We start from the raw sequence: 57,671 nt of genomic DNA on the forward strand, positions 1-57,671 counted from the left end.
CTACTGCCAATGAAAAATCGTCGATGGAAGGAGGGTCAAGGTCAAATACGATTTCTGTCGGGTTGTTTGCAGTTAATGTTTGAAATGGAATATGAAATTCCAGTGACAGCTGATTGCCGAGCCACAGCAAAGTTCTTATGTCATTGCAGACGACATAATCGATGTCCTCATAACGTGAAGTCATGACAAAATCCGGTGTGTAGTCAGGTGAATTTTTTTGATAAAACTTTTCTCCATTCGCTCCGTGAGGATACCGAATAACGGTCAGTAGCCTATCATGCAGAAACGGTAGCATATAAGGAGCTACTGTCTGTAAGTAGAGCAAGTAATCATCTTTTTCGATGCCGAAACGAGCCCAGATCGGCTTGTCAGGATGAGTAATAGTAATGACATCTGGTATCGGGTTTAATTGGCGTAGCATTGTTCGCCAATTGACTGCTTTCAATTCAACCTCAAAATTGAATGAATGGAAACGAGGTTCCCTTAACTGGTTTCCGTCAAAATCGATACAATTCACCTTTACACATATAGATGGTTTCAATTCCCATATTCCATTGTGAGATTCTTTCCCATTTGCAAGGAAAAACGTGCTAAGCGTCTGGGCTTCTTCATCGGTCAATCCGTGACGAAAAGTGACAACTTCATATAATTCTGTCCCTTTATAGACGCATCCAGTGAAAAATCCATTTGCCTTCACATATCTAGTTACAATAATGTTGACTGTCCGCCAATTTTTCACTTTTATCCACTGATCTGTCCGTTTTCCACTAATCCATGGACTGGATTTCTTTTTAGCGATAATGCCTTCCCCGTTATTATTTACTATATGTTCCCACAACTTCTTGCTACTCTTATAGGTCTTAATCAATTGAAGAGGTATGGGATTTTGATAATCGACTTCCATTGGCTGTCCAAGTGTCTTGAATAACTCTCCCAACTTAGTTTTCCTTTTCTCAAATGGCTCCCCCGCTATTTCTTTTCCTTTAATTAAAAGAATATCAAACGCAACATATTGGCAGGGAAATGCTTTTACATGTGAGTGGATAACCTCTTCTTTTTTCATCCTGCCTCTAGTTTGAACTTTGGAAAATTCACTTTTAACATCACTTTGCAATTGGACAATTTCCCCGTCGAAGCATACTGGTAAGAAATCCTCCATATCCCCATGGATGCTTTCACAATGTATGACGATTTCAGGGAACAATCGGTTTAGTAACTTTCCATTTCGGCTTAATAATCTGATGCCACTTTCATTCCATTCCAAAATGCATCGGAAACCATCATATTTTGTTTCGTAAACCCATTCGTCTCCTAGCGGTATTTCTTCTGCATCATGTAGCAACATAGGTTTCATTCTTCTTCGCTCCACCGTTTTTCTATAGTGTTTGACATTAACAATTTCGTATACATAAGAATGAGTGATCTTTACATACTAAGAAAAAAAGTGGGTGTTAACTATGCATACAATCTGGAAAGGAAGCATCAGTTTCGGCCTTGTCAATATACCAATCAAACTTCATGCTGCCACTGAAAATAACGATGTAAAACTCCGGCAACTTCATAAGGAATGCAACTCACCGATCAGCTATCAGAAAGTGTGCCCGATTTGTGACAAAGAAGTTCAGAACGAAGACATTGTCAAAGCCTACGAATACACGAAAAACAAGTTTGTCGTTCTGGATGAGGAAGAACTGGAAAAATTGAAGAAGGAAAATGAAGAAAAAGCTGTTGAAATTATCGACTTTGTGAAATTAGAGGAAATCGATCCGATCTTTTTTGAACGAAGTTATTTCATGGCGCCTGATTCGAATGGCGGAAAAGCGTATGCACTACTGAGGAAAGCACTACAAGAATCCGGTAAAATAGGCGTCGCAAAAATCATTATCCGATCAAAGGAACAGTTAGCGGTTGTAAGGGTTTATAAAGAGGCATTATTAATGGAAATTATTCATTTCCCCGATGAGGTTCGTAATGTTCAGGATGTGCCTAATATTCCCGGTGAAGAATCCGTAGTGAAAAAAGAGCTAGATACCGCCTTATTGTTAGTGGAGCAATTGACAACAGGCTTTGAACCAGGAAAGTACACAGATGAGTATCGGACAGCATTGATGGAACTAATAGAAGAAAAAAAATCCGGCAATGCGGCTGTGACAGGAGCATTAGGAAAACAACAGATTTCCCCTTCGAACACAACAGATTTAATGGCTGCATTGCAAGCCTCATTGGATAAAACAGGAAAAAAGAAACCGATAACAAGGAAAAAAGCATTGAAGAAAGCTTAACTGGTCAGGTTGAGCGGTTCTCCATCTACATTGAGCGGTTGTCGTGGCATATTGAGCGGTTCTCGTGCCATATCGAGCGGTTACCCACCTGCATTGAGCGGTTCTCCACCTGCATTGAGCGGTTGTCGTGGCACATTGAGTGGTTCTCATAGTTTATTTTATTTTTCCCTTCTTAAACTTCTTATTTGTTGTATAATTCAATATGAATCCACTGACAGGATAATATTGGATTAGAATTTTAAGAGGAGGACTTGTGAATGAGTATTACAAATATATCCGTATACCCAGCACACATTTTTGAGGGCTTGAAAAGAGTCATGCAGCAAGAGCTAAATGAGCAAGTAACTGAAATTTCATCGAAGATAGAGTCTTTGACTAAAGTTGAAGTTATGGACATGTATATCAAATCCCTTGACTATAATTTGAATGGCGAAATTATCCGCGATTGTATTAATCACATTTACGGAATAGATGTAAATTCAAAATTTGTATTCGCCAAGAAAAAGGTACCTCATAAAACAAATATTGGACTGATTGATGACTATATTTGTTCAATCGGTGCTCATTTAACAGGTCCAACATTACGATTGAAAATCAACGAACTGTTCGGGATAAATTTAGACGCAATTGATGCACTCGGTAGAACGAAAGTGTCATTATTCTCAAAAGGACAATGGATTGTTCGCAATGAAAAAGATTTATTTGAAGTTCATACAGGTATTGGTGACTTAGATGTCTATATTATCCCTTCTCATTACTATAAAGAGCAAACGAACGAACGGGAATTACCAGCTGAAATTCAAACGCAGCTTCTTGCTTTAGGCTATTCATATAGCCCAGATGTAGATGGATTTTATTTTTCTAACCCGCTTGGGAAACACGTGGAGGATGACTTTAAAAAGAGGACAATGGGAACACTGTTTCGTTGGATTGATAACCAAGTAAAGTAAAATTTCAACTTCACGTCTCTACTTTACTAAAAATAGTAATTGAAAAAGCTGTTCATGAAAAATGAACAGCTTTTTTTGCAATGAAGAATTTTTATTTTCCAAAAGAAGATAGGAATTTTACTCGATCGCCCATTGGTGGAACGTTCGGGTCCACTAACGCAATTTCGATTACCGCAGGACCACTTACATCCATTAACTGCCGGACAGCCTCTTTCGTTAAATCATCGAAACTTTCCACTCGTATGCTCGGTATATTCATAGCAGAAACCATTGCTGCTATATTGATGGGCTCTTGTTCAAACGAAGCGTGTGAACGTTTGAATTGCAAGGAATGCCCATGATAAACCATTCCAAGTCTCGCATTGTTCATGACGACAAAAAGAATAGGCAGATTATATTCTTTCGCTGTTAGTATTTCCATTCCATGCATGAAGAAACAGCCATCTCCTGTTATACAGACTACAGGTCTGTCTGGTTCAGCTAATTTCGAGCCTATCGCTGAACCGATTCCGCTCCCCATTGCCCCAAAATGAACATTGATGGCAAACGTATCAGGGTCGAGGACTTCCATGTTATGAATAACATAAGCCATAAACTCACCAATATCGATTGTATAGCGAGTTGTTTGAGGGACATACTCTTGTAGTTTCGCTAACACGTTTCTTGTATTGAATTCATCTTCATTCTCATATTTCTCTTTACTTTTCTCTACTATCTCGAATTGGCCTCTCTTCAACCCAAGAGATTTCAACTCATCAATCAATCGCATAAGGAATGATTCTACAGTACTGTGGACAGGGATATCAATTTCATATTTACGGTTGAATACGGATTCATCATAATCGACTTGGATCGAAAAGCGATTTTTTGTCAAATTATCATTGTAATTATTTGTTGCTGTTTCACCTAAACTAGAGCCTAGTATGAGCAACACCTCTCCGTTGCCATCAGCGATTTTCTCGGAGGCTGCGGCATGCCCCGCAAAACCGAAAACGCCCGTGAGAAGGGGATGGTTATTGTTAATAAAGCCTTTCGCTTGAGGTGTTGTAATTATAGGCCAATGAAGGATTTCAGCTAATTCAATGACTTGCGCAACTGAATTTCGTATCCCTTGTCCAACGAAGACATAACCTTTGTCACGTTCTACAAGTTCTTTGGCTATTTTTTTAATACGTATATCATCTACCGAACTGTCGTGTTGAGGTAAGACTTTACTAAATTCACTGTGTTCCACTTGTTCATGTTGCACGTCAATCGGAATGGCGATATGAACTGGGCCAGGCACGCCTGATACAGCTATTTCCATCGCTTTTACTAACTCATTTTGTAGATCACTCGAATTATTCACTAGTACACTATACTTCGTAACAGATTTAAAGATTGGAGCTACGTCCAATTCCTGTGAAGCATTTAATCCTTGTGTTCCCACTGGAACAGCACCCGTTATAAACAGTATCGGTAGATGTTCACGCATTGCATTGGCCGCCCCAGTAACTAAGTTTGTAGCTCCTGGACCACTGCACCCTATTGCAACACTCATACTATTTGAATACTTCGCGTACGCCGCAGCCATGTAAGATGCAGCCCCTTCATGCTTAGCGACAATTGGTGTTATTTCAGGCATATCGTAAAGTTCATCAAATATCGCATTGACAGAACCTGCTGGAATTCCAAAAATATATTGAACTCCATTAGTACGTAAACACTCAAGTAACATGCGTGCGGCTTTCATAGTCGATCTCCTTTAAGTAAATTATTTTTAAAATATTGACGTTCCATATCGTCCGCTTGCAACGGGCGGCTAAAGAAGTATCCTTGCATTAAATTACATTTTTGAGCAATTAGGAATTCTGCTTGCTCTTTTGTTTCCACCCCTTCTGCAATTACATCCAAATTGAGATTATGGGCCAATGTAATAATTGTTTTAGTAATTGCTGTCTCATCATTCGTCATTTCGCTAATGAAGGACTTATCTATTTTCAACGTATTTATTGGCAAATCTTTTAAATATCCTAACGAAGAATAACCTGTCCCAAAATCATCAATCGCAATTCGAATACCATAGTCTTGTAGTTGCTTCATCGTTTTCAATGTCAATTCAGTATTTTTAATAATGTGATTTTCCGTTAGTTCCAGATGCAAAAATTCAGGTGACAAGCCAACTTCATCAAGGATGTTCTTAATCATTGAAAATAGATTATCTTGCTCATATTGTCTAACAGATAAGTTAATCGCAATATGTAAATCTGTGAAACCTAAACGATGCCATTCCTTCAACTTTTTACAGCCCTCTTGTAACACCCACTCGCCAATCGGTACGATTAATCCTGTTTCTTCTGCAAGCGGAATAAAAAGATCTGGCGAAATCAATCCGTCTTCAGGATGATTCCACCTAATTAACGCCTCCATACCAATCATCTCATTCGTTAAATAATTCATTTGTGGCTGATAATAGAGCACTAATTCATTTTGGTCGATCGCTTTATACAAATCGTTTTCATACTTGATGCTCTCAAAAGTTCTTGTATCCATTCCTGGTGAAAACAGATGATAACTGTTCCCCGTAATTTCTTTAGACTTATACATTGCAGTATCAGCGTTTTTAATAAGGGCGTCAGGTGTTGTCCCGTGGTCAGGATATACACTAATTCCTATACTCGTCTTAATATATACTTCATAGTCTCGTAAAGTAAATGGTTCTGCAAAACTCTCAATGACATCATTAACAACTAACATAATATCCTCTTCATTTTTAATAGACGGTAAAAAGATTGTGAATTCGTCTCCACCCTGTCTTGAAAGCGTAGCACTATCAGGCAGGCAATCCTTTATTCGATTCGCCACTGCCCGCAACAACAAATCGCCATAACTATGTCCAAAAGTGTCGTTGATGAGCTTGAATCTGTCTAAATCCAAATAGAGTATAGCCACTTTTTCATTGTTTTTCTCAGCGTACGTCAGTCCTTGAAGTAATCGATCTTGTAATAAAATTCGATTTGGTAAGTCTGTCAAACTATCATAATATGCATGGTACTTTATTTCTTCTTCCAATCGCTTTCTTTCAGTAATATCTCTAAATGTGACAACATGTCCAATAGCACTATCTCCATCTTGTATTAATGATATTACATATTCCACAGGTATTTTTGTATGATCTTTTCTATAGAAATGTTGATCGGTGTAATAGTGATTTAATCGCTTGTTAGTAATAGCAAGCTCATTTCCAACCTCGTTATCTTCAAACAGTCTCCTAGAGGACCTTCCAATAAGTTCCCCTTTCATGTACCCTAGCATTTTCTCTCCTGAAGGATTTATGAAACTAATATCGCCATTAAGATCTATACCGAATATACCTTCGCCTGCAGAGTTCAGGATTAAATCTTTCTCTCTGCTCAATAATCGAATTTCTGTAACAACTTTTTCAAGTTCTTTATTCTTCACTTGTATTTCAGTAGTCCGATCATGGATGATCGATTCCTGCTTTTCCATAAACAATAAGTTCGATATAGTCGATGCAGTCGCATCGGCAATAGATTGAGCTAATTGAATGTCCGCTTCAGCATATTCAAAACCAGCTGTTTCCAGGTTAACAGCAGCCACTACTCCAACAACTTCACCCATTGAAACGAGTGGAATCATCATAATTCCTTTAATGCCAAATTTCTCACATAACTGCCGATTAGGTCGATCGTCAAGAGTGACGTCAGGTATGATCAACCTTCTTTTGACTTTGACAACTTCTTCAAATACTTGATCATGTGATAAGTCGACTGCCATATCATCATGCGCTTTTAGCCAATCTTCCTCGGACCAATCGCTATCTGCACTTAATCTAGCAGGTTTGAATTTCTTCCCATCTAATACGTCAACAATATGAATGCCAATGTTGAAATTTTTAATCGCTTTACTTATATATGTGAAGCAGCTATTTACCGCCTCTTGAAGCGAGGAACACATTGATAATTCCCCGATCGCATCTAGAAGCAATTGCTTTTCTGCAATTAAATTCTCTTTATATGTTAAATTATTGGCATTTTGTATGGCTACTGCAGCCATATTCACATACGCTTGCACACTTTGAATTTCTGATTCCGTCAAATTCATCGGAATTCCATAATCGAACAAAAAGACGAGACCGTATAATTCTTCTTCGTAGGATATCGGCAATACGAGCAGTGATTTAATTTTAAATCCTTGGACAGCTCTCGGATCAGGTCTGTCATCAACGGCTGTATTTGGTATGTAAATGGTTTTTTGTGTTTCAATCACTTCTTTTGCAAGAAGATCCATGTCTAAATCTATAACATGCATATCCAACGTCATTCCATTGATCACTTCCGGTTTACCAACAAACCCTCTAAAAGTGCCATCCTTTTGAGGTAAGTAAATACCAACTGAATCACATTGAACAATTTCTTCTGATATAGCCGTAACAACATGATGTAATACCTCGCTTAATTCAAGCTTCGTATTAATCAATTGTGTTAAATTCGCTAGGCGTGAATACCTTGTTTGCTCCTGCATCAATATATACCTCCATTCAAATATAATTATTCGGTATCCAATTATATTGTAGCTGATTTATGATAAAAAAACCTAACCTAATTATGTGAGATTATTATAACAGAACTTTCATTAATATATTTAAAAGAGGCTATCTACATTTACATGTAGATAGCCTTAATTGTTAGTTGAATTTCACCATTTTATAGTTTTTCTTCCCTCTGCGGACGATTGTAAATGCGTCTTCGAGTCGATCGGCTGTCGTCACTTCATACGCTGTGTCCGTCACCTTTTCACCATTCAATGAAATCGCTCCGTTCGTAACATCTTCGCGCGCTTGACGCTTAGATGAGGACACCCCTGCTTCTACTATGAAGTCGACGATGTTTTTGTCGGCTTTTTCCATTTCGAATGTCGGGACATCTTTAAATGCGTCTTTCATTTCATTTGCCGTAAGAGCTTTTAAGTCACCACTAAATAATGCCTTAGAAATGCGGATTGCCTGATCTAGTGCTTCTTGTCCATGGATAAGACGTGTCATTTCTTCTCCCAATGCTAGCTGCGCTTTACGAAGATGTGGTTCTTTTTGTACGGATAATTCCAACGCTTCGATTTCTTCTCTCTCCATGAAAGTGAAGATTTTCAGATATCTAATCACTTCTGTATCCGCAGTGTTAATCCAGAACTGGTAAAACTCATAAGGGGAAGTTTTCGTTCGATCAAGCCAAACAGAACCTCCAGCAGTCTTGCCGAACTTTGTACCATCCGCTTTCGTTATAAGCGGCATCGTAATCCCAAAAGCTTTCGCCTCATCATTATGTGTTTTTCGGATTACTTCAAGTCCCGTAGTAATGTTGCCCCACTGATCTGATCCACCAATTTGCAAACGACAGTTATACTTATCGTATAAGTGACTGAAGTCTGCTCCTTGAATAAGCATATACGAAAACTCTGTGAAGGAAATTCCTGTTTCTAGACGTGAAGCGACGTTTTCTTTGGCTAGCATATAGTTGACGCTCAACAGTTTTCCGTAATCACGAAGAAAGCTAATAGCAGACATTTCTCCGAACCAGTCCTTATTATTCACTAGCACAGCGCCGTTTTCATTACCAAATTCGAATATGCTTTCCAATTGCTTGCGGATGCCCGCAACGTTTTTATCAATCTGTTCGTCTGAAATCAATTCCCGTTCATCAGCCTTGAAAGATGGGTCACCAATCATTCCCGTCGCTCCGCCAACAAGGACGATCGGACGATGACCGTATTTCTGGAAACGTCGAAGTGTCAGAAACGGTACAATATGGCCAATATGTAGGCTGTCTGCAGTCGGATCTGTTCCACAATACAAAGAAATTTTCTCTTCATTTAATACTTTTTCAAGTCCTTCTTCATCCGTCTGCTGGTACAACAGACCACGCCATTTTAAGTCATCCAATAATTCGTTCTTCATAAGTGAATCCCTCCAATGAAATTAAAAAAGTCCCTACACGATTCAAAGGAATCATGCAGGGACGTTATATACTCAGTATAGTAACGCGGTACCACCCGGCTTGAGAAACTAGTTTCTCCGCTTTAGACGCAGTATCGCCGCGCAAGCGTTGCATTCAAAAGCTGTAATTCGTGAACAATGTACCGAACAGCTTCCACCAACCGCTGCCTCTCTATACGGATTGACCGTTCCTACTCCGACTTTTTCAACATGCAAATTTATATAACCTTTATTTTAGTGCAAAAACTTATTTTGTCAAACATTTTCTATTGATTGGGAAGAAATGTGCTATAATTAGGAAGGATTTTAGGGGGGATTAACGGTGTCTGAAAAACGAAAAAATAGGTTTAATTCAATAGAGGACAAATTTGAAGAACTACAAAAAAAAGGCTGGGCAAAAGGTGTCCGCATTACTACTGGGGTCGTATGGAACTTGTTCCTCCTTTTCATTGTCGTCGGGCTGACAATAGGCGTTTTTGCCACCTCTGTCGGAGCCGGCTATTTCGCTTCTCTTGTAGCTAAGGAACCTCTACGTTCTGGTGAAGAAATGCGTTCAACAATCTTCAATTACGAAGAGACTTCAGAAATCTACTTTGCCAACGATGTATATCTTGGCCGTGTAAATTCGGATATTGAGCGGAAAGAGACAACGCTAGACGCCATTTCGCAATTTGCAATTGATGCTGTTTTTGCCACTGAGGATGAATATTTTCAATCACACTCAGGGATTGTACCGAAGGCAATTTTCCGCGGGCTCTTGCAGGACGTCTCAAACTCATCAAGCCAAACTGGTGGGTCTACACTTACACAACAACTTATTAAAAATCAGATTTTAACGAACGAAGTATCTTACGAACGAAAAGCAAAAGAAATTCTTTTAGCAATGAGACTTGAGCACTTCATGAATAAGGATGAAATTCTTGAAGCATACCTTAATATCATTCCCTATGGTAGAAATGCACTTGGACAAAACATTGCAGGGATTGAAACTGCTGCAGACGGTATTTTCGGGGTGAAGGCAAAAGACCTGACACTTCCCCAAGCAGCTTATATTGCAGGAATACCACAAGCTCCTTTTGCATACACTCCGTTTTTAGGTAGCTATTATGGTGGCGGTTTAAAGAAAGAAGAGAACCTTAAACCCGGCATCGATAGAATGAAAACAGTTCTTTTTCGCATGAAAGAAACAGGGTATATTACAAAAGAGCAATACGAAGAAGCTGTGGCGTATGATATTACACAAGATTTCCGTGAGAAAACGAAGCGGGCAACTGAACGTTATCCTTACGTGACTCAAGAGATTCAGAACAGAACAAAAAAAATCTTGGCAAAAATTCTCGCTGAAAAAGATGGAATCGATCCTGAGCGCGTAGTGGAAGATAAAAAAGTAGAAGAAAAATATGAAATTCTTGCTGAACGTGAAATGCGAACAGGCGGATATAGAATTTATTCGACTATTGAACAAGACCTTTACGACAAAATGAACAAAGTGGCAGATGGCTTCGAACATTATGGATTCACGTATACGCGTGAAGAAAAGGATTATGCGACTGGAGAAGTTGTTCTTAAAGATGATCCTGTACAAGTTGGGGCAGTTATGATGGACAACACTACTGGAAGAATCCTTTCTTTCGTCGGTGGGCGGGATCATAATTTAGAGCAAACGAACCATGCAACTCAAGCTTTCAGGCAAAATGGTTCTTCCATGAAGCCGTTGCTTGTATACGCACCTGCAGTTGAATTAGGTTATATTGGCGCGGGCAGTCCCGTTGTCGATGTGAAGTTTGAAGTGCCGGACGGTGCTAATATGTGGGCGCCTTCAAACTATAATCCGGAAGTCGAAAACGGAATTATTCCTGCACGGAAAGCTCTTGCAGAATCACTTAACCTTCCGACAGCAAGACTTTATAAAGAAATTCTTGATCAGCGTCCAGCTGAATTCCTTGAGAAGATGAATTTCTCCAAATTGACACCTGGTGATTACGTAAATCCTTCTGCTTCATACGGAGGAATGTCAATTGGTGTCAGTGTAGAAGAGAATACAAACGGCTATGCCACTTTAGCAAATGGCGGTCAATTTGTTCAAACGTATATGATTGATAGAATTGAAGATATGGCAGGAAATATTATCTATCAGCATAAGGTGGAGCCGGTGGAAGTATATAGTCCTGAAACTGCTTATATTGTTACTGATATGTTAAAAGATGTTCTTAAACCTAGAGGTACAGGCCAACAAGTGCCGAAATATATGAACTTTAATACCGATCTTGCTGTGAAGACTGGAACGACACAAGGATATGGCGATGCATGGCTTGTCGGCTACAATCCGAATATTACATTAGGCTTATGGTTCGGCTATTATGATAATTCTAGAAAACTCTATAAACGTGATTCGGGACAAATGCATCCGACTACACGAACGAGCATGCTTTTCGGCCAATTGATGAATGCAGCAAACGAAGTAAGACCCGATTTAGTCGGAGCAGGATCTAAATTTAAAAAGCCTGAAGGAGTTGTTACGAAAGAGTTCTGTGGTATTTCTGGATTAGCGCCTTCAGCCGAATGTAGAGCGGCAGGACTTGTCGTATCCGACCTTTTCAATTCGAAAGCGATGCTTCCGACTGAAGAGGACGATAGCTTCGTTAGTGGGTCGTACGTATCTGTTAATGGTAGCCGTTATTTAGCACATCCTGCTACACCTTCTGAATTTATCGTTTCAGGCGGCAGAGGAGTTAGTCAAAGCTTTATTGACAGAATGCTTGGCGCATGGGGTGGAGATGCTTCCAAACTCTTCCCGCCAGGCTCTAATTACTCATCTAATGTAATTTCAGGCGCAGTGTTCCCAGCAGATGGAGTTGCTCCAGGTGCTCCAAGTTTGTCATTGAGCGATTCTACATTAGAATGGGACAATTCACCATCGAACGATGTTATCGGATATTATGTATACCGCGATAATGAACGCATTGCGACAATTAGAGATGGAAGTGCACATTCTTTGTCTGTCGGTCCGGGAACTTATTACGTACGAGCTGTAGACATCACGGGTATGCTATCTGGCGGTTCTAACAGAGTAACTGTTAGTAGGCCTGATCCACTTCCTGTGGAAACACCGGACGATGATGACGACGATAATAGTATTCCACCTACTACTCCACCAAATAATAGTGGTGGAAACAATGGTTCTGGTGGATCTGGTGGATCCGGTGGTTCTGGTGGTTCTGGCGGTTCCGGCGGTTCCGGCGGTTCCGGCGGTTCCGGCGGTTCTGGCGGTTCCGGCGGTTCCGGCGGTTCCGGCGGTTCCGGCGGTTCTGGAGATAACAGTGGAGGCGGCAGTCCCCCACCTTCAGACGACGATGATGACGATTAATAATATTAGAAAAAATAAAGGCAGTCGGAGTGGTTTCATTCCGGCTGCCTTTATCATTTCTATTTAGTTTTCCATCGTGGATAGGTCTCCTGCTGGAAGATTAAGCTCCCATGCTTTTAGCACACGCCTCATAATTTTACCGCTTCTCGTTTTCGGGAGTTTGTTTTTAAACTCGATTTCTCGAGGTGCAGAATGTGCTGCCAATTCCTTTTTAACGTATTGTTTGATTTCATCTGCTAGTTCCTCAGACGGTTCGTATCCATCGTGAAGCGCTATAAATGCTTTTATAATTTCTCCGCGTACCGGATCTGGCTTACCGATTACACCTGCTTCCATAATCGCAGGATGTTCGAGTAGTTTGCTTTCCACCTCAAATGGCCCAACACGCTCCCCACTAGTCATTATGACATCATCCACTCTACCTTGGAAGAAGAAGTAGCCATCTTCATCCATATAGGCTGAATCGCCCGATACATACCATTGGTCGTTCAAAAAGCATGATTCATACTTCTCTTTATTGTTCCAGATGGCGCGCATCATGGCTGGCCATCCTTTCTTAATAGCAAGGTTCCCCATTCGATTCGGTGGAAGGACATTTCCCTGATTATCCACAATTGCCGCTTCAATACCGGGTACTGGTTTCCCCATGGATCCGAGCTTGATTGGCAATGAAGCGAAATTACAAATTGTTTGGGCACCAGTTTCTGTCATCCACCATGTATCATGAATGCGTAGTTTGAACACATCCATCCCCCATCGTATGACTTCTGGATTCAATGGTTCACCGACCGAAAGAATATGTCTTAAGGAAGAAAGATCGTATTTTCCAATCGGGCCGACGCCTGCACCCATAAGCATTCTAAACGCCGTTGGAGCACTATACCAGACTGTAACGCCATATTCCTGAATTGCTTCATACCAGTTATCTGTTGAGAACCTTCCCCCAACAATCAAGGACGTTGCGCCAACTAACATTGGAGCGAATACGCCGTATGCAGTTCCTGTCACCCAGCCAGGATCAGCCGTGCACCAAAAAACATCTTCATCTTTTAGATCTAATACCCATTTCGCTGTTTGCAATTGTTGAATCATTGCGTCTTGTACATGTAAGATGCCTTTCGGTTTTCCTGTAGATCCTGATGTGTAATGAAGTACAGTAGGAGAAACACGTTCAAGCCATTGGACTTGGAAAGAGGTAGATGCTTTTTTCATATGTTTATTGAAATCTATATGTTTATTATCCTCTTCAATATCTGCTCCGACTAGATAGATTGTCTCTAAAAACGGTAATTTGTCGACTGGAACTCTTTCAAGAAGTTCTGGTGTTGTTACAAGCACTTTTGCTTCACTGTCAGCAAGTCTGTCGTACACAGCACCTTCCATAAATGCTTCAAAGAGCGGGCCTACGATAGCTCCGATCTTCAATGCTCCAAGCATAGCGAAATATAGTTCGGGTGAGCGCGGCATGAAGATGAAGATACGGTCCCCTTCCCCCAAAGTGGATAGGTTAGTCAAAACATTCGCGGCTTTATTGGACATTCTTTTCATATCATTATACGTATAAGCTTCCTTACGCAATTCGTCTTTATAAAAGAGAGCCACTTTGTTTTTTCGATAAGAATCCGCATGTCGGTCAACAGCTTCGTATGCTATATTGATCAGACCCGTTTCAGCCCAACTAAAATCTTTTTCGGCATCGGACCATTTAAATTTCTTTACAGTTTCATCGTAGTCTTTTAACTGGTAGTCACCTTGTAAGACCGGTAATATCCTATTATTCAAATCTATCATCCTTTCATCCAACGTTTAACCATTTTAATTCTACAGCAACTTTTCTTTATTGGCTAATAAATTACTATTTTTAGTATTATCGTTTAATTACTATTAATAATTTCACAGCACGAAGCAATCTTGTTGTATACTAAGTTCAGGATGACTTATTAGTAGGACGGTGAAAGTTGTGGATCATATTAAAATATATAATGCAATAGAAGTTAAACATAGGAATGGCAACGTCATTATTGAAGGACCTATTCCACGCTCTGAATTGGAGAGTTATGAATTCCATAAGGATCTGACTGCCTTCAGGCAACCTGAACAACAGCACAAAGCTTTAATTGACATTGCAGATTTACCTGAGGGTAGAATTATTATCGTCCGCGATATGAATGAAATAGTTGGCTATGCAACTTTCCTGTATCCTGACCCATTGGAAAGATGGTCACAAGGCAATATGAAAAATCTTATTGAACTAGGTGCAATCGAAGTCATTCCGAAATATAGGAGTGGCGGCGTTGGTAAAGCTTTACTGGAGGTTTCCATGATGGATGATGCGATGGAAGACTATATCGTCATCACGACAGAATATTACTGGCATTGGGACTTAAAAGGTACGAAATTGAATGTGTGGGAATATAGAAAAGTGATGGAAAAGATGATGAATGCAGGCGGGTTGGAATATTACGCAACGGATGACCCGGAAATCAGTTCTCATCCGGCGAATTGCTTAATGGCAAAGATCGGTAGTAGAGTGGATCAAGCTTCCGTCCAGCAATTTGACAGTTTGCGATTTATGAACCGTTTTATGTACTAATAGGAGGCGTAACAATATGTTAATCGAAGAAATTATGAAACGGAAAGTTATTGCATTATCAGCAGAGCATACAGTGTCTGATGCTCTCTCTATCATGCTCGAACATAATATTAGACACCTACCAATAGTGGATGATGCAGAAGAGCTTATCGGTGTGATTACCGATCGGGACTTAAAGAAAGCGGTCCCTTCCATCTATTCTGACAAGAAAGATGTAAACGTTTTCACGATTCCACTTAGTGATGTAATGACCATAAATCCAATTTGTGGACACCCAATGGATTTTGTAGAAGAAGCAGCGGTCATATTTTATGATCATCAAATTGGCTGTCTTCCTATTGTGTCCCATAATAAGCTTGTCGGAATCATTACTGAAACCGATCTACTTTATAAATATATCGAACTGACTGGCGCCCATCAACCAGGCTCACAAATCGAAGTACGCGTACCGAATATTCCCGGGATCCTGTTTGAAGTATCCAAAGTTTTTCACGAACACAAAATGAACATACTAAGTGTCCTAGTGTATCCAGATAAGATTAATGAAGATAATAAAATATTAGTCATTCGTGTCAAAACAATGAATCCTCTGAACGTTATTACTGGTTTGCGGAATAGCGGATTTGAAGTGCTCTGGCCGAATGTACCAGGCATCAGCCAATGAAAAAAGAGGCTGTATTCATTTATTCGAAGGAGCAACTTGGATACTCTTTTTCGGATACACACCCTTTCAATCAAAAACGGATTGTGCTGACATTGGATTTACTAAAAAAAATGGGAGCCATAACAGATGCGGATATTATCGCACCAAGGATTGCTACTGACGAGGAACTATTATTGGCGCATGAATCTAAGTATATTGAAATCGTCAAAAAAGCTGGCCGAGGTGAAATTAGCAATGAAGTTGGATCCGTTTACGGAATCGGAACGGAAGATACACCTATCTTTAAAAATATGCATGAAGCGAGTGCAATGCTCGTCGGTAGTACGTTGACAGCTGTGGATGAAGTGATGGAAGGACGATCGAGATACGCATTAAATCTCGGTGGTGGATTACATCATGGATTTCAAGGAAAAGCTTCTGGATTTTGTGTCTACAATGACAGCTCTGTCGCTATAAAGTATATGCAAAAGAAGTATAATGCTCGCGTTTTGTATATAGATACTGATGCTCACCACGGTGATGGCGTGCAGTGGACCTTTTACGATGACCCTAACGTATGCACATTGTCCATTCATGAAACAGGTCGCTATCTCTTCCCAGGTACAGGCAACATTACAGAACGGGGCAATGGGGAAGGATATGGGACGTCCTTTAATTTCCCGATTGACGCTTTCACAGAAGACGATTCTTTCCTCGAGGTTTATAAAACAGCGATTGAAGAAGTAACTGCTTACTTCAAACCTGACGTTATCCTCACGCAGAACGGTGCGGATGCCCATTACTTCGATCCATTGACACACCTTTATGGAACGATGACTATATTCGAACAAATTCCACGTATTGCACGAGATATCGCAAATCGCTATTGTGACGGAAAGTGGATTGCGGTCGGCGGCGGAGGCTATGACATTTGGAGAGTTGTACCAAGAGCTTGGGCACAGATCTGGTTAGCTATGATAGGAAAACCAGCTCCGACAGGCACATTGCCCGCCGAATGGTTGCAAGCATGGCAGAATGAGTCACCTGTTCCTTTTATCGCATCGTGGCAAGATCCAAATCCTTTGTATGAAGCGATACCACGAAAACAGGAAATTACAGAGAAGAATACTCAGATGTTGAAACGGGCATTACAAATCGTCCGGAATAATTCATTTTAACGAACTAACCAAGCGGATAATAAAAAAAAGAAGCGGGATCGTCAATCACATTGACAGTTCCCCCTTCTTAAAATGCTTTCAACAGCAGTGTATATATTACTTTGTTGATTGACGTTCCTCCATGCGATATGGCAAGAGGACATTCGATTCGGTAACTTCTTCACCATTCATCATTTTAGTCAACAGTCGCATCGACACCGCCCCTAAATCATAAAGCGGTACAACGATCGATGTTAACTGCGGTCTAACAGCTCGCGACAATAACGTATGTTGGAAACATATAATTTCAATATCATCTGGTATGGAATAACCATCATCGCGAATTCCATTCATCATTCCAACAGCAATATCGTCGTTACCTGCGAATATAGCGGTAGGCTTTTCATCCAACTGACGCAGAATTCTCCATTTTTCGTACGCATCATCGTACGTATTATCTGTTTCGATGAAGTACTCTTCGTAAACTGGTAACCCGGCTTCTTTAATTGCACGTTCGTAACCGACCTTTTTACAATAGCGGTTAATATCTCTAGTAAGTGGTCCTGATACATGTGAAATACGCGTATGACCATTATCAATCAATTTTTTCACTGCATCATATGCTGCTTGTTCATGATCAATATTGACCGTCGCCAAGTCGGTGGAAGAATCCAATGTACCTGCTAAAACAATCGGTACGTTAGCTGTCGACATCTCTTTTTTAATTTCTTCGGAAAGTGAATCACTCATGAAGATGAGACCATCCACTTGCTTACCAAGCAAATCGTCGAAGAGTTCCATTTCTCTCGTCATCCGCTTATCCGAGTTGGAGAGTATAATATTGTATTCATACATCGTAGCGATATCGGCAATACCACGCGATAATTCTGCGTAGTAACTTTTTGAAATATCGGGAACGATAACTCCGATAGTTGTTGTTTTTTTACTTGCAAGCCCTCTTGCCACTGCATTCGGTCGGTAGCCAAGCCTTTCAATGCAATCGAGAACTTTTTTACGTGTCGCAGGCTTTACATTCTGATTCCCGTTGACGACACGTGAAACGGTAGCCATTGAAACGTTAGCTTCTCTGGCAACGTCATAAATCGTTATGGACATTGTCTTATCTCCTTCCATTCAATGTAATATGTATACGCTTCCCCCTAGTATAAACAAAACACCGGATCCTTAAAAGGTCCGGCGCCATTTGCAGAACAATGAAAATGATAAATCTTCATTTAAACTGTTTGGTGCGTGTTCATGAAACGTTGAATCTCTTTGTAGAATTCATCGAACTGTGGAATATCCATCTGCTGTGCTGAGTCTGACAAAGCAACTGCTGGATCTGGATGTACTTCAGCCATAACACCATCTGCGCCGACTGCAATTGCAGCTTTAGCTGTTGGCAACAACAAGTCTTTTCGACCTGTTGAGTGTGTAACGTCCACGAATACAGGCAAATGTGTTTCCTGTTTAAGAATTGGAACAGCTGAAATGTCAAGCGTATTTCGCGTCGCACGTTCATATGTACGAATACCGCGTTCACATAGCATAATCTGGCTATTTCCTTTTGAAATAATATATTCAGCAGCGTTAATGAATTCGTCAATCGTAGCAGCTAAACCGCGTTTGAGAAGGACAGGCTTATTCACCATTCCTGCTTCTTTTAACAGTTCAAAGTTCTGCATATTACGTGCACCGATTTGGATAACATCGATATATTCTAATGCTTCTTCCAAATGCGATGGTGTAATGATTTCTGTAACGATTGAAAGACCTGTTTCATCTGCTACTCGCTTTAAAATTTTTAATCCTTCAAGGCCTAAGCCCTGGAAGTCATAAGGTGATGTGCGGGGTTTGTAAGCTCCACCTCTCATCATCGTCAGCCCTTTTGCTTTAATGGACTTGGCAACTGCAAGAACCTGTTCATAAGATTCAACTGCACAAGGACCAAATATGAACGTCTGCTCCCCATTCCCAATTTTGTGACCATTAACATCAACAATCGTATCTTCAGGCTTACGTTGACGTGATACTAGTAAAGCATTACGCTGCTCGTCTTCTTGGATTTCAAGTGCCGACATGAAGATCCCTTTAAAGATCTGTTCCAATATACCATTCGGAATTGGTCCTTTGTTCGATTCCACTAAGGCATTAAGCATTTCCCTCTCGCGGATAGGATCGTATCTGTTAACACCTTGCTTCTCTTTTACTTTACCAATACTTTGTACAACTTTCGTACGTTCATTGATTAAATCTAAAATCTTCGTATTCAACTCAGTTACCGAACTTCTCAATTGCTCTAAATCATTCTGTTTCATCAATAACTCTCCTCCCCGCACACATCATTCCCTTTTCGAAGTGGGAAATCTATGTTACATTTTTATATAATAGTCCAAGTATAAAGAATAGCTTTTGAAAAGTCACGTCATTTCTGCAATTTGTCAAAAGTTCGCATTATTTGACGATGAAAGGGTGCATTAATATGTCTAACCATCTCTTTGCACTAGATATCGGAACACGTTCTGTCGTAGGCATAATTTTAAAAGAAGATAATGGGGTTTATCATGTTGAGGACCTCGTTACGATTGAGCATAAAGAACGGTCCATGATCGATGGGCAAATACATAATATTTTAAGTGTAGCAAATGTCATTACAGAAATTAAGACTATTTTGGAAGAACGACATGGAACGTTAAAACGCGTTAGTGTTGCTGCTGCGGGAAGGGCTTTAAAGACAACAGAAGGGGCTGTAACGATTGATATCTCTGAAAGATCTCTAATTACAACAGAGGACATAAATCGGCTTGAACTAGCTGCTGTTCAGCAGGCACAGCAAACGTTACTTTCTTCATCTGTAACGACAGATGATTATTATTACTGTGTCGGGTACTCTGTTCTTCATTACAACTTGGATGGGGACGAAATTGGCAGTCTCATCGATCAGACTGGACAGACAGCTACAGCGAGCGTCATAGCGACATTCCTTCCTAGAGTAGTCGTTGAGTCACTTCTCTCAGCTCTTAAACGTGCTGATTTGGAGATGGAAGCATTGACTTTAGAACCTATAGCGGCCATCAATGTATTAATCCCCCCTTCCATGCGTCGGTTAAATGTTGCGCTCGTTGACATTGGAGCAGGTACTTCTGATATTGCAATTACAGACAATAACACTGTCATTGCATATGGTATGGTACCCATTGCTGGTGACGAAGTAACTGAAGCGCTAAGTAATCAATACTTGCTTGACTTTCCAATTGCAGAACTGGCAAAACGATCTTTATCAACTGAGGAGTCCATTGTTATTTCGGACATACTCGGTTTTGAACAAACTATTCCATCTGATGAAGTCGTTTCGCTTATTCAACCGTCTATCGACAAACTTGCTTCAGGCATTTCAGAAGAGATAAGAAGGTTAAATAATGGCAAATCGCCTCAAGCTGTCATGGTCGTAGGAGGCGGAAGTCTTACTCCAGGACTTCCTAAAGAAATAAGTTTGCGACTTGAATTGCCTGAAAATAGAGTTGGAGTCCGTGGGCTCGAAGCATTATCCAATGTTACGCTAGCAGAAGATATCATTTCTTCTCCTGCACTCGTCACGCCAATTGGGATAGCCATCGCGGCAAGACGTGCTCCAATCCATTACATGACGGTATCCGTTAACGACAAGACGATACGACTATTCGAACTGAAGGAAATGACTGTCGGTGATGCACTACTTGCTACGAATATTAAAGCAAAGCAACTATATGGTAAGCCTGGACTAGGCATGACAATTACACTTAACGGCAAGCGTCTAATTATTCCTGGAGAACACGGAAAATCATCAGTCATTTTGCTAAATGGCAAGCCAGCAAGCACAAAAGATTACATAACAAATGGTGATAATATATCAATAGAACCGAGTGTGGATGGTAATGATGCTACAGCAATAGTTAGCGATTTAATCGGAGACATACTACCTGTTAGCGTATGTATCGATGACAAGCCTATCGTATTACTACCTAAAATCACTATTAACGGTCTGCTCGCAACGAGCGATGCATCCGTATCCGATCGTGATGACATTGTATTTTCATTTTCTACACAACTACAGGAAGTGCTAACGAGACAAGGCATTCACACAGCACAGCCATTTGAACTGATTGTGAATAAAAAGCCTATACGATTGGAACAGTTTGCACCGAAATTCATGCTTGGCGGTAAACAGGTTTTGCCGAATTACCTATTAAAAGATGGCGATTCGATACGTACAGTGCAACCGGACTCACCATCCGTAGCTGATATCGCTAATTCTATTGGAAAGTATTTCAAAACGATCGTAACTGTCCTCTTTAATGGGGAAAAGGTAGAACTGCATAATATCTCTTTTGATATCGCGTTAAATGGAAAAGTTGCAGATCCTAAGAAAATCGTCAGATTAGGAGATGTACTCACATTCTCTGAAACACCTTACAAACAGACAGTTTTCAGTGATCTATTTAAATATGTGGAGTACACACTTCCTCAAACTGGATCAGCTACATACCAATTATTGAGGAATGGAGAAACGATTGGCTTTAATGATCCGATTTTCGAAGGTGATTCACTTGAAATTAGCTTCTCATCACAAAAAATTTGATTCGTGAAAAGATAAATTTAAAAGCCGGATAACCTATTAACAGGTCATCCGGCTTTTATATATTATTTCTTTTCTTCAACTGAGATCTGATTTTGGTTCATAACTTTGTTCTTTCCAACATTCTCGCTGTTGTTGTATGATACATCACTATTGCCAGTCGTTTTGTCCTTTGCGGCTTCTTTGTTTTTGTTTGTGGAATTTTCGACATAATCGACTGCTTCTTCTCCTTCAGAAGAAACTGTTCCATCGTCCATAGGAATACTCGTTTTGTTAGTCATCGACTTCACTTTGTCGACAATTTGTCCAGATTGTTCTTGGATGGATTTTGAAAGGTCTTCCGTTTTTTCTTTCGCCGCTGAAGAGAATTCAGTCGCTTTATCTTTTGCGACAGATGAAAACTCAGAAGCTTTGTCTTTTGCTACAGAAGAGAACTCCATCGTTTTGTCTTTAGCAACGGAACTCAATTCAATACTTTTGTTCTTAATTTGAGTAGCCTGTTCTGTAAAGTCTTCACGCATTTCCCTGCCTGTTTTAGGCGCAAGGAATAAGGCAGCTGCAGCTCCAATGACTCCTCCAACAAGAGCCCCAAGTAGGAAACTACCTGCGTTTGAGCTGTCATCCTCGTAAAAGTCGTCAGTATTGTATTGGTAAGGATAAGTTACTGGCAAATGTGCCGCCTCTCCAAAAGAGTTCTTATAGTCCTGTTCACCGTGATAGTGATGATCGTATTGAGAATCGTTATAGTTTGGTTTCTGTCTGTCTGTCATGAAAATTCCTCCTAAAGAATATTTTTATTTTCAGACCCGTCGATTTGGGCTTGGTAATTTTTTCTGGTTAGTAACCGGTTTGTACACCGTCCAACCTGTAGATTGTGCTGTTTTCATATCTTTCACTTTACCTATGATTCCAAACGCAACGTTGCTCCATTGAACAATTTGCGCTATTTTATCACTGTTTCGCTCAGCTTCTACTGCAATGGAATTGGATACTCCACGAATCGAACTGTTTAGTCCACTCACTGAACCCCCAATTTCTTTGACAGCGTCGACAACCGTATTCAATTTCTCGGATTTCTGTTGGATGTCTTCAGCAAGAGCATTTGTCTTGTTAAGCAACAATGTTGTTTCTTTTGTTACGCCATCTAACTGTGTAGTAAGCCCATCTAATGTAACTGATACGCTCGCTAACGTCTTTTTTAACGAACCTAATGTCATCGCCAAACTGATGCATAAAATCAAAAATGCAATCGCTGCAACTATTGCTGCGATATACAATAAAACCTCCATGGCCTTTCCTCCTTCCAATACCTATCCATATGTAATTTGTACCCTTTAAAAGAAGCAGATAAACGTTTGCCTCCTTTACCAAATTCGACATCTTTCATGATTTCCCTCTTTTTTTACGAAATAAAATAAGAAATTCCTTTTTCTACTGATGATTGGATTAAAAACAGCTTAATCCGAGTGGATTAAGCTGTTTCTTCTTTATTAGTATGCTCTTTAAATTCGTGCATATACTTTTGAATATCGCCAGCACCCATAAACAAATATACCGCATCTCCATGATCATTTAAGACTGTAATGTTCTCAAGTTCAAGGTGCTTAGCTCCAGGAATCTTTTCGACAAGGTCTTTAATTGATAAATTCCCAGCTTTTTCTCGTGCTGAACCGAAAATATCGCACAAATACACATGATCCGCCGTGGAAAGACTTTCAGCAAATTGCGGGAGAAGTGCCGCAGTTCTCGTAAATGTATGTGGTTGGAAAATCGCAATAATCTCTTTTTCCGGGTATTTTTGATGCGCAGATTGTAAAGTCGCTTCAATTTCGGTAGGATGATGTGCATAATCGTCCACAATCACCTTTCCGAATGATTCAACGACAGTGAAACGCCTTTTAACACCCGTAAACGATGCCAAGCGGGCTTCCATGTCTGCAATCGCAACACCTTCATACTGACAGAGAGCAATGACTCCTAACGCATTAAGGATAGCGTGATCACCTGCCAAAGGTATCGTGAAGTTATGGAAAAACTCATTACGTACATACACATCAAATGATGATCCAACTTCTGATTTCACAATATTTTTAGCAGCAAAATCATTATTCTCACCGAAACCATAATAGACGACAGGGACATTTGCTTGAATTTGTTGAAGGTGAAGATCATCTCCACATGCAATAATCGCTTTTTTCACACGTAAAGCCATTTGACCAAATGCATTAATTACGTCTTCAAGATCTTTGAAATAATCTGGATGATCGAAATCTATATTCGTCATAATTGCATAGTCAGGCTCATAAGAAAGAAAATGCCTTTTGTATTCACATGCTTCGAATACGAAGTATTTACTATCTACGACTCCTTTACCTGTTCCATCCCCTATCAGGAATGATGTAGGTGCACTTCCTGATAATACATGAGCAAGTAATCCCGTAGTGGATGTTTTACCATGTGAACCAGTAATGGCTATTGAAATGCTCTTCTGCATGTATTCGCCGAGGAAATCGTGATAGCGAATCACTTCTAGCCCTAGCTCATTCGCCTTAACAATTTCCGGATGACTGTCAGGAAAAGCATTTCCCGCTATGATCGTCATGCCAGGCTTAATATTGTTTTCATCGAAAGGCAGAATTTTAATATTTCTCTCATGAAGTGGATCCTCAGTGAAGAAATATTTTTCAACATCAGATCCTTGGACACTATGTGAAGAATCATGCAAGATCTGTGCGAGTGAACTCATTCCAGAGCCTTTAATTCCTGTAAAATGGAACAATGTCATAATGCAACCTCCCGGGATCATCTCTGTTCCCTCATTCTAAAAAGCCGACTTATCATATTGAAAAGCAACAAACTTTTTTCAATCTGATTTTCCAACGTTTCGTTTCATTGCGTTTGGTATTATTAATCCGAACAACTTATAGATTCGGTCATATATAGTTACATCTTATCAATTACAATCAGTTAGTTTGTTCTGAGCCATTAAGGAATTGTTCAAAATTACTGTCCGTCAAAAATACTTCCCTAGCTTTACTTCCCTTTTGTTCAGAAATGAAACCTAACTTTTCCATTCTGTCCATCAGTTTCGCAGCCCGGTTATAGCCAATACTGAAATTTCGTTGCAATAAGGACGTCGATGCACTGCCTTGTTCAATAATGAAGCGGCATGCTTCGATAAAGAGCGGATCTGCTTCTTCCTCATCTATAATAGTAGCCAACAAGTCTTCCTGGCCGAAGAGATAATCGGGATCCGCTTCATTTTGAACGTGTTGTATTATACGTTCAATTTCCTGATCCGTGACAAATGTCCCTTGCAATCGTATCGGGGATGATTGTCCGTTTCCTAAATAAAGCATATCACCTTTTCCAAGAAGACGCTCAGCACCTGGTGTATCAATGATCGTGCGCGAGTCGATTTGTGAAGAGACAGAAAACGCGATACGAGTCGGTACATTCGCTTTAATCGTGCCTGTTATGACATCTACTGAAGGACGTTGAGTCGCAATAATTAAATGGATACCGCATGCTCTAGCCTTTTGAGTAATTCTACTAATAGAAACTTCAACATCGGCGGGTGCCATCATCATTAAATCTGCCAACTCATCAATAACGATGAGCAAATACGGTAGCTTTAAAGAGAATTTCCGATCTTTCTCAGCCATTTCGTTGTAGCGTTCAATATTCCTTGCCCCTACATGAGCAAACAGCTCATATCTTCGCTCCATTTCTCCTACCGCCCATTTTAACGCTGCTGTCGCAGCTTTGACGTCAGTTATGACAGGGCTCAGCAAGTGCGGAATTCCGTTATAAGGAGCAAGTTCAACCATTTTCGGGTCAATTAAAAGCATTTTCAAATCGGTCGGAGCCGATTTGTAAAGTAGACTAATTAAAATTGAATTTATACAAACAGACTTTCCTGAACCTGTTGCCCCAGCTATCATACCATGTGGCATTTTACGCAAATCCAGTGTAACTGGTTCTCCAGTTAAACTAAGACCGAGTACTGCTTCAAGTGGAGAAACTGATTCTTGAAATTTCCTCGTTCCAATCACTTCGGAAATTCTCACAGCACGCGGTTTACGATTCGGAATTTCAATACCGATAGAGCTTGTTCCAGGGATTGGTGCTTGAATCCGAATATCTTCTGCTGCAAGCGCAAGTTTTAGATCGTCCGTCAAGTTGCGAATTTTGCTCACTTTTGTGCCGTGACCTACTGTCAATTCAAAGCGAGTAACAGTCGGTCCTTGCACAGCCTCTATCACATTCGCTTGGACCGCGAAGTAGGAAAGCGCTTCTTCCAATTTCTCCGACTGTGTTTGTAACCATTCCGTATCTTCGATATGCTCCTCTGGTTGTACGAGGAAATCCTTAGGAGGAAATGCATAATACGGTTGTGTTTCTAGTTCATCTTCTATTTGCTCTTCTGACATGGTTGCAGTTCGCTCACTCATAATAACTTGTTCTACTTCAGGATTACGTTTCACAAAATTGTTGTCATCGGTATTAGCGATAATTTCATGAGTATCAGCAACCGGACTTGCTGTTTTCTTCTGAGTGACAGTCTTCATGCGCTGTTCATAATTCGCTTTGTCATTCTTCAGCATCAGCACATTGAACGGCACAATTTTTTCCGTTTTAGGGGGCACTTGCTGATCTGAAACTGAAGTTTCCTGTTGCTCAATTTGCTCGTCAAATTCCTTGTTCACATCTTGTTCTATGACAAGTGGAGATTCCTCATTCTGAGTAAGTCCAATCTTCTCTTCTAATCCGGTTGCTACTTGTTCAGTATCGTTTTGATTCACAAGTTCTGTGCCGACTGATTCAAACTTTTTTTCTGATGCTGGTAATTCTGATGTTGTACATTCGTTAATCAAATGCTGGGTTGTTTCTTCCGGGATTTTAGTTTCCACTTCAATGACAGTAGTATGAACTAAATTTTCTGGTTCAATGCGTTGAATTTCTTCACTAAAATCGTTTTTTTCAGTTTCAACCTTATTTTTAAGACTCTTATTTGCACTCAATGGATCGGTACTTTTCGAGAATGATACAGGTTTGCTCAAACCATATACTGGAGAAGGAACTTGAGTCGGCGTAAATGGACGATTATTCCTTTTTTTAATAATCGTTTCACGCACTTCATCATTTCGCTTCTCTATCGTTGGAACTGGTTCGGCAGGTCGAATCCCGATTTTTTCTTCATATCTCGGTCTTGATGTCGCTCGATGAATTGTTACTTTTTCATTTTTCACTGGCCATCTATCATTTTTATATAACGGCACAGGTTCGAATTCATCATCCAGTTCTGTCACAAGTTCTTTCGTAGCCCTAGTTTCAACTGTTTCTTTAACAGCTTCATCAGTATCGGTATCCCATCCGTATATTTCAGCATCTGTAATTATGGGAAATCGGAAAGCTGGCCGTTCATTTTGTTCGTGTGATTCCATATCATTTGTATGTACCTTGTTCTCAGTTTCGATCTTTTCTTCAGTTCTATCAGTCTCAAACATTCGATTCATCATTTTTTTAATCCAAGTCAATACTATCACTCTTTTCAAGTCGATCATTCTATTTTAACAGGTTTTCATACTCTAAATCAATTTCCTATGTAAAATAAGAAAAACGTACTGCTTTATACAGTACGCTCGTCTTAAAAGATCACATTTTGAACTCTTCACCTATCACCGAGTCACTAGGGAGCACTAAAATCCCTTTTTCTTCAGGCGCATTAGGTAGGTTAAGTTCTTTTGCTGAGCAAATCATACCTGATGAAGCGACGCCTCGAAGTTCCGCATCGCGAATGATCATTCCCGAAGGCATGACAGCTCCGACTTTTGCTATAACCACTTTTTGATCAGCGTCAACATTTGGCGCTCCACAGACAATTTGCAATGTATCCTTGCCTACATCCACTGTACAAACACTCAATTTATCCGCATTTGGGTGCTTTTCTTTTTTCCGGACATAACCAATGACAAATTTAGGTGAGAAATCGACATCCAGTCCCATTGTCACACTGTTCTTTTCTAGCGCAATTTTCATCTCATTAACAATTTCTTCAGTTGTTTCTACTTGTCCATCCGCTTTCACTGAGACATACTTTGATGCATTAAAAAGGTTAAATGCGACGACTTTCCCCGACGCTTCATCTTTAATAATTGTCACATCTCCTTTTTTGTCTATTAACATATCCACAGGACGTTCCGTCGTAAGCTGTACCATTAGAACATCGCCAACACCATTATTGTTATAAAATATATTCATCTCTTCTTTCCTTCCCTTCTTGCTACTCGGTTTTTTGCCATGATGAAAATCGGTTCCAATACTCCATCTTTGTATATAAATGAGAGTGAAGTGACAGGAACACGTCCTGTCGTGAAAAACTCCATAGTCATTTGGGCCAGTACATCGTATCCCGTATCATTTCGTACATCTCCAATAATTAGAACATCTTGATGGGGAACTGATACAGTCATATGGCCTTCAATTTTCCCTTCCATCTCTTTAAGGAATGCGAGATTTAGAATACGGCTAGCATCATATCCATCATTATTATTTATGAAATAGAAGACGTTTCCTGCTACCTCATCATGTTTCATAGCAGTAGGTAGAGATCTAACTTTAAACATTGCTGATTCCATAACCTCTTTTTCACTCATATCGAGCGATTCTAGCATTGATTCATCGATTAGACGGTACGTAGTGTTCAAATCGAGTGCATAGAAAATCCGCGTTTCAGCTGTATGGTCTTTCACGATGAATTTATCACCTGCTTTAGAAACTACAGGGAAAGATGTAGAGCGGATGACAGGATAGATGGAATTTGCTTTAATGAATCCTTGGGCACGCTCGGTTTCCATTGCAGCAAATGTCTCGTTTATCGTGTAAACGACTTCATTAATCGCTGCTTCTCTTTTCGTTTCATACTTGGCCAAAATTTCCGGCAATGAAATATCCATACCTTTTGCAAGTTGAGTATGTTCTAATCGGACTTTATCGGTTTTTCTATCAAATTGCCATTTCAAATGTTCTGATGGAATTCGTTCTTTCAATAGTTCAACAAGTTGTGCCGAATTCATTTTTACATACATCTCCTTCATAAATCGACGGCCGCCCGCCGCTAAATGCGCCGTGTGACCGTCAATAAAATTTAACTTATTATAGCCTTTGCCATTATTGATTAATAGAGCGTGTAATTTCCATCATTCTAGCCAAATCATTTCTAATATTTTTCTTTTTCGTAATCGTCGTCATCTTGACCCCGCCGACACTTGTAATAAGTTCTACTTGGTCCTCGCCGATTTTCACGACAGAAGCAAATCCAAAATAACCGTCACTCGTGAAGACTTCTTCGAAGCGTTTCCGCTCTTCATTATTGTCCAAAAGGTCATAAAACAAACGACTGTCTTTTTCTTCATTCGTGTTTATGAATAAAATGAATGTCTCATCGCCTTTTTTCATAACAATATTTTGAGCATCTGAATCTTCCGCAATTGTAAATCCGGAAGGTTTGTATAATGAAACGCCTTGAACTTCATCATTCGTCTGTTTATCGTCTAGCAGAAAAGCTTCTTTAGCTACTGCAATCCCATCTGCAGCCCTTTCATCTAGCGTTTGTCCACAAGCTGTCAAAACACTGATGGAAAGGATTAATAGGAATAAGAATTTCCAAGATCGGAACATTCAATTTCCTCCAATCATTTCATGCTTATTTTTAGAGTACTCATCGTTTTCTATTTTAAAGTTAATGAAGGCCATATGCAAACATGTCGGTTCATTTGACCGTCTCATGACTTCCCTACTTTATTACTTTTCAAGCAATAAAAGGCCATCCTTGTCAAATTATAAGGATGGCCGCTTCATTTTTATCATTTATTAGACATTGCTTTTAATTGTTTCAACCGTCGTCTTATCACATGCTTTCACTAGTTTCACAAGGAGTTCCTTAGCCGCAGCATAGTCATCTGTATGGATAATAGACGCTGCAGTATGGATATAGCGAGAACAAATGCCAATAACTGCACTCGGAACGCCTTCATTGGAAATATGAACTTGACCTGCATCCGTGCCGCCTTGAGAGACAAAGTATTGATACGGAATATTATTAGATTCAGCTGTATCCAGAATGAACTCTCTCATACCACGATGCGTGACCATCGAACGATCCAAAATACGCAACAATGTACCTTTCCCTAATTGACCAAATTCGTTTTTATTACCAGAAGCATCGTTCGCTGGGCTTGCATCCAGTGCGAAGAATAGATCAGGGTTAATCATACGTGCCGCAGCTTGAGCACCACGCAACCCAACTTCTTCCATGACGTTTGCTCCTGAATAGAGTGTATTGGGTAGTTCGGTTCCGTGTACTTCTTTTAACAATTCGATTGCTAGTCCACATCCATAACGGTTATCCCACGCTTTTGCCATGATTTTCTTTTCATTGGCCATAGGCGTGAATGGACAGATTGGCACGATTTGTTGGCCTGGACGAATACCGATCTTCTGTGCATCCGCTTTATCGTCAGCACCGATATCGATAAGCATGTTTTTAATTTCCATTGGTCTGTTACGAACTTCATCGCTTAGCAAATGTGGAGGGATGGAGCCTATAACCCCAACAACAGGTCCGCTCTCAGTAATTATTTCAACACGCTGCGCTAGTAATACTTGGTTCCACCAGCCACCAAGCGGTTGGAAACGAAGCATCCCGTTATCAGTAATTGCCGTTACCATGAATCCTACTTCATCCATATGGCCTGCAACCATGATTTTTGGTGCATCTTCTTCACCTTTACGAACGCCGAAAACGCCACCAAGATTGTCTTGAATCAATTCATCAGAGTATTTTCCAAGCTCCTCACGCATGTAAGCACGCAACATATATTCATTACCTGGTGCAGCTGGTGTTTCTGTCAACGTTTTGAACATGGCTAAAGTTTCTTTATTCATGAAAAATTTCCCCCAATTCAATATGTACTCTCTCTAGTATAGTGCAGTATTCAGAAACTTTCCATCCTGAATATTTAGGATACCGAATTATTTTCTGCGCACGATAAGTGTATTTCAAATGTTTTCTTATGAAGATAATTCATAGAGAATATGATACACTTGTGACAGATTACTTGAGGGGGTTCACGTGTATGAAAGCAAAAGATTTCGTTGCAGGGATATTAACAGGTGTTGCTGCTGGACTTATTGTCAACCAAGCATATGAAAAAATGAATCCGAACACTTCCGCAGAGAACGTATTGAACTCTGTTAAAGATGCATTTAAAAAAGAGGGGCCGATTGATGGATCGTGGATCGTCATGAAACCTGAACCCTTCACAAACCATGTCCTATCAATGGATGTGTACCGTGGTGGAATTTCGAGAATTCGTAACGGTGAGCTTGAACAATTTGAGTTTGCCGCAAACTCAGAAACAGGTACAGTCGTTGAGCTAACACAAAAGTGAACAACAATCGTATATGCAAATAAAAAGTAGAGGAAAAGCTTTTCCTCTACTTTTTTGTTTCAAAATTATCATTACGTAAATGACCGTTCCACGACTTCCGTTAATTCTTTACCAGACGCTTCCCACTGTACAAGACGATATACTGCATCATGATAAAAGATGAACCGATAGTTATTTGCTAGTGCCTCTTTCATGATTTTCTCCTTGGCAAATATGGAAATCATCGGATAATCATCATACGCTAGCACCCATAACGGATTGCTATGAGCATGCGTTGGCATAATGTCTGCCATATGGATTATGGTCTCACCGTTTTGCGTCAACTTAATAATACTATGACCATCACTATGACCACCCGTATGGATCATTTGAATGCCAGGTAAGATTTCCGTCTCCAAATCGAACGTTTTTACTTGTGTTTGTATCGGCTCCCAATTTTCTTTCCAATACGTATTCTTTGAACGAATATTAGGTTCCCTCATCTCATTCCACTCAATTTGCGAAACATAAATATCCGCATTTGGGAAGACAGAGACGAGTTCATCGTCTTTCCAACCGGTTAGCCCTGCCGCATGATCATTATGGAGGTGCGTCATGAGAATCATATCGATGTCTGAAGTACTTAAGCCGATCTTCGCTAAACTTTCCTCAACTTTCGTTTCAGCTCTCACACCTAGATTCCGTTTCAGCTTTTCCGTCAATTTCCCTTTACCAATGCCCGAATCGATCAGAATATGTTTTCCTTGATAGGAAATGAGAATTGGATCTGTCCGCAATTCGATTAAATTATTTTCATCGACTGCATATCGACGAGACCATAATGCTTTAGGCACAACTCCAAACATCGTCCCTCCGTCAAGATAGTTCACACCGCCGTCAAGCCATGTTAATGTCATATCGTGAAAAGAATATGTATCCATGCAAACACCCCTTTTTACAAATTATTCATCGTTTGAAGTAAGACTCCAATCGGTAAATCGGTTGACCTTTAGCTGAAAACTTCTCTTCGTATTCTGTCATAATATTGTCTTCAGGCATTTGTGCATGAAGGTCGAGTGACACATCCTTCAGTATCATCCCGTATTCAGACATCGACACTAATGAATATTCGAAGAGCTTACGGTTGTCTGTCTTGAAATGGATTTCCCCATCTTTTTTCAAAACGTTTTCGTACCTGCTCAAAAATGCAGCATGCGTTAATCTGCGTTTGGCATGTCTCGTTTTTGGCCATGGATCAGAAAAATTCAGGAACAACCTATCCAGTTCACCTTTTGTAAAAAGATCCTCGATATTAGCACCATTTCCACGAATTAATCTGAGGTTAGAAGGTTTTTCTGCTTCAATCACTTTTTCTAATGCTGAAACAATTACGCTGTCAAAATGTTCGATTCCAATATAATTGACGTCAGGGTTAGCCTTCGCCATACCGATTACAAATTGCCCCTTCCCAGTTCCGACTTCTACATGAATCGGATTTTCATTACCAAATATTTCTTTCCAATCTTTCACTTTTTCATCTTCGAAAATTACTACATCAGGGTGTTCGACCATGAAGTCTTTTGCCCAAGGTTTATGTCTTAATCGCATAATTTTCTCTACACTCTTTTCTATTCAATGTTATCGGTTTCTTCGATGCCTTCATCAGTTGTTATAGGTTCTCCGAAGAGTCTGCTGACAGCTGTCGTCTGGACATTGTCTAAAATGGATTGTGCCGCTTTGAACTGATTAAACTTCATAGGAGTCACTGATTTTTGCAATGAAGCAAACCAAGCATCATAACTTCGTCTATCTATAATCTTCGTATCATATGGAACTCCTGGATAATCGATATATCCATTTCTCGACACAAGCAGTTTTCTTACTGGAAATTCGATTTCTTGGGCAGATATAATTCCACTTACAATTTTCTCCATACGATTTAATCCGATAAGCGGATTTAGTACTTTAGTTTCTTTATCCCCCAACTTCTTCATCCAAAAACGGTCGCTGTTCCCTATGAATGCTGATACATCTTCCTGTTCAAGCACTTTAATGCATAAGCAGTCAACTGGCGTTACTAAAATGATGTCCAATTCAACAGGCGCTTTTTTCACCTTTATAATGGGATAATAAAATAACAAATAGCTATCCGGCAAATTTTGCGTGAAACTGCGCAGCAATGCATCACGTATATAGTTAGCGTCCATTCGCGAGCGTTCGAGCATCGTCGAACTTGCCCATTTCAATTGAAAATGGAATAACTGATCCATATACAGTTTACGCAACTCTTCTACACTTTGAGGTTCGTAGATAATATTCGGATGAAAATCAAAGATATCAGTTTCGTCTTCATCGGTGACTACTACTTCTTCCGCTATCTCTTCAAAAGGATCTTTTCTTTTCAACAGTTTCATTATAGGTGAAAACCATTTACTTTCTTCCATCTGTTCTTCGGGTTGTTCATATTCATCAGGAGCCTGCCTCCAATCAGACAGCTCCTCCCCCATTTCCCATTGACGCTTCATACGATCCCATTGAGAATTTTTCAAGCGGATATATTGAGTAGGATAACGCGACAGATCATTTTGGTACCTTGATACATAATCTAGCAGTTTGACGAGTTGCGCCACTTCTATCCACTCCGATCAGTTGGCAATCTTCATCATTTACCTGTTACAGTTAACGGGAGCTTTTTAGCAAAAGCTTCCTGCAATTTCTTAGTGATTGGTCCTGGAACTCCTGAACCGATCTTTTTGTTATCTATTGTAATAACAGGTGTCACTTCAGCTGTTGTAGAAGTCATGATGAATTCATCCATCATATATAATTCTTCCAATGTAAATTCCTTCTCTAGTACAGGTATATCCAATTCAGCACAAATTTCTAAAACAACTTGACGTGTAATACCATTTAGGATTAGGTTTGTCGCAGGATGTGTATACACAATACCATTTAGAATACCGAACATATTAGAAGATGATCCTTCCATGACAATACCATCTCTGACGAAAATCGCTTCGACACAACCAGCTTCATGCGCTTCCTGCTTCGCCATAACATTGCCAAGTAAATTCAAGCTTTTAATATCACAACGTAGCCAGCGGATATCCTCCACTGTCTTTGCCGCCACACCTTCTTGCAAATTTAATACAGGACGTGGATTGACAATCGCATAGCCTGTCACGACAGGCGGGACATTCATGTCAGGGAAATGATGAACACGAGCTGAAGCGCCACGTGTTACTTGCATATAGACATGCCCTGTATCAATATCGTTTTTCTTCATAAGCTCTTCCGCGATTCCGATAAGCTGTTGTTCCGTATAAGGAACAGCCATTTTAACTTTCGATGCGCTTTCAAGTAATCGAGCCATATGCTCTTGTGCAGTGAACAACTCACCGTTATACACCTTTACAACTTCATAAACGCCATCTCCAAAATAATAGCCTCTGTCATCAATGGATATGCGGACACCATCTTTGTCCGTAAACTGTCCATCTACAAAATAAATCGTCATTCTGACTCCCCTTTCAAATCTTCCCCTGCCAAACGACTAATCGCTTCTGCGTAAATAGCAGTCGCTTTATACAGGTCTTCTATATATACATATTCATCAGCCTGATGAGCGACATCTTCCCTGCCTGGAAAGAGCATACCGAAGGCGACGCCTTTTTCAAGTACACGTGCATAAGTACCACCGCCAATTGCAAGCAACTCAGCCTCTTCATCAGTATAAGCTGTATAGACTTCTTGCAACGTCTTAATAAGTGGATCGTTTGCATCCACGTAGTGAGGTTGTGAATTTGATTGGACTTCCAGTTGGAATGCCGTTTCTTTCAGACGGTCTTGACATGTCGAGATTTTCTCGTCAAATGGATACGTAACTGAATAACGCATGCTGACAATAATCTTACCACCTTCTTCAGGTGTAAAGGAGACAATTCCGGCATTTAATGTTGTATCCCCTGAAATTTCATCATTGAAAGCCAAACCTAAATAACGACCGCGCGATTCATTCCCGAATGAATCCAGGATGAATTGTGTGAATTCTTTCGACTCACCCTCAACAAAAATCTTATTCAGAAATGAGGCAAGAAGAACGGCAGCGTTTACACCATTATCAGGCTCCATGGCATGTGCCGATTTACCGTGTACGCTAATATCGATGGCACCGTCTGTTTCAATCATTGCACTTGCGACATCGTGGATATTCATAAAAGTTTCAAACTTTGAGTGAATTTCACTAAAATCAGCTTTAATTCTTGCTTCCGCGTAGTCCGGAACCATATTCGTCCGGTTTCCAGATTTGAAATAAAGGAGCTGTCCATCATGTGATATTATTTTTTTCGAAAAGATAAGCTCGGAAATTCCTTTTTCAGCATTGATAATCGGGAAATCCGCATCTGGAGCAAATCCAATTGTCGGCATCTCCTCTTTTTCAAAATAACGGTCAACACATCTGAAACCGCTCTCTTCGTCAGAACCAATGATCAGTCTAACACGCTTAGTCAGCGGAATACCTGCATCCTTCACCATTTTCATGGCATGCCAAGCGGCCATCGTCGGGCCTTTGTCGTCAATTGCCCCACGCCCAAACAATTTACCGTCAGCAACAGTCCCGTCAAACGGACCGTATGTCCAATTGCCACCAGCGGGAACGATGTCGACGTGACAGAGAATGCCAAGCAGTTCATCTCCTTCGCCCATTTCTATATGACCAGCCATATTATCAATGTTATTCACTGTGAAACCAGCTTGTCTGCCCTCTTCCAAAAGCCATTCAAGTGCGCGTTTCGGTTCCGGTCCAAACGGAGCATCGGGCGTTGCAGCCGCTTCATCCAATACAGACGGGATGGATATTAATTTTTTTAAGTCACCGATAAGTTCATCTTGTGTTTCCATAACTTTGTTCTTCCAGTTCAACAAATTGAGCACCTACTCTCTTTTAATGTCTGCCAACAGATTCTTGAAACGATAGTGTTTCAAGAAAATCCAGTTAACCTATTTTCACACGTTCAGCTAAGAAAATAAAGAAGGAAACACTCTTAACAAAATATTCACAATAAGTCCATGTTTTATTGACTGAAATAAGGTATACTACTATTGTCAGAACATTTCATTTGACGCCGTGTTCTGATGAAAGGAGTGCATTGTCGGAGGCAATTTCAACTCACATAGGTAACATTCAATAGTCTCATGCCCATTGGTTTTTGGAAAATGAAGATGAGGAGTGGATCTACAGTTGAAGCCAACTACTGATCGTATGCTTACCCGAATAAAGGATGTCTATTTGTATATCCTCGATCGGGGAGTCGTTACAACAGAAAATGTTGTCGAGGAATTCGGCATCACAAATCGTACAGCACAAAGGGACTTAAATGTCCTCGAATACAACGAGCTCATTAAAAGTCCCGCGCGTGGTAAATGGACAACAACAGAGAAAAAAGTTAAATTGTCCTCCTGACATATGAAAAGGCCGAACGCTAATCCGTTCAGCCTTTTCATCTCACAACATGGCAAGTTCCTCTTTTGTCAACTCTCTATATTCGCCAAGCGGTAATCCTTCATCCAACTTCAAGGGACCCATCGACATGCGCTTCAGATAAACGACTTTCTTTCCTACCGCTTCAAACATCCGCTTCACTTGATGGAACTTCCCTTCCGTGATTGTCAATTCAATTTCGGACACTTCAGCAGACTTTAGTATCCGTAATATACCCGGTTTTGTAAAATAGCCATCTTCTAATGTGACACCTTCAGCAAACCGCTCGATATCATCTTCAGTAACTACACCATCAATATGAGCATAATACATTTTAGGCACTTCTTTTTTCGGTGACAATAATTCATGGGTCAACTTCCCATCATTCGTAATGAGCAACAAACCCTCTGTATCCTTATCGAGACGACCGACAGGAAACGGCTCAAAATGACGGTATTCATCATCCAACAAATCGATGACAGTTTGGTCCCGATTATCTTCCGTTGCAGAAATGACGCCTTGCGGTTTGTGCATCATCAAATAGATGAATTCACGATAGATGATCGGTTCTCCTAATAACGTCACTTCATCATTTTGTACATCAACGTGTAACCCAGGATCTTTCACAGGATTGCCATTCACTGCAATCGCCCCTTTTTTCAAGAAACCCTTCACTTCTTTGCGGGAACCAAATCCCATATTCGATACAAATTTGTCTAGACGCATTAGTTACCCTCCAATTCCAAACTTCTTAGTGATTCTTGTTAACCTATCTCCGAACAGCTTCTGAGCAAGCCCCGATTTAAGCGACAGCAACCCGTAAATAACTGCCCCAACGAATGCGCAAATCAATACATAGAGCAACGCCTGCATTTTCCCTTCAACAGGACTGATGGCGATAAGCCCTTTCAATGTAAAGTGAACAGCTATGAACATAATTACGTTGAAGATGCCGATGAGAACAATCCGCCGTAAAACCATTCTAAAACGATAATGAAGAACACGAGAAATGACATAAATATTAATAGCTACCGCAACCGCGTATCCGATTGCAGTCGCAGCAATTGCACCGTTCACTTCAAAAAGCTTAATTAGAGGAATATTCAAGACCATCTTAACAAGCAATCCGGTAAGTGAAGTGAAGACAATCCATTTGTGTTTATCAATTCCCTGCAAGATGGCGGCAGTTACGGTGAACAGGCCAAACAGTATGGCAACAGGTGCATATGTCGCAAGTACGTCAGCACCAATCGGATTACTGCCATAAAAGAATGTATAGATTGGTCTTGATAATATTATTAGTCCGAGAACCATGGGAGCAGTCAGAAATAACATGATCTGATAAGTTTGATCGAGCGACCGATTGATTCCTTTGTAGTCATTTTTAGTATAGAACCTCGTCATGACAGGTATTAACGCCATTGAAAAGCCCGTCGCAACCATTACAGGTATCATCACGATTTTATGCGTCAAAAAGTTGAGCATTGTAAAATATGTCTTCGCAACCTCTTCCCGACCAATAGACTCCATTGTTGTGTTGAATGTGATCATATCTACAAATTGATAAAGTGGATTGACAACACCAACAAGGACAAACGGAATCGTATAACCAATAACTTCTTTGTACATATCAAAAAACGTAATATCACTTGCCGGAGGACTGCTTGCGTATAGTTGGTTAAACTCAGGTTTATATTTTAACCAGTATTTATACAAAACAACGAGTCCGGCCAATGCACCAATGAAAGCTGCAAATACCGCGAACTTAACAGCTATTCGTGGTGAAAGATCCAATACATTTACTACGATAAATGCACCAATAAGTACGACAATGATTCGCACGATTTGTTCAACTAGTTGGGATACAGATGTAGGTTCGAATTTCTGATTACCTTGTAAATATCCACGGACAATACTCATCAATGGAACGACGAGCAAAGCGTAACTTACCCAACGTATGACAGACGTAACTTCCGCAATCGTAAAATCTTTCTCATCGTTCGTTACGACAAGATGTGCAATTGGTTCAGCCATGAAAAATAGGACTAGGAACGACAAGATACCCGTCACTGTCATTACAAGCATCCCTGACTTCATCAATTTCCTTCCGGTCGCATAATCACCGATGGCATTATATTTTGATACAAATTTTGAAATAGCCAGTGGTGCACCTGAAATCGCAACAGCAAGTGCGAGATTATAAGGTATGTAAGCGTATTGATAAAGACCGATATTCTCTTCCCCTACTAGTGCATAAAAAGGAATGACATATAAAAGTCCGAGCGCTTTCGATAAAAACAGCCCGATCGTTAAAATGGCTGTGCCTTTCACAAGGTTTGATGACATGGTTGATCCTTCCAATCTGTAATTCTTCTCGTCTTGAGCTACTTAACAGTTTACATCCGCCATTAAGTTTCCACAATGTTTAACGCATATAACTATTATAGTGGAAACATGATGTATAATGGAGAAAAACTGAAAGTGTGGTTCCATATATGTATGACGTTATCATCGTCGGTGGGGGTCCCTCAGGATTGATGGCTTCAATCGCAGCTGCAGAACACGGCAAAAAAGTGCTCTTGCTCGACAAAGGAAAAAAGCTTGGCAATAAATTATCGATTTCAGGTGGTGGACGTTGTAACGTCACTAACCGCCTACCATTGGAAGAAATCGTTAAAAACATTCCAGGGAATGGACGGTTTCTGTACGGTCCTTTTTCCGTTTTCAATAATGAAGACATTATCTCATTTTTTGAAGGGCTTGGTGTACCTTTAAAAGAAGAGGACCACGGAAGAATGTTTCCGGTATCGAATAAAGCGAAAGATGTTGTGAACGCTCTTCTTGATGAGATGGACCGCTTGCATGTCGAAGTACGGTTATCGACACGGGTCAAAAAATTGGTGATGGATGACGAAAGAATATTAGGTGTCCGTCTGGATGACGGAGAAGAAATCCGCGCAAATGCTGTCGTAGTAGCTGTTGGCGGCAAAGCTGTCCCGCAAACCGGTAGTACAGGCGACGGTTATCCTTGGGCGGAAAAAGCTGGCCATAAGGTGACTGAACTGTATCCAACAGAAGTACCTTTGCTGTCGGACGAACTGTTCATCCGAACGAAAGAGTTGCAGGGCTTGGCTCTGCGTGATGTTGCTGTATCAGTCTTAAATGCTAAAGGTAAAACATTGGTGACCCATCAGATGGACATGCTCTTCACCCATTTCGGCTTAAGTGGACCGGCTATTTTGCGTTGCAGCCAATATGTCGTGAAAGAACGTATGAAAAACGGCAATCAGCCCGTTAATATGCGAATCGATTCATTGCCTGCGATGAACAAAGAAAAGGCATTTCAAACGTTGCATGCAATGCTAAAGGAAGACCCAAAGAAAGCGATAAAAAACAGTTTAAAAGGAATTGCACCTGAACGATGGTTATTGTTTTTATTCGACCAGGCAGGAATTGATCATTCCGATATAGGAGCAGGTCTTTCCAATGAAAAAATCAGGAAACTCGCGCTTTTACTGAAAGAATTCCCGATGACCGTGAATGGCACGCAACCGCTTGAAAAAGCTTTCGTCACGGGCGGTGGCGTTTCGACAAAAGAAATCGAACCGAAGACGATGGCATCACGCAAAAAAGCAGGACTTTTCTTCTGTGGTGAAATCATTGATATCCATGGTTATACAGGTGGATATAACATTACATCTGCCCTCGTCACGGGTAGAATCGCCGGAATGAGTGCCGGAGCATTTTCAATGTAAGCAAGTAAAGAATCCGCGACAGAGCACAATGCTCTATCGCGGATTCTTTAGTTATATGCTTATACCGCAACGATGTTGACTAGTCGGCCAGGTATCGCAATGACTTTCTTCAATTCTTTGCCGTCAATCCACTGTTTAACTTCTTCATCTGCAAGTGCAACTTTTTCAAGGTCTTCTTTAGTGATGTCTTTGGCGACGTTTATTTTCGCTCGGACTTTGCCGTTGATTTGCACAGCAATTTCAACAGTATCATCCGTCAATTTCGTTTCATCATATTTCGGCCACTGCGCATACGTGATCGTTTCAGTATGACCAAGCTTCTCCCACAGTTCTTCGGCCAAGTGCGGTGTAATCGGTGAAATAAGCAATACAAAGCCTTCCACGAATTCTTTCGGAATCGAATCCACTTTATAACCTTCGTTGATGAAGACCATCAATTGGGAAATCGCTGTGTTATTGCGCATTCCTTCATAATCCTCTGTCACTTTTTTCACAGTCTGGTTATAGATTTTTTCAAGCGATCCACCTGGTTCTCCACCGATTTTTGAACTTAACGTTCCATCTTCATTGACGAACAGACGCCAGATTCGATCTAGGAATCTGCGTGAGCCTTCAAGACCGTTTGTAGACCATTCTTTAGATGCATCAAGTGGTCCCATGAACATTTCATAAAGACGTAGCGTATCGGCTCCGTGTGAATGGACGATATCATCAGGATTAATGACGTTACCTAGTGATTTGGACATTTTTACGTGTCCTTCACCAAGAATCATCCCTTGGTTAAAGAGTTTTTGGAAAGGCTCTTTCGTTGGCACAACACCGATATCGTATAGCACTTTGTGCCAGAAACGTGCATACAGCAAGTGAAGGACCGCATGCTCTGCACCACCAACGTATATGTCGACAGGCAACCAACGTTCAGCCAGTTTCGGGTCAATTAGCATCTCGTCGTTATCAGGATCGATATAACGCAAGTAATACCAGCAGCTTCCTGCCCAGTTCGGCATCGTATTTGTCTCACGACGGCCTTTCATACCTGTTTTTGGATCTACAACATTTACCCACTCTTCGATATTAGCGAGTGGTGACTCCCCTGTACCCATCGGCTTGATGTTATCTGTTATAGGCAACATTAATGGCAATTCGGATTCATCGACTGTAGTCATTGAACCATCTTCCCAATGGATGACTGGGATTGGCTCTCCCCAATACCGTTGTCTTGAGAACAACCAATCGCGAAGGCGGAATGTGATTTTCTTCTCACCTTTACCTTGTTCCGTAAACCAAGCAATCGCTTTTTCAATCGCTTCTACTTTTCCAAGACCATTCAAAAATTTCGAGTTCACATGTTCTCCATCGCCGGTATACGCTTCTTTTGAAACATCCCCTCCAGCAACGACTTCAACAATCGGCAAATTAAATTCTGTCGCGAATTCATAATCCCGTTCGTCATGTGCAGGCACAGCCATAATTGCACCTGTTCCGTATGTGGACAAGACGTAATCCGCAATCCAAATCGGCATCTTCTCTCCACTAGCTGGATTGATGGCATACGCCCCTGTAAATACGCCTGTTTTCTCTTTCGCAAGATCGGTACGTTCAAGATCACTCTTTGTTTTCACTTTATCAAGATACGCTACTACCGCTTCCCGTTGATCTTCAGTCGTAATTTTATCTACAAGCTTATGCTCAGGAGCAAGTACTGCATACGTTGCACCGAAAATCGTATCTGGTCGCGTCGTGAATGCTTCAAATGACAACTCTGTATTCGCAATGTCAAACTTCAACTGCGCCCCTTCGGATTTACCGATCCAGTTACGTTGCATGTCTTTCAAGCTTTCAGACCAGTCAAGATCGTCAAGATCCTCTAGCAGGCGATCTGCATATTCCGTAATACGTAACACCCATTGGCGCATCGGACGCCGTTCTACAGGATGACCGCCACGCTCTGATTTCCCGTCGATCACTTCTTCATTCGCAAGTACCGTTCCAAGTGCAGGACACCAGTTAACAGCCACTTCATCAATATAGGCAAGACCCTTATTGTACAACTGGATGAAAATCCACTGTGTCCATTTGTAATAACTAGGGTCTGTCGTATTTACTTCACGATCCCAATCATACGAAAAGCCAAGATCATTCATCTGTCGTTTGAATGTCGCGATATTTTTCGCAGTAAATTCTGCAGGGTCGTTCCCTGTGTCAATCGCATATTGCTCAGCAGGTAAACCGAAAGCGTCCCAGCCCATCGGATGCAATACGTTATAGCCTTGCTTGCGTTTGAAAGAACTTAAAATATCAGTAGCGATATAACCGAGCGGATGTCCAACGTGAAGACCCGCGCCTGAAGGAAACGGAAACATGTCAAGTGCGTAAAATTTCGGTTTTGACTCATCATCGACCATTTTGTACGTTTTGTTTTCTTTCCAATAGTTTTGCCACTTCTTTTCAATCTGCAGATGTTGATAGCTCATTTAATTCATCCCTTCCATTCGATTCAAATTGTGCTAGGCATTTTGGAAATAAAAAAACTCCCGTCCCTTAAAAAACATAAGGGACGAGAGGTATTCTTACTCCCGCGGTGCCACCCAAATTGACGGCTGTTGCCGTCCAACTTGTTTCCTTAACGCGGAAAACGGCACCGGTTACTCAATTTTCACCGATACAGGCTCCAAGGCGAGTTCACTATATGTCTTGTAAGCTTGCACCATCCGCCTACTCTCTGTAAAAGACAGTCCATAGTTACTGATCCTCATCAAAGCCAACGCTATTTGAAATCATTTTATTGTAGTGTACCCGAAAATGTTCCTAAATACAACAAGACATTTAACCTTACTTCACATCTTTGACAATTAAGTCCGCTTCTGTCGAGTCAATAACATCCTGAACTGTGAAACCTTCAAACACTTCTTTCAGTTCAAGGCCATCAGGTGTCACCTCAATCAATGCACGTTCGGTGATGATTTTATGCACGACACCTTTGCCCGTCAACGGCAATTCACATTGTTTCTTAATCTTTGCTGCGCCGTCTTTAGCAGTATGATCCATGATAACGATGATTTTCTTTGCCCCGTGAACAAGGTCCATTGCGCCGCCCATCCCTTTGATCATTTTACCGGGAATCATCCAGTTCGCCAGATCACCTGTTTCTGAAACTTCCATGCCGCCAAGAATGGCAACATCGACATGCCCGCCACGAATCATCGCAAATGACTCTGAGCTATCGAAGAATGAAGACCCAGGGATAGTCGTCACCGTCTCTTTCCCAGCATTGATCAAGTCCGGATCAACTTCGTCTTCCGTCGGATAAGGTCCGATGCCGAGAAGACCATTTTCAGATTGGAGGACAACGGTTTTATTTTCGGAAATATAATTAGCAACGAGTGTCGGCATGCCAATTCCCAGATTGACATAGTCCCCATCATTGATTTCCTTTTCAGCGCGTCTTGCGATACGTTCTCTGTAATTGACTTTTGTCATCGTGAACATTCCCCTTCCTTATCGAGTCGTCAATCTCTCTATCCGTTTTTCCTGCTCCGCTTTTAATAGTCCTTGCACGTAAATACTTGGCGTATGGATTGTAGCAGGATCGAGATCACCTGTTTCTACGATTTCTTCCACTTCCGCGATTGTAAATTTGCCCGCTGCTGCCATCATTGGGTTGAAGTTCTGTGCAGTTTTGTTGTAGATGAGATTACCTATCTTGTCCGCTTTTGCAGCGCGAACAAGGGCGAAATCAGCAACTAAGGCTTCTTCCAGGACATATTCTTTCCCATTAAAAATACGAATCTCTTTACCATCTGCAACTGATGTCCCTACTCCTGCAGGTGTGTAGAATGCAGGAATCCCTGCGCCCCCAGCACGGATCTTTTCAGCGAGTGTACCTTGAGGTGTCAATTCCACTTCAATTTCACCTGACAACACTTGACGTTCAAATTCTTTGTTTTCACCTACATATGAACCTATCATTTTTTTAATTTGCTTTTCTTTTAATAGAAGACCAAGTCCCCACTCGTCCACTCCGCAGTTATTCGAAATAATCGTCAAATCTTTTACACCTTTTTCGACAAGAGCCAAAATAAGCTGTTCAGGTATGCCGACAAGTCCAAATCCTCCCACCATCAGAGTCGACCCATCTTCAATTTGCGAAATCGCTTCCATTGCTGTTGAATATAATGGTTTCATCTTGCGTTCCCCCTTTTAAATCATTAAGTCAATTCTATCTTCATTAAATCAGACTATCAAACAGGACGCAATCATCCAAGCCAAAAACCAGAAAACCACGAATGGTCTTCCGGTCGCATGGACGTTCAATTATTTACTTTGAACACAGTTTTTTTGAGCGGCTTATCATAGAGCATTGTAGTAATAAGTGTAATTGCCATTAAGCTTGTTAGCATGAGTAACATAATTTGTGTATCGTAAATCGTGACTAGCACTCCTCCTGCAAAAGGACCGATCATACGCCCAAGTGTCCCCGCGGAGTTTACGATGCCTTGGTAAAAACCGTCCCGTCCTTTAGGTGCAAGTTGACTCGCTAATGTTGGAATTGTCGGCCACACAATCATTTCTCCAAATGTCAAAATGACCATGGAGACGATAAAGACTTTAAATGAACCGGCAAAACTTAAAATGATGAAAGAAATGATGAAAATAACTGTTCCGATTAGCATTTGCATTTTCAGTTGATTTTCCAACCGTTTAATTAGTGGTCTAATAATTGGCTGTCCAACAACAATTAACAAACCATTAATCGTCCATATGAAGCTATATTCCCTAAGCGAAATCCCGATTGACAATGCATATGTGGAAATGGTTGTCGACCATTGGGAATAGACGAGCCACGTAATCAGATATCCCGTTACGAGTATAAGTAGCGCAAAGAATGGCGCTTTATGCTTAATAGGTCCAGCTTCCCGGATCACATCTGTATGCCGATCCGGAGCAATTTCCAAGTTTTTGTAACCGAAATAGGCAATAAACAAAAATAGGACATAAAAAACAAGATTTGCTGCGAAGATATAATCGATATGCAGGGACGCGACTAGACCTGCTAATGCAGGACCGATAGCGACTCCTACATTTTGTGCAAGATAGATAGAGTTGAAAGCCTTTCGACCTCCTTCAGGCCATACAGTCCCGACCATGGCGAACATGCTTGGAAAAATAATACCTCCGCTAAATCCAAGTAGCGTATGAAAAATGATATACGGATACCAATCATGATTGTAAACAAGATAAGCAAGTGCAAAAATCGATAATAATATCCCTGCCATAATCGACTTGAATCCACCAATCTTGTCGAACAAATAACCGCCTAGAAGATTCCCGATGACCCCTGCTCCCGCGTTTGCCATAAGAACCAGACCAGCAACAGCTAATGACTTCCCAAGATAATCGTGCATATATATCGTATTCAGTGGCCATAGAAACGAGTTCCCGACAACATTGACAAACATTCCAATGACGAGAAGCCACACTTTTTTCGGCATTTCTTCTATCTCCATTTCATTTGTAAACTTTAAAATAGCCTTACAGTAAACGCTGTCTTTTTCGTATTTATATAATCAAGATTATAATGCTAAAGAAGTCTATACATTCTACTATTCCGAGTGTATGCCTTTTTTTGTAAACAGACAAGATGCACTGAATATGTTGCATAATTCAGATGACAATTGATCATTCACCCATGGTACAATTAACTGGTAGAGGAGTTGATTTTCATGATAGATTTTAAATTTCCGTTCCCAACTGAAGGGAAGCGTTATTATACATGGTCTCGGCATTTAAAAGATGAATTTGGTTGTAAAGTTTTCAAAGTGGCTCTGGATGCTGGATTTGATTGCCCAAATCGAGATGGCACCGTCGCTTTCGGTGGATGTACATTTTGTAGCGTGGCCGGTTCAGGTGATTTTGCAGGAGATCGGGTAGATCCGATTGACGTCCAGTTTGCCGAAGTTCGTGACCACATGCACCAAAAATGGAAAGAAGGCAAATACATGGCATACTTCCAGGCGTATACAAACACACACGCTCCTCTACCTATCTTAAAAGAGAAGTTCGAGGCTGCACTTGCGCAAGGTGGTGTTGTCGGCCTGTCCATCGGCACGCGACCTGACTGTTTGCCCGATGACGTTGTGGAGTATTTAGCTGAGCTGAATGAGAGGACATATTTATGGGTGGAGCTCGGTTTGCAGACGGTGCACGAAAAGACGGCCAGATTGGTAAATCGGGCACATGATTTTGCCACGTATGTGGAAGGCGTTGAAAAGTTGCGGAACCACGGCATTCGTGTCTGTACACATATCATTAACGGATTACCTATGGAAGACTATAGCATGATGATGGAAACAGCGAAAAAAGTGGCTGAACTCGACGTACAAGGCATTAAAATCCATTTGCTTCATCTACTTAAAGGCACTCCAATGGTCAAACAGTATGAAAAAGGTCTTCTACAGTTCCTTGAGAAAGAAGATTATATTAATCTTGTCGTAGACCAGCTGGAAATACTCCCACCATCCATGGTCATTCACCGCATTACAGGTGACGGACCCATTGAACAAATGATTGGCCCGATGTGGAGTGTGACAAAATGGGATGTGCTTAACGGCATTGATCAGGAACTTAAGCGGCGCAATAGTTATCAAGGAAAGTATTATGGAAAGCTGGTGGAATCGCAATGAATCAAATTTTATTGCATCGCGTACTACCTTTCTCCAAACGGCTGTTAAGTGAAACTGTGCTTGCTGGCGAGACGGTTGTAGATGCGACAGCAGGAAACGGGAATGATACGGAGTTTTTGGCAAAGCTAGTTGGAGATAGTGGTTCTGTCGTCGCTTTTGATATTCAACATGAAGCATTAGACGCAACAGCAGAAAGACTTGGCGAACTGAACAATCATGTTGAACTTATATTAGACAGCCATGCAAAAGTCGATCAATATGTAAAAAAACCGATCGGCGGCGCAATGTTCAATCTAGGTTATCTTCCATATAGTAATGATCTGACAGTTGTCACGAAACCTCATTCTACAATTGAAGCGATTCATAAACTGCTCGGCCTCTTAAAAAAAGGAGGCATTATAACCATTTCCGTTTATGATGGCCATGAAGGTGGACCGGAAGAACGTGATGCATTAACCACTTATGTAAGATCACTCCATCAAGGAGACGTGCACGTAGTACGTTATGAACTACTGAACCAGCGAAATAATCCTCCAATTCTCGTTGCTATCGAAAAAGTACGCGAGTTCGATGAGGTACGATGTGTCGATAACAATAATTCATGAAAAAGCGGGATGCCATTGACTAGGCATCCCGCTCTTTTAAAAAGATTTTAAATTTGACGAATATCGGCAATGGGACCAAGTTCTTTAAAGTCTTTTCGATCCATGAATGAAATTAATTTGTGCGCTGTTTCTTCTGCACTACTTAAATGACCCTGTTCTTTGTAATCAATAAATCGCCCAAGTAATGGGAAGTCATCTTCATCACTCGAACGGATTGCTTCTTGCATGTCCGTGTCAATGATTCCTGGCGCTATAGCAACAACTTCAACAGGATATTCCGCAGATTCCTGTTCAATTGCCACCACTCTTGTAAAATGATCCAAGCCGGCTTTCGTTGTGCAATAAACGCCCCAACCTTCATATGCACTTCTTCCTGCTCCTGAAGAGATATTTATAATCCTTTTTATTCCCTCGAAATCTTTTAAATTCGAAATGAATGCGTTTGACGCAATCATCGGCGCAGCCAAATTGACAGCAAGCGCTTCCATCATATTTAAAGAATTTACCGATCCGATAAGTCCAATTGGATCTACCACACCTGCGTTATTAATGAGCGTGAACGAAGATGCTTTAGACAGATTATCCGTTAATATCTGACTCGTCATTTGTTCTACACTCTCTGTATTTGATAAATCTGCAATAATGAAGTCTTCCAATTCATGTGGATTCGTCCTCGCAACACCGATCACTCTTTCTCCATGGCCCCTCAATTGCTTCAACATTTCATAACCAATACCTTTTGATGCCCCTGTTATAATATAAATATTCATTTCATTTTCCCTCCTGTATACACTTCAAACCACTTCTCTGCACCAGCTGCACCAATCGGATTCTGTACTTTCTCCTCAAAGATGTCAGGGTCTTTAAGATCGTTGAATTCCGTTCCGAACCAACTCTCGACTTGTATACGCTTCACAGTGAAACTTTCATCTGTAAATTGCATTGTAAACTCTTGCAAATTACCCAGTAAAACAAAGGCTGCAGTTGAATTATAGAGGACTGCCTGTTCAGCTTGTCCATCAAGTTCAACCGTGTTGGCATTATAATGAACGAGTAATGAATGTTGTTCCGGATCCATTTCAATCGTCCCTTTAAACTCACTTAACGGCAACGATTCTACTAAACCATTGGTATTTGAATTATCCCCCATATATTCATTCTCAAACGGAAGAACTGTTGCAAAATTATGATTCAATGGTTTTTGTTGCAGCTTTCCTTCTCCAACCTCTGCTTTATTCGGAATTTCATAATAAGCAATCCATATATACAGCGGAATCGCAAAGATTATAATGAGTCCGATGATTAATCTTCTTTTATCCATGTTATCTCCCCGTTCACTCTTTTCACTAGTTTACATGATAATCAGAAGGAAAGGAAAATTAAAAAACCGGCCCTTCAAAAAGAAGAAGCCGGCATTTATATATCATTTCAATATTTTTATCTTCACGTTTTTCCGTCCCCATTTGTATGCTTCTGCTTTTGTAGGGAAGAAAAGATCTATTTTATTTCCTTTAATCGCGGAGCCGATATCTCCGGCTATCGCGTATCCATATCCTTCCACGTACACTTTCGTGCCTAAAGGAATCACCGTCGGATCTACAGCAATCACTTTTGCATCAGGATTCCGTTTAAGGTTAATGCCTGTAGATGTAATTCCAGAACAACCATTACAGTATGCAGTATAAGCACTTGCGTTTACTGTAATTTCTTTGACAACATTATCATCATCAGAACGAGATGGAGTTTTGGCGATTTTCTTTTTTGCTTCTTTACTTTTCATTTTATTGTCGCTTTTGACAATCTTTAATTGCTGACCGGGTTTAATGACGTTCGATTTCATGTCGTTCCATTTTTTTAGTTCATTAACAGAAACTTTGTGTGTAGTTGCGATTTTGTAAAGGGTATCTCCTTTTTGGACTTTGTACGATGAAGAAGCCGCAAAACTTTCGGTCGTTCCACCGATCAATAAAACTACTGTAAAAATAAGCGTCACAATATGTTTTCTCAAGTTTTCTACTCCCCACTTTTTAGTCTATCCATAGATTATCAGTGTAATATTACAAGCACATTACAATTAACGGCCAATCACGTTACAAAAAAGTAGTGATTGTTACAGTGGAGAGAAATTTAAATTGTTTGATTCGACAGTTATTACAAACGTCTATATAGTTGATAATAGCTTAATCCATCTGCTTATAATGGACTTTTGAATAGTATTCTTAGTTTCTATTGGGAGCGGTCAGCCAAGTTTATACAGATGAAATATTACACTGTCGAACATGGCAAACAGGAAAACACATCAATCGACAGTAGTGATTTTAACTATTTAATTGCTGAATCGGTTAACAAACCTTAGGGGTTTTTACATTCCTAATCGAATCATCACTGATATATTGTATACCACGTCTTTCCACAAACAGGAACTTCCTGTATACTGGAAGTACTATAGTAGGAACAGGAAGGTGATTCCACATGCCGATACCTTCGGAACATGAAAAACCAACACGTAAGACCGCTAAAGAGAGTGCGTTAAGCCATCTGCAACTATGGATTATAGATGGAACTCTCCGACCCGGAGAAAAACTGAATGATATTGAATTAGCCGAAGCCCTTGGAGTGAGCAGGACACCTATCCGTGAATCGCTTCAGTTACTGGAAGTCGAAGGATTTGTGAAAATGTTGCCAGGTAAAGCTACACAAGTAACTGAAGTCGACCCGGAAACGATAAATGATTTACTACCTCCACTCGCCGCATTGCAAGCGCTGTCAGCAGAACTTGCTGTTCCCCATTTGACGAAGGAAACTTTGGAGGAATTGGAACAAACAAACGAGGAGTTTGCCCAAGCCGTGCATCGCAAAGATGATTATTCAGCACTGAGGCTTGATGAGAATTTCCATCAGATCATCGTGGATATTGCTGCAAATCCATACATTCATTCAATGGTTGCCTCTTTACAAAAGCATGTTAGAAGACTGTTCTTTTTAAATTCCATCATTTTGACAGAAAAGTCGATCGATGAGCATAGGGAAATTATCCAAATGATGAAGGAAGGCAATGCAGAAGCAGTTTCTAAAGTGATGCGAGAAAATTGGCTTCGAGCGATAGAAGAATTTCGTTCATTTAAAAAGGAATAATTTATTACAGAAAAAGAGCACTCCATATGCAGAGTGCTCTTTTTCCGTTTATAGGCTTAAATCTTAAATACTTTTGCAATAATAGTTGTGATAACCATGACAATCAAGACCGGAAGAAGCCAGCCTAGACCTTCTGAGTACAGTGGAAGTACTTTATCATAGAAATCGACAATGGCACTGAGCCAAATCGGCCATTGGTCTTCCGTGTAATTGAGTGTGCCGTACAACGTTTTTATACCGTCGATTGTACTAATAGCAAATGCAACCGCTGTAGCACTCACATAGACGAGTCTAGAATGATTGAATAACTTCGAAGTAAATGTCAATAACATTAGAACGACTGCTAGTGGATACAGGAACATTAAGACCGGGATTGAGTACGTAATGATTTTAGCAAGTCCGAAATTCGAAACAATGAAACAGAAGATGGTAAAAATTGAAACGAATAACTTATAACTGATAGACGGAATAAGTGTATGGAAATATTCACCGCATGCAGTCATTAAACCGATGCTAGTAGTAAGGCATGCAAGTATAATAACAACTGCTAACAGCACAGATCCGATAGTGCCGAAATAATGTGCTGCTGCTCCACTTAAAACTGGACCACCCGTGTCAAACAGACCGAATTTCTCTGTCGTTGTAGCACCAAGAAATGCGATACCAACATACAAGAGCGCGAGAAAACCTGATGCAATAATTCCTGTCTTAGCTGTAGCCGATACAAGCTGAGCTCTGTCCGTCACACCAAGCGCGCGAATAGAATTGATAACGATAATACCGAATACGAGTGAAGCGAGTGCATCCATCGTATTATATCCTTCCGTGAAGCCTTTCATGAATGCTCCAGTTGAGTATGGATCGATTGGATTCTGGATCGTTCCAATCGGATTGATGAACGCAATAACTAATAATACGAGCAATAATATAATGATTGCGGGAGACATGAATTTCCCCACCCGATCAACTATTTTTGCAGGATTAAGCGATAACCATAAAGTGACTCCGAAGAAAATGAGCGTGAAGATAAATAGCGCGATTCTCATGCTTTCAGCAGGTATAAATGTTGCAATACCAATATCGAATGCGACCGCACCTGTTCGAGGGGCCGCGAAGAATGGTCCAATCGTCAAATAGAGTAGTGATGTGAATATAATTGCATAGATCGGATGAACTCGACTAGCTAAGTCTTGGAGATTCCGACTGCCTGAATAACCGATTGCAAGAATTCCAAGGAAAGGCAATCCAACGCCCGTTACGATAAAACCGATAACAGCTGGCCAAAGATTTGTTCCTGCATATTGTCCCAACTGCGCCGGAAATATTAAGTTACCTGCTCCAAAAAAGAGTGCAAAAAGCATAACCCCGATTAATAAGTACGAATTAAAAGATATTTTAGTTTGCATAAGCCCCTGTCCTTTCTTGATGTAAGAATATCTGTATGCAATATATCGCAAAGTCTTATAATAAAGCTTAATAGGTTGAATTGCAATGGCTAATTATTACATAGTCGTACGATAATACACATTATTTTCACAAGAAAAACAGGCAGACAAAATCTGCCTGCCGTTTTCATTTTATACTAAACTTCGTTTCACTATAGCCTTCGGGTGATTTTCGTACTTCAAGAATTGCAGGAAATGCAGCTTTCAGTTCTTCTACATGAGATATAACACCAATCATCCGCCCTGATTTTTGCAAGTCTATCAATGTATCGACAGCTTTTCTCAGCGCTTCCTCATCTAACGTGCCGAATCCTTCATCGATGAACATCGTATCGATTGACATGGCACCTTGAAAGCTTTGGATAACATCCGCCATTCCTAATGCTAAACTGAGTGAAGCATTGAATTTCTCTCCACCAGATAATGTTTTTACGTCCCTGTTCTGACCGGTATATGCATCATACACATCTAAACCAAGACCACTTTGTCTGCCTCTCATTTCTTGACGATCACTGCGTAACAATTCATATTGTCCATTTGACAAATTTTCAAGTCGAGCATTTGCTGATTGGATGATTCGTTCCAAATAATCGATTTGGATGAACCGTTCAAATGAAAGCTTATGATTGTTCTGTCCCCTAACGACATCATATACGTCAGTCAGTTTTGAAACAATCCGTTCAAGCTCCATAATACTTCCAACTGATTCAGCTAAACTTTCCATCAAGTTTCGAAGCGCCTTTTCATACTCATTTGAACGATTCCAATCGGTCAGTGCTTTTTCATATGCCGCTTTTTGCAAATCTACTTTTTCAGACATACTCGCAAGATCTATTCTAAACTTCCCTTCTAGAACTTTATCCAACTCACGTATCGCTTCCTTCGTCGTGTGTAGATTCTGTTTAAAGGTATTGACGTATTCCTTAAGATTCCGCTTATCAGCATCTCCTAATTTAGCTTCCAAATATGCTTCTTCCGTCGCAAACTCCGATGTTTTCAAAGCATCCAAAAATCGTTCTTCCGCATGTTTCCGTTTTCTTATACTTTCTTCGTGCGCCTGTTTTATATAATGGAGAGAGTTCATTGCTGTAACTTCTTTCTCTCTCGCCTCTTCACGCTTTTTCTGGATAGCAACCCAAGCTTCATCCAACTGCCGTTTCATTTTTTCCGTATTCTTTATCTCATCTTGTAAAACCGCGAGTTTCCGCAAACCTTCCGGAACAATAGCAATATCCCTTTGCAGTAAAGCTGATTCTTTTTCGTATATAGACGACTGTTCATAAAGCGCCTTTTCCAATTCAGTCCGTTGTGTATCTAATCTAACTGAATCCACTTCGATTTCCTTCAACTGATCTTTTAATATATGAAGTTCTTCACGTTTTAACTTTAACTGATCAATCTTCTCAGTAACTTCCCGTCTTTTCATTTTCAATTCTGTTAAGTTGTCTGTAATCTGTAGATTGCGTACTTCTTCTTCCCTCAACTTAAGCTGTTCCTGAACCGCTTCGCATTTCGCTTGTGCTGAACGGAATGTACTTTCCACTTCCGACAATTGAATCCTTTTTGCATCCAGTTCTTCCCGTGTTATGGAATGACCATGCTGTGTAAGATTTTTGGCGGGATGATGCTCACTTCCACATACCGGACAAGGCTCACCGTCCGACAATGTTGTAGCTAGATGAGATGCTTGATTGGTGAGCCAGTCATTTTGTAATTGTTCAAATACTTTTCTAAACTGTTCAAAATTCACAGTGGCAGTTTTATACTGAACAACCAATTCTTCCAGATTGAGTGACAGGTTTTCCACTTCCTGGACAGCTTTACCGTGCACTTGAATCATATTTAACGTCTCAACAAGTTTGTCGTACGGAAGGAGTTCCTCTTCACATCTATCGATACGACTTTTCAACTCAGCAAGTTTTAACTTTCCTTCATCAGACTTTTTTACTGTACTCGTGAAATCCGATTTCAACTGTTCCAAACTATTTGCTAATGCAAGCACGTCCGCTTCCTTCTTAGCAAGTTCAGTCACGGCTGGCAAGTGATCACGTAACCGGATGAGCTGTTCAGTCAGTTCCACACGTTTTGGTTCCTGTTTTTCAATCTCTTCATATGAACCGCGCACTTCAGCGTTCTCTTTTTGCACATTTACGACAAGTGCCTCGGCTTTACCTACTTGCTGTTGCTTAGTTTTCTCTTCCTCCACCTGCTGTTTATAATAACCTTCAATTTCATGAATAACTGCAGCGCGTTCTGCATTGGAAATTCGCTTTTCTGTATCCTCAATGACAGGTATTTCCGAAGCCAGTTTCTCTAATGTTGTTTTTCGTTGCTCCAAATGATCAAATTGCTCATTCACTGTTTTTGCCGAATGAAAGGCAGCAAGCAGATTCGCGTGTTGCTCATATGAAGTTTTATAATTCAGTTCATCCTCTACCGCTTTTTGAGAATAGAAAGCCACTTCCTGATGTAGACCTTCAATCACTTGAGAACTATTCGCAAATTCTTGCTCCAATACACTAAAAATAAGTGATTCTCTCATAGGTATGAGGCTAGGTATTTGTTTGACGAAGTTATCCACACTTCTTCTTTCGTCAGTTAATTGTGAAGCGGCAAGATCTTTCTTATTTTTTAAGACATCCACAATTTCCCGATATTCGTGCGTTTTGAATATTTTACGCAAAATTGTTTCTTTATTTTCTGTATCGGACGTCAGGAACTTTCGGAATTCCCCTTGCGGCAACATAACAATTTGGCTGAATTGATCTTGAGTAAAACCGACTAATTCTTCGATTTTCCGATTAATTTCCGACACGATTTGACGGTCTACACAAGGTACTTCACCCGAATCTATCAGTTCAAAAAACTCGCATTTCGCAGATGTCTCAGTCTTGTTCCCACTTTTCAAGTATGGGATCTGTCTCATTACACGGTATTTACGCCTATGGATTTCAAAGATAAGTTCAACAGACGTCGGCATTGAATCATCTGCAAAATCACTTCTCATAGACCGTGAATCCGTTCGATCTTCTCCACTTGCCTGACCGTAAAGCGCAAAACAAATTCCATCAAAAATTGTAGTTTTTCCTGCACCCGTAGATCCTGAAACGACAAATAGACGGTGTTCTTTTAGTTTTCTAAAATCAATCACCTCTGTACCTTTATAAGGTCCAAATGCTGTCATTGTTAATTGAATGGGCTTCATCGGTCAACTCCCCCCTTCACTTCATTCAACACTTCAGCAAATAGCTGTTCCATTTCGGAATCAGGTTCGGCATCGTGTACTTGTGAATAAAAATACTTGAACAACGTCAGATCATCCGGTTTTTCATCCATTAAGACACTTGCGTGTTCCTTTGTTGCAGCAGTCCTCACTATTTTCCGTTCAATATGCATCGCGTTTGGAAAAATTGATTTCACTTTTTCCATTGGGAATAAAACAGGCGTCTCGTCATGTAATTTCACAAACACATAGTCATCACTTGATGGATGTGCTAATATCTCTTCCATTAATCCTGCAACAGTGCGCATATCATGTTGAGGTTTGAGCATCCTTTTCTGGACATCAATATTTCCTTCTCCATCCATATCAACGATGAAAAAACCTTTCTGATGATTTTCTTCAGAAATGGAATACTTCATTGGAGAACCTGAGTATCGAATTGTTTCATTCCCCACATGATGAGCCTGATGAAGATGACCAAGCGCTGTATAATGAAATTGCTTGAATAGATGAGCGGATACATACTCGGCACCACCAATAGCGAGCGGACGTTCAGAATCACTTGTATTCTCTTCTTCCTCGCCATGAGGTGTCACAAATGCATGTCCAACAAAAATATGTCGAGCGTTTTCTTGGAATTGTATTTCTCCGATAACTCGTTGCATCGCATTATTAAAATCCGTTATTGTTTCGTCATCATATATTTGTCTACAGACAGATGGATCTGCAAAAGGCACGAGATGGAAATGAACTTCACCATATTCATCATTCAAAATGACCGGTTCGTTCGCCCGCTTTAACCTGCCTTCTATATAATAGCCATTTTGACGCATTAGATGGCTACCAAAGTCCAACCGACTTGGACTATCGTGGTTGCCTGCAACTGCAATCACAGGCGTCTTCAAGTCGACGACAATTTGTCGAAGTATTTCATCAAGCAGAGTTACCGCTTCAGTCGGTGGTACAGCACGATCATACAAATCCCCTGCGATAATAACTGCATCCGGCTTCTCTTCTTTAATCGCTTCTACAAATTGGTTAAGCACATACCTCTGTCCTTCAGTCATGTAAACACCTTGCACCAGTTTTCCTAAGTGCCAATCTGCTGTATGGAAAAATTTCATTGTCACGCCCCCGATCACTGTTCTACTTTCCATTTTACAGGATTTTATTGTTTAGGGCATATAATCATGCAAAAAAGGGAAACTTCCCAAAGAGAGTTGTTCACATAGCAATTCACCGAAAGCTTATATTGGAAATTATTATGGTTTTCCGAAGATGTTTTATCGGATTTGAATTTATTTTGTGTAAATGAGAAAAAAGGCTTTACTCTGATTTTATTTTATACTATACTGATAAAAGTTGCGTAAGGGAAACTTTAAGACTATAATCAATTTACACAGTCACGTTACACGCAATTCGGCAGTATACTACCATAATTGCAGTTTTTGAAAATCCTTTTTTTTACACATAAAGTTGCACTGGGGAAAGTATTTTCCCTAACCCAAATTAATCAGGAGGAAAAAATATGTCAGATACCATCTCAGTTAAAAATATTTCGGTTTCCTATTACGGAAAACAAGTTCTTGAAAATGTTTCATTCACATTCACATCCGGAAAACTAATTGGCATACTTGGACCAAACGGAGCAGGCAAGTCTACTTTAATGAAAGCAATGCTTGGTTTGATCCCGAAAGATAAAGGAACAATCGAGATTAATTCAAAACCTATTAAGAACTTTAGAAAGAACATTGCTTATGTTCCGCAACGGTCCAACATTGATTGGAACTTTCCGATTAAAGTACATGATGCCGTCATTATCGGCACTTATCCGAAGCTTGGATTGTTAAGAAGACCTAAAAAGGAAGATAAGGAATGGGCATTGAAATGCCTCGAGAAAGTCGGCATGGAGGATTTCGCCAATAGTCAGATTGGCGAATTATCGGGCGGTCAACAGCAGCGGGTATTTTTAGCACGTGCGCTAGCGCAGAATGCGGATTATTTCTTCTTAGACGAACCTTTTGTCGGCATTGATGTATCCAGTGAAGAAGTCATCATTGGAATCCTGAAACAACTGCAAGCTGAAGGTAAAATCGTATTTGTTGTCCATCATGATTTGACGAAAGTGAAAAATTATTTTGACGAACTGATTTTGATTAACAAACAATTAATCGAAGCGGGTCCTGTCCAACAAGTGTTCCAACCGGAAAACATGACACGCGCTTACGAACGGCCTGTCGCAATGCTCGATGATTTGGAGGTTCGAATGTAATGGAATTCATCAACGATCTACAGACATATGCATTTTTA

Annotated in this window: 47 protein-coding genes and 2 other annotated features (2 of these 49 running past the window's edge); of the genes, 15 read left to right on the plus strand and 32 right to left on the minus strand. The window is 40.5% G+C overall.

Going from position 1 to position 57,671, the window contains the following annotated elements:
* Window positions 1–1,354, minus strand: partial view of a DNA ligase D gene (locus H9649_RS07015; protein WP_191694021.1) — the 5' portion only. It extends 482 nt beyond the left edge of the window; 1,354 of the gene's 1,836 nt are visible here — the first part of the coding sequence; the start codon lies at window positions 1,352–1,354; the stop codon falls past the left edge of the window.
* Between the two features lie 103 nt (window positions 1,355–1,457).
* On the opposite strand from H9649_RS07015, the gene ku reads away from it, so the two are divergent.
* The gene (gene ku / locus H9649_RS07020) at window positions 1,458–2,282 is read left to right on the plus strand and encodes a non-homologous end joining protein Ku (RefSeq protein ID WP_191694022.1); all 825 of its coding nucleotides are present in this window, start codon (window positions 1,458–1,460) and stop codon (window positions 2,280–2,282) included.
* 257 nt (window positions 2,283–2,539) lie between these two features.
* Window positions 2,540–3,232, plus strand: a complete 693-nt coding sequence (locus H9649_RS07025; RefSeq protein WP_191694023.1) for a hypothetical protein — start codon at window positions 2,540–2,542, stop codon at window positions 3,230–3,232.
* Window positions 3,233–3,323: 91 nt separating this feature from the next.
* Here H9649_RS07025 and H9649_RS07030 read toward each other — a convergent pair whose 3' ends face one another.
* From H9649_RS07030 to tyrS, 3 genes are all read right to left on the minus strand, one after another.
* Window positions 3,324–4,964, minus strand: coding sequence for a thiamine pyrophosphate-binding protein (locus tag H9649_RS07030; RefSeq protein ID WP_191694024.1), 1,641 nt, complete (start codon window positions 4,962–4,964; stop codon window positions 3,324–3,326).
* On the minus strand, window positions 4,961–7,756 hold the full coding sequence (locus H9649_RS07035) for a bifunctional diguanylate cyclase/phosphodiesterase (protein ID WP_404828714.1): 2,796 nt from the start codon (window positions 7,754–7,756) through the stop codon (window positions 4,961–4,963). Before H9649_RS07035 ends, H9649_RS07030 begins: the two co-directional genes overlap by 4 nt.
* A gap of 163 nt (window positions 7,757–7,919) precedes the next feature.
* Window positions 7,920–9,185 carry a tyrosine--tRNA ligase gene (gene tyrS, locus H9649_RS07040; protein WP_191694026.1) on the minus strand — a complete coding sequence of 422 codons (1,266 nt, stop codon included), beginning with the start codon at window positions 9,183–9,185 and terminating at the stop codon, window positions 7,920–7,922.
* Window positions 9,186–9,239: 54 nt separating this feature from the next.
* Window positions 9,240–9,442, minus strand: a binding site (T-box leader).
* A 104-nt stretch (window positions 9,443–9,546) separates the two neighbouring features.
* On the opposite strand from tyrS, the gene H9649_RS07045 reads away from it, so the two are divergent.
* On the plus strand, window positions 9,547–12,591 hold the full coding sequence (locus tag H9649_RS07045; RefSeq protein ID WP_191694027.1) for a transglycosylase domain-containing protein: 3,045 nt from the start codon (window positions 9,547–9,549) through the stop codon (window positions 12,589–12,591).
* A 63-nt stretch (window positions 12,592–12,654) separates the two neighbouring features.
* Here H9649_RS07045 and acsA read toward each other — a convergent pair whose 3' ends face one another.
* Window positions 12,655–14,373, minus strand: coding sequence for an acetate--CoA ligase (acsA, locus tag H9649_RS07050; RefSeq protein WP_225229729.1), 1,719 nt, complete (start codon window positions 14,371–14,373; stop codon window positions 12,655–12,657).
* 178 nt (window positions 14,374–14,551) lie between these two features.
* Here acsA and H9649_RS07055 point away from each other — a divergent pair, with 178 nt between their 5' ends.
* From H9649_RS07055 to H9649_RS07065, 3 genes are read left to right on the plus strand one after another with little or no spacing between them, the layout of a single operon-like run.
* Window positions 14,552–15,184, plus strand: a complete 633-nt coding sequence (locus H9649_RS07055; protein ID WP_191694029.1) for a GNAT family N-acetyltransferase — start codon at window positions 14,552–14,554, stop codon at window positions 15,182–15,184.
* Between the two features lie 16 nt (window positions 15,185–15,200).
* Window positions 15,201–15,848, plus strand: a complete 648-nt coding sequence (locus tag H9649_RS07060; protein WP_191694030.1) for an acetoin utilization AcuB family protein — start codon at window positions 15,201–15,203, stop codon at window positions 15,846–15,848.
* A complete protein-coding gene (locus tag H9649_RS07065; RefSeq protein WP_191694031.1) occupies window positions 15,845–17,005 on the plus strand; it encodes an acetoin utilization protein AcuC in 1,161 nt (386 codons plus the stop codon). The genes H9649_RS07060 and H9649_RS07065 overlap by 4 nt, the downstream gene beginning before the upstream one ends.
* A gap of 96 nt (window positions 17,006–17,101) precedes the next feature.
* Here H9649_RS07065 and ccpA read toward each other — a convergent pair whose 3' ends face one another.
* Both ccpA and H9649_RS07075 read right to left on the minus strand, forming a co-directional pair.
* The gene (gene ccpA, locus H9649_RS07070; RefSeq protein ID WP_191694032.1) at window positions 17,102–18,100 is read right to left on the minus strand and encodes a catabolite control protein A; all 999 of its coding nucleotides are present in this window, start codon (window positions 18,098–18,100) and stop codon (window positions 17,102–17,104) included.
* Window positions 18,101–18,219: 119 nt separating this feature from the next.
* A complete protein-coding gene (locus H9649_RS07075; RefSeq protein ID WP_191694033.1) occupies window positions 18,220–19,302 on the minus strand; it encodes a bifunctional 3-deoxy-7-phosphoheptulonate synthase/chorismate mutase in 1,083 nt (360 codons plus the stop codon).
* 164 nt (window positions 19,303–19,466) lie between these two features.
* On the opposite strand from H9649_RS07075, the gene H9649_RS07080 reads away from it, so the two are divergent.
* Window positions 19,467–21,602, plus strand: a complete 2,136-nt coding sequence (locus H9649_RS07080) for a cell division protein FtsA (RefSeq protein WP_191694034.1) — start codon at window positions 19,467–19,469, stop codon at window positions 21,600–21,602.
* A gap of 62 nt (window positions 21,603–21,664) precedes the next feature.
* Here the strand turns inward: H9649_RS07080 and H9649_RS07085 are convergent, their stop codons facing one another.
* From H9649_RS07085 to H9649_RS07120, 8 genes are all read right to left on the minus strand, one after another.
* Window positions 21,665–22,369: a YtxH domain-containing protein gene (locus tag H9649_RS07085; protein WP_191694035.1), complete on the minus strand. Its 705-nt coding sequence runs from the start codon at window positions 22,367–22,369 to the stop codon at window positions 21,665–21,667.
* 30 nt (window positions 22,370–22,399) lie between these two features.
* Window positions 22,400–22,888: a DUF948 domain-containing protein gene (locus H9649_RS07090; RefSeq protein WP_191694036.1), complete on the minus strand. Its 489-nt coding sequence runs from the start codon at window positions 22,886–22,888 to the stop codon at window positions 22,400–22,402.
* Window positions 22,889–23,070: 182 nt separating this feature from the next.
* A complete protein-coding gene (gene murC, locus H9649_RS07095) occupies window positions 23,071–24,384 on the minus strand; it encodes a UDP-N-acetylmuramate--L-alanine ligase (protein ID WP_191694037.1) in 1,314 nt (437 codons plus the stop codon).
* Window positions 24,385–24,562: 178 nt separating this feature from the next.
* Window positions 24,563–27,139: a DNA translocase FtsK gene (locus tag H9649_RS07100; RefSeq protein WP_225229730.1), complete on the minus strand. Its 2,577-nt coding sequence runs from the start codon at window positions 27,137–27,139 to the stop codon at window positions 24,563–24,565.
* Window positions 27,140–27,257: 118 nt separating this feature from the next.
* Window positions 27,258–27,863 (minus strand): YtpR family tRNA-binding protein, encoded by a 606-nt coding sequence (gene ytpR / locus H9649_RS07105; protein WP_191694038.1) that lies wholly within the window; start codon window positions 27,861–27,863, stop codon window positions 27,258–27,260.
* The gene (locus tag H9649_RS07110) at window positions 27,860–28,678 is read right to left on the minus strand and encodes a DUF1444 family protein (protein ID WP_191694039.1); all 819 of its coding nucleotides are present in this window, start codon (window positions 28,676–28,678) and stop codon (window positions 27,860–27,862) included. Before H9649_RS07110 ends, ytpR begins: the two co-directional genes overlap by 4 nt.
* A 94-nt stretch (window positions 28,679–28,772) precedes the next feature.
* Window positions 28,773–29,282: a hypothetical protein gene (locus H9649_RS07115; protein WP_191694040.1), complete on the minus strand. Its 510-nt coding sequence runs from the start codon at window positions 29,280–29,282 to the stop codon at window positions 28,773–28,775.
* 192 nt (window positions 29,283–29,474) lie between these two features.
* Window positions 29,475–30,548, minus strand: coding sequence for a M42 family metallopeptidase (locus H9649_RS07120; RefSeq protein ID WP_191694041.1), 1,074 nt, complete (start codon window positions 30,546–30,548; stop codon window positions 29,475–29,477).
* A gap of 191 nt (window positions 30,549–30,739) precedes the next feature.
* On the opposite strand from H9649_RS07120, the gene H9649_RS07125 reads away from it, so the two are divergent.
* Window positions 30,740–31,054 carry a hypothetical protein gene (locus tag H9649_RS07125; RefSeq protein WP_191694042.1) on the plus strand — a complete coding sequence of 105 codons (315 nt, stop codon included), beginning with the start codon at window positions 30,740–30,742 and terminating at the stop codon, window positions 31,052–31,054.
* 71 nt (window positions 31,055–31,125) lie between these two features.
* Here H9649_RS07125 and H9649_RS07130 read toward each other — a convergent pair whose 3' ends face one another.
* Genes H9649_RS07130 through pepV form a run of 5 tightly spaced genes read right to left on the minus strand, consistent with a single transcriptional unit; the run spans window position 31,126 to window position 35,956 of the window.
* Window positions 31,126–31,974, minus strand: a complete 849-nt coding sequence (locus tag H9649_RS07130) for a YtnP family quorum-quenching lactonase (RefSeq protein WP_191694043.1) — start codon at window positions 31,972–31,974, stop codon at window positions 31,126–31,128.
* Between the two features lie 25 nt (window positions 31,975–31,999).
* Window positions 32,000–32,641 carry a tRNA (guanosine(46)-N7)-methyltransferase TrmB gene (gene trmB, locus H9649_RS07135; protein WP_191694044.1) on the minus strand — a complete coding sequence of 214 codons (642 nt, stop codon included), beginning with the start codon at window positions 32,639–32,641 and terminating at the stop codon, window positions 32,000–32,002.
* A gap of 20 nt (window positions 32,642–32,661) precedes the next feature.
* Window positions 32,662–33,663, minus strand: a complete 1,002-nt coding sequence (locus H9649_RS07140; RefSeq protein ID WP_191694045.1) for a nuclease-related domain-containing protein — start codon at window positions 33,661–33,663, stop codon at window positions 32,662–32,664.
* Between the two features lie 32 nt (window positions 33,664–33,695).
* Complete coding sequence (gene dat, locus H9649_RS07145; protein WP_191694046.1) at window positions 33,696–34,550, minus strand: D-amino-acid transaminase; 855 nt, start codon at window positions 34,548–34,550, stop codon at window positions 33,696–33,698.
* A complete protein-coding gene (gene pepV, locus H9649_RS07150) occupies window positions 34,547–35,956 on the minus strand; it encodes a dipeptidase PepV (protein WP_404828715.1) in 1,410 nt (469 codons plus the stop codon). Before pepV ends, dat begins: the two co-directional genes overlap by 4 nt.
* 319 nt (window positions 35,957–36,275) lie before the next feature.
* Between pepV and H9649_RS07155 the strand changes: the two genes are divergently transcribed.
* Window positions 36,276–36,497: a DeoR family transcriptional regulator gene (locus H9649_RS07155; protein WP_191694048.1), complete on the plus strand. Its 222-nt coding sequence runs from the start codon at window positions 36,276–36,278 to the stop codon at window positions 36,495–36,497.
* Window positions 36,498–36,539: 42 nt separating this feature from the next.
* On the opposite strand, the gene H9649_RS07160 is transcribed toward H9649_RS07155, so the two are convergent.
* Window positions 36,540–37,241 (minus strand): pseudouridine synthase, encoded by a 702-nt coding sequence (locus H9649_RS07160; RefSeq protein ID WP_191694049.1) that lies wholly within the window; start codon window positions 37,239–37,241, stop codon window positions 36,540–36,542.
* 3 nt (window positions 37,242–37,244) lie between these two features.
* A complete protein-coding gene (locus tag H9649_RS07165; protein WP_191694050.1) occupies window positions 37,245–38,861 on the minus strand; it encodes a putative polysaccharide biosynthesis protein in 1,617 nt (538 codons plus the stop codon).
* A 149-nt stretch (window positions 38,862–39,010) separates the two neighbouring features.
* Here H9649_RS07165 and H9649_RS07170 point away from each other — a divergent pair, with 149 nt between their 5' ends.
* On the plus strand, window positions 39,011–40,270 hold the full coding sequence (locus tag H9649_RS07170; protein ID WP_191694183.1) for a BaiN/RdsA family NAD(P)/FAD-dependent oxidoreductase: 1,260 nt from the start codon (window positions 39,011–39,013) through the stop codon (window positions 40,268–40,270).
* Window positions 40,271–40,329: 59 nt separating this feature from the next.
* On the opposite strand, the gene leuS is transcribed toward H9649_RS07170, so the two are convergent.
* The 4 genes from leuS to H9649_RS07190 form a co-directional block, all read right to left on the minus strand.
* Window positions 40,330–42,744, minus strand: coding sequence for a leucine--tRNA ligase (gene leuS / locus H9649_RS07175; RefSeq protein WP_191694051.1), 2,415 nt, complete (start codon window positions 42,742–42,744; stop codon window positions 40,330–40,332).
* 76 nt (window positions 42,745–42,820) lie between these two features.
* Window positions 42,821–43,038, minus strand: a binding site (T-box leader).
* A gap of 64 nt (window positions 43,039–43,102) precedes the next feature.
* Window positions 43,103–43,750 carry a 3-oxoacid CoA-transferase subunit B gene (locus H9649_RS07180; RefSeq protein WP_191694052.1) on the minus strand — a complete coding sequence of 216 codons (648 nt, stop codon included), beginning with the start codon at window positions 43,748–43,750 and terminating at the stop codon, window positions 43,103–43,105.
* Between the two features lie 18 nt (window positions 43,751–43,768).
* The gene (locus H9649_RS07185; RefSeq protein ID WP_191694053.1) at window positions 43,769–44,455 is read right to left on the minus strand and encodes a CoA transferase subunit A; all 687 of its coding nucleotides are present in this window, start codon (window positions 44,453–44,455) and stop codon (window positions 43,769–43,771) included.
* A 125-nt stretch (window positions 44,456–44,580) separates the two neighbouring features.
* Complete coding sequence (locus H9649_RS07190) at window positions 44,581–45,762, minus strand: MDR family MFS transporter (RefSeq protein ID WP_191694054.1); 1,182 nt, start codon at window positions 45,760–45,762, stop codon at window positions 44,581–44,583.
* 231 nt (window positions 45,763–45,993) lie between these two features.
* Between H9649_RS07190 and H9649_RS07195 the strand changes: the two genes are divergently transcribed.
* Window positions 45,994–46,953 carry a TIGR01212 family radical SAM protein gene (locus tag H9649_RS07195; RefSeq protein ID WP_191694055.1) on the plus strand — a complete coding sequence of 320 codons (960 nt, stop codon included), beginning with the start codon at window positions 45,994–45,996 and terminating at the stop codon, window positions 46,951–46,953.
* On the plus strand, window positions 46,950–47,558 hold the full coding sequence (locus H9649_RS07200; protein ID WP_225229731.1) for a class I SAM-dependent methyltransferase: 609 nt from the start codon (window positions 46,950–46,952) through the stop codon (window positions 47,556–47,558). The genes H9649_RS07195 and H9649_RS07200 overlap by 4 nt, the downstream gene beginning before the upstream one ends.
* 47 nt (window positions 47,559–47,605) lie before the next feature.
* Here H9649_RS07200 and H9649_RS07205 read toward each other — a convergent pair whose 3' ends face one another.
* From H9649_RS07205 to H9649_RS07215, 3 genes are all read right to left on the minus strand, one after another.
* Window positions 47,606–48,328 (minus strand): SDR family NAD(P)-dependent oxidoreductase, encoded by a 723-nt coding sequence (locus tag H9649_RS07205; protein WP_191694056.1) that lies wholly within the window; start codon window positions 48,326–48,328, stop codon window positions 47,606–47,608.
* Entirely contained in the window at window positions 48,325–48,879 is a 555-nt protein-coding gene (locus H9649_RS07210) for a DUF4825 domain-containing protein (RefSeq protein WP_191694057.1), read from the minus strand. The genes H9649_RS07205 and H9649_RS07210 overlap by 4 nt, the downstream gene beginning before the upstream one ends.
* Window positions 48,880–48,981: 102 nt before the next feature.
* Window positions 48,982–49,566: a 3D domain-containing protein gene (locus H9649_RS07215; protein WP_191694058.1), complete on the minus strand. Its 585-nt coding sequence runs from the start codon at window positions 49,564–49,566 to the stop codon at window positions 48,982–48,984.
* 464 nt (window positions 49,567–50,030) lie between these two features.
* Between H9649_RS07215 and H9649_RS07220 the strand changes: the two genes are divergently transcribed.
* Entirely contained in the window at window positions 50,031–50,693 is a 663-nt protein-coding gene (locus tag H9649_RS07220; RefSeq protein WP_191694059.1) for a GntR family transcriptional regulator, read from the plus strand.
* 56 nt (window positions 50,694–50,749) lie between these two features.
* Here H9649_RS07220 and brnQ read toward each other — a convergent pair whose 3' ends face one another.
* From brnQ to H9649_RS07235, 3 genes are all read right to left on the minus strand, one after another.
* Window positions 50,750–52,099, minus strand: coding sequence for a branched-chain amino acid transport system II carrier protein (brnQ, locus tag H9649_RS07225; protein ID WP_191694060.1), 1,350 nt, complete (start codon window positions 52,097–52,099; stop codon window positions 50,750–50,752).
* Between the two features lie 166 nt (window positions 52,100–52,265).
* Window positions 52,266–55,343: an AAA family ATPase gene (locus H9649_RS07230; RefSeq protein WP_191694061.1), complete on the minus strand. Its 3,078-nt coding sequence runs from the start codon at window positions 55,341–55,343 to the stop codon at window positions 52,266–52,268.
* The gene (locus tag H9649_RS07235) at window positions 55,340–56,485 is read right to left on the minus strand and encodes an exonuclease SbcCD subunit D (protein ID WP_191694062.1); all 1,146 of its coding nucleotides are present in this window, start codon (window positions 56,483–56,485) and stop codon (window positions 55,340–55,342) included. The genes H9649_RS07230 and H9649_RS07235 overlap by 4 nt, the downstream gene beginning before the upstream one ends.
* A gap of 404 nt (window positions 56,486–56,889) precedes the next feature.
* Here H9649_RS07235 and H9649_RS07240 point away from each other — a divergent pair, with 404 nt between their 5' ends.
* Window positions 56,890–57,633, plus strand: a complete 744-nt coding sequence (locus tag H9649_RS07240) for a metal ABC transporter ATP-binding protein (RefSeq protein ID WP_191694063.1) — start codon at window positions 56,890–56,892, stop codon at window positions 57,631–57,633.
* Window positions 57,633–57,671 carry the beginning of a metal ABC transporter permease gene (locus tag H9649_RS07245; protein ID WP_191694064.1) on the plus strand. 816 nt of this gene lie beyond the right edge of the window, so 39 of the gene's 855 nt are visible here — the first part of the coding sequence; its start codon is at window positions 57,633–57,635; the stop codon falls past the right edge of the window. The genes H9649_RS07240 and H9649_RS07245 overlap by 1 nt, the downstream gene beginning before the upstream one ends.

The sequence above is a fragment of the Sporosarcina quadrami genome, from assembly GCF_014836615.1.
In the GTDB taxonomy this organism is placed as follows: Bacteria; Bacillota; Bacilli; order Bacillales_A; family Planococcaceae; genus Sporosarcina; species Sporosarcina quadrami.

Bases quoted from the DNA above. Each gene is read 5' to 3' on its own strand.
- H9649_RS07115 (WP_191694040.1), bottom strand. From the start codon at position 29,282: ATGTTCCGATCTTGGAAATTCTTATTCCTATTAATCCTTTCCATCAGT.
- H9649_RS07210 (WP_191694057.1), bottom strand. From the start codon at position 48,879: ATGGATAAAAGAAGATTAATCATCGGACTCATTATAATCTTTGCGATT.
- tyrS (WP_191694026.1), bottom strand. From the start codon at position 9,185: ATGAAGAACGAATTATTGGATGACTTAAAATGGCGTGGTCTGTTGTAC.
- brnQ (WP_191694060.1), bottom strand. From the start codon at position 52,099: ATGCAAACTAAAATATCTTTTAATTCGTACTTATTAATCGGGGTTATG.
- H9649_RS07085 (WP_191694035.1), bottom strand. From the start codon at position 22,369: ATGACAGACAGACAGAAACCAAACTATAACGATTCTCAATACGATCAT.
- H9649_RS07200 (WP_225229731.1), top strand. From the start codon at position 46,950: ATGAATCAAATTTTATTGCATCGCGTACTACCTTTCTCCAAACGGCTG.
- H9649_RS07090 (WP_191694036.1), bottom strand. From the start codon at position 22,888: ATGGAGGTTTTATTGTATATCGCAGCAATAGTTGCAGCGATTGCATTT.
- H9649_RS07060 (WP_191694030.1), top strand. From the start codon at position 15,201: ATGTTAATCGAAGAAATTATGAAACGGAAAGTTATTGCATTATCAGCA.
- H9649_RS07030 (WP_191694024.1), bottom strand. From the start codon at position 4,964: ATGAAAGCCGCACGCATGTTACTTGAGTGTTTACGTACTAATGGAGTT.
- H9649_RS07075 (WP_191694033.1), bottom strand. From the start codon at position 19,302: ATGAAACAGAATGATTTAGAGCAATTGAGAAGTTCGGTAACTGAGTTG.
- H9649_RS07025 (WP_191694023.1), top strand. From the start codon at position 2,540: ATGAGTATTACAAATATATCCGTATACCCAGCACACATTTTTGAGGGC.
- H9649_RS07080 (WP_191694034.1), top strand. From the start codon at position 19,467: ATGTCTAACCATCTCTTTGCACTAGATATCGGAACACGTTCTGTCGTA.
- dat (WP_191694046.1), bottom strand. From the start codon at position 34,550: ATGACGATTTATTTTGTAGATGGACAGTTTACGGACAAAGATGGTGTC.
- H9649_RS07230 (WP_191694061.1), bottom strand. From the start codon at position 55,343: ATGAAGCCCATTCAATTAACAATGACAGCATTTGGACCTTATAAAGGT.
- H9649_RS07065 (WP_191694031.1), top strand. From the start codon at position 15,845: ATGAAAAAAGAGGCTGTATTCATTTATTCGAAGGAGCAACTTGGATAC.
- ku (WP_191694022.1), top strand. From the start codon at position 1,458: ATGCATACAATCTGGAAAGGAAGCATCAGTTTCGGCCTTGTCAATATA.
- H9649_RS07110 (WP_191694039.1), bottom strand. From the start codon at position 28,678: ATGAATTCGGCACAACTTGTTGAACTATTGAAAGAACGAATTCCATCA.
- ccpA (WP_191694032.1), bottom strand. From the start codon at position 18,100: ATGTCCATAACGATTTATGACGTTGCCAGAGAAGCTAACGTTTCAATG.
- H9649_RS07125 (WP_191694042.1), top strand. From the start codon at position 30,740: ATGAAAGCAAAAGATTTCGTTGCAGGGATATTAACAGGTGTTGCTGCT.
- ytpR (WP_191694038.1), bottom strand. From the start codon at position 27,863: ATGAATATATTTTATAACAATAATGGTGTTGGCGATGTTCTAATGGTA.
- H9649_RS07130 (WP_191694043.1), bottom strand. From the start codon at position 31,974: ATGGATACATATTCTTTTCACGATATGACATTAACATGGCTTGACGGC.
- H9649_RS07205 (WP_191694056.1), bottom strand. From the start codon at position 48,328: ATGAATATTTATATTATAACAGGGGCATCAAAAGGTATTGGTTATGAA.
- H9649_RS07170 (WP_191694183.1), top strand. From the start codon at position 39,011: ATGTATGACGTTATCATCGTCGGTGGGGGTCCCTCAGGATTGATGGCT.
- murC (WP_191694037.1), bottom strand. From the start codon at position 24,384: ATGACATTGTTCCATTTTACAGGAATTAAAGGCTCTGGAATGAGTTCA.
- trmB (WP_191694044.1), bottom strand. From the start codon at position 32,641: ATGCGATTAAGACATAAACCTTGGGCAAAAGACTTCATGGTCGAACAC.
- H9649_RS07160 (WP_191694049.1), bottom strand. From the start codon at position 37,241: ATGCGTCTAGACAAATTTGTATCGAATATGGGATTTGGTTCCCGCAAA.
- H9649_RS07180 (WP_191694052.1), bottom strand. From the start codon at position 43,750: ATGACAAAAGTCAATTACAGAGAACGTATCGCAAGACGCGCTGAAAAG.
- H9649_RS07240 (WP_191694063.1), top strand. From the start codon at position 56,890: ATGTCAGATACCATCTCAGTTAAAAATATTTCGGTTTCCTATTACGGA.
- H9649_RS07035 (WP_404828714.1), bottom strand. From the start codon at position 7,756: ATGCAGGAGCAAACAAGGTATTCACGCCTAGCGAATTTAACACAATTG.
- leuS (WP_191694051.1), bottom strand. From the start codon at position 42,744: ATGAGCTATCAACATCTGCAGATTGAAAAGAAGTGGCAAAACTATTGG.
- H9649_RS07120 (WP_191694041.1), bottom strand. From the start codon at position 30,548: ATGAATAAAGAAACTTTAGCCATGTTCAAAACGTTGACAGAAACACCA.
- H9649_RS07235 (WP_191694062.1), bottom strand. From the start codon at position 56,485: ATGAAATTTTTCCATACAGCAGATTGGCACTTAGGAAAACTGGTGCAA.
- H9649_RS07165 (WP_191694050.1), bottom strand. From the start codon at position 38,861: ATGTCATCAAACCTTGTGAAAGGCACAGCCATTTTAACGATCGGGCTG.
- H9649_RS07190 (WP_191694054.1), bottom strand. From the start codon at position 45,762: ATGCCGAAAAAAGTGTGGCTTCTCGTCATTGGAATGTTTGTCAATGTT.
- H9649_RS07185 (WP_191694053.1), bottom strand. From the start codon at position 44,455: ATGAAACCATTATATTCAACAGCAATGGAAGCGATTTCGCAAATTGAA.
- H9649_RS07220 (WP_191694059.1), top strand. From the start codon at position 50,031: ATGCCGATACCTTCGGAACATGAAAAACCAACACGTAAGACCGCTAAA.
- H9649_RS07195 (WP_191694055.1), top strand. From the start codon at position 45,994: ATGATAGATTTTAAATTTCCGTTCCCAACTGAAGGGAAGCGTTATTAT.